Genomic DNA, 57671 nt, shown 5'->3' on the forward strand with positions numbered 1-57671 from the left:
CGGCTCGACCAGGCGGTTGAGCCAGCCCCAGCGTTCAGCCTCCGCCCCAGGCAAGGAGCGGCCCGTGTACAGCAGTTCCGCGGCGCGGCCCTGGCCGATCACGCGCGGCAGCAAGGCGCAGGCGCCCATGTCGCAGCCGGCCAGTCCCACGCGGGTAAACAAAAAGGCCGTCTTGCTGCGCGCCGTGCCGATGCGGATATCGGAGGCCAGCGCCAGCATGGCGCCGGCGCCCGCGCAAATGCCGTCGATGGCGGCGATGATGGGCTGCGGGCAAGCGCGCATGGCCTTCACCACGTCGCCCGTCATGCGGGTAAACGCCAGCAAGCCGGGCATGTCGAGCTGCGTCAGCGGGCCGATGATGTCGTGCACATCGCCGCCCGAGCAGAAATTGCCGCCGCTGCCCGTGATCACCACGGCCTTGACGTCGTCCGCATGCGCCAGCGCGCGGAACAGCTCGCGCAATTCCGCATACGAATCGAAGGTAAGCGGATTCTTGCGCTCGGGCCGGTGCAGGGTCAGGGTGGCGACGCCTGCGTCGACGGAAAACAGGAAATGCCGCGCAGCGTAATGGCCCAAGCTGGCGCGGTTGCCTGGCAGGTCTTGCGGCTGGCCGGGTAGATGGCGCATGGTGCTTCCTTTACTTGTTTATCGTGTCACTATCGTGTCATTGAGCTGCTGCTTCATGTGCGACAGCAGGTCGATCAAGCGGGTTTTGTCGTCCGGCGTCACGCCGTGCAGCAGTTCGGCGATCCAGCCTTCGTGCACCCTGGCCATTTCGTCAAAGGCGCGCCGGCCGGCTGGCGTCAGCTTGACGCTGTACGAACGGCGATCCTTCTGATCGACCACGCGCACTACCAGTTTTTCCTGCTCCAGCTGGTCGGTGATGCCCGTGATATTGCCGCCCGTGACCATCATGCGCCTGGACAGTTCGCCCATGCGCAAACCATCGGGAAAGCGCTCGAGCTGCGCCATCAGATCAAAGCGGGGCAAGGTGATGCCGAAGCTGGCGCGCAAGCGCGTGCGCACCTCGTTTTCGATTTTCACCGTGCACGAGAGCATGCGCAGCCACAGCTTGAGCGACTGGTGGTGGTCCTGCGTCAGGCGGCTGGCCAGGTCCAGCACCGGTTCGGCCTGCGGGCGGTCGCGTTCATTGTCCATTTTATCCATTGTCTACATGACTTCACCGCCGGCGACGGCGATCGATTGTCCATTCATGGCAGCCGACGCGGGCAGGCATAGCCAGGCCACCGCATCGGCCACTTCGCGCGCCTGCACCAGCCGCTGCTGCGGATTGGCCGCGGCCAGCTCCGCGCGCGCCGCGTCTTCGCCGCGCCCCGTCTTGCGCACGATATTCTGCACGGCCTGCGCCACCATTTCCGTTTCCGTGTAGCCGGGACAGACGGCATTGACGGTGACGCCGCGCGGCGCCACTTCCAGCGCCAGCGCGCGCGTCAGGCCGATCACGCCATGCTTGGCGGCGACATAGGCGCTGACGTAACGATAGCCTTTCAAGCCCGCCGTCGACGCCACGTTGGCGATGCGCCCCCAGCCCGCTTCCAGCATGCCCGGCATGGCTGCCTGGCAGCAGTGGAACACGCCCGTCAGGTTCACGGCCAGCATCTGCTGCCAGATGGCGGCGTCTGTCTTGCCGAAGGGCGCCGCATGCGCCTGGCCCGCGTTATTGATCAGTATATCGATGCGGCCAAAATGCGCGGCTGCCTGCGCGAAGCCCGCCTGCACGGACGCTTCCACGCTCACGTCGAGCACGCAGATGGCTACCCTGCCCGCGTGGCCCGCCTCTTCCAGCTGCATGCGCGCGCGCGCCAGCCGCGCGCCATCGCGCCCGGCCAGGGTGACCCGGGCGCCCGCGTCCAGCAAGGCTCCCGCGCAGGCCAGGCCGATGCCGCTGCCGGCGCCCGTCACCAGCGCATGTTTTCCTGATAACGCGCCCATCAATGCTTCCTTGCTCATGTCATCCTTCCAGCAGCCGCGCGGCCACCTGTTGCGGGGTGAGGCCCGTGTTGGCGGCGGCCAGCTGGCGCTCGCGCTGCAGATTGCGCTCCAGTTGCAGCTGCGCCGGCCGGTATTGTTTCGGCCAAGTTGCGCCTGCCCCGGCGCCGCCATAGCCGATGCGCGCCGTCTCCGTCAGGGTCCAGGCCGGGTTGGCCAGGTGCGGGCGACCCACAGCGCACAGGTCGGCGCGACCGGCGGCGATGATGCTGTTGGCGTGGTCGGCCTCGAAGATGGACCCGACGGCCATGCTGGCGATGCCCGCCTCGTTGCGCACGCGGTCGGCAAACGGCGCCTGGAACATACGCCCATATACCGGCTGTTCCAGCTTGCTGACCTGGCCCGAGGAACAGTCGATCAGGTCGGCGCCGGCCTGTTTGAACAGGCGCGCGATGATGACCGCATCGTCGGGCGTGATGCCGCCTTCGACCCAGTCGTGGGCCGAGATGCGCACACTCATGGGTTTATCTTGCGGCCAGGCCGCGCGCATGGCGCGGAACACGCGCAAGGGATAGCGGCAGCGATTTTCCAGGCTGCCGCCATACTCGTCCGTGCGGCGGTTGGTCAGCGGCGAGATAAAACTCGACAGCAAATAACCATGCGCGCAATGCAGTTCCAGCCAGTCAAAACCGGCGACGGCAGCGGCCAGGGTGGCGCGCACGAAGTCCTGCTCGATGCGCGCCAGGTCGTTGTCAGTGGCCGCGCGCGCCACCTGCGATACGCCGGCCAGGTACTGCTGGCTGGATGCGGCCAGCAGCGGCCAGTTTTCCTCTTTTAAAGGCAGGTCGATGCCATCCCACATGGGCCGCGTCGAACCTTTCGGCCCCGCATGGCCCAGCTGCAGGGCGATTTTCGCATCGCTGTTGGCATGCACGAAATCGACGATGCGCCGCCAGGCCTGCGTATGCGCTTCGCTGTACATACCGGGGCAGGCGGGCGTAATGCGCGCATCGGCCGACACGCACGTCATCTCGGCAAACACGAGACCAGCACCGCCCATGGCGCGCGCGCCCAGGTGCATCAGATGGTAGTCGCCCGCCACGCCATCGACGGCGCTGTACTGCGCCATCGGCGAGACGGCGATGCGGTTTTTCAGCAGTACGCCGCGCAGCCGGAAAGGCGTCAGCATGGGCGGCAAGGCCTGATCCAGCATGTCCACGCCAGCCTGTTCGCCCGCGCGCCGCGCCAGCCACGATTCATAGTCGGCCACGTAGGCAGGGTCGCGCAGGCGCAGGTTTTCATGCGAGATGCGCTGGCTGCGCGTAAGCATGGAATAGGCGAACTGCGGCGCTTCCATGGCGCTGTAGCGCTCGACGTTTTCAAACCATTCCATGGAATTGCGCGCCGCGCTCTGGATTTTCAGCACCTCGATGGCGCGCAGCTGCTGGTAGGCGGCCAGCGCCGCAGCAGTACCGGCATGCTGGCCGAAGCAGCGGGCCAGCTCGATCGCGTCTTCCAGCGCCAGCTTGGTGCCCGAGCCGATCGAGTAATGCGCCGTGTGGGCCGCGTCGCCCATCAGCACGACGGGCACGCCATCCTGGTGGTGCACCCATTGCCGGCAGACGATGCGGGGAAAGGTAATCCACTGCGCCGAGCCGCGCAAGTGCGGCGAATTGCTCAGTAAACCTTGGCCATCGAGTTCCTCGGCGAACAGGGCTGCGCAAAAGGCGATGCCCTCTTCCTGGCTCATGGCATCTAACCCCGCCGCGCGCCACACGTGTTCGGGCGTTTCGACGATAAAGGTCGATGTCTCTCCGTCGTACTGGTAGATATGCGCCTGGAACCAGCCGTATTGCGTCTGGCGGAAGGCAAATGTGAAGGCCTCGAATTTCTTGCGCGTGCCCAGCCAGACGAAGCGGCAATGGCGCTGATCGATCTCGGGCTGGTAGCTGGCCGCATAACGCGTGCGGATGCGGCTGTTCAAGCCATCGCTGGCGATCACCAGGTCGGCGCCGTACTGGCGCGCGATGGCCTGGTCGTCCTGCACTTCCGTCTCGAATACCAGTTGCACGCCAAGTTCCTCGCAGCGCGCCTGCAGGATGTTGAGCAGGCGCTTGCGGCCGATGCCGCAAAAGCCATGGCCGCCAGAACGCACGGTCTCGCCCTTGAAGTGGATTTCGATATCGTCCCAGTGGTTGAACGCCTGCAGGATGGCGCGCGCCGTCGGCTCGTCCGCGCCGGCCAGGTTGCCCAGGGTCTGGTCGGAAAACACCACGCCCCAGCCAAACGTGTCGTACGGGCGGTTACGCTCGATGACAGTGATGCGGTGCGCGGGGTTTTGCTTTTTCATGAGCAGGCTAAAATACAGGCCGGCGGGGCCGCCGCCGATGCAGACAATATTCATGGAGTATCCGTGCGAAGTTTGAAGCGCTGCAGCTTGCCCGTTTCCGTGCGCGGCAGGGAAGGCAGGAAACGGATGGCGCGCGGATACTTATACGGGGCGATCTGCTGGCGCACGAAGTCCTGCAGTTCGGCTGCCAGCAGGTCGCTGGGCTGGCAGCCATCCTTCAGCACCACGTGCGCTTCGACGATCTGGCCACGTTCGGCATCGGCGCGCCCGACCACGCCGCATTCGGCCACGGCCGGGTGGCGCAGCAGCGCCTCCTCCACTTCCGGGCCGGCGATGTTGTAGCCGGCCGAGACGATCATGTCGTCGCTGCGCGAGCGGTAATAGAAATAGCCATCGCCGTCCATTTCGAAGGTGTCGCCCGTCAGGTTCCAGCCGTTCTGCACATACTCGCGTTGGCGCGGGTCGGACAGGTAGCGGCAACCCGTAGGGCCTTTCACGGCCAGGCGGCCCGTCACGCCGGGCGGTTGCCGCACGCCCGCGTCATCGACGATGCACGCCTGGTATCCGGGGATGGCCTTGCCGATGGCGCCGCGGCGTATGCCCTCGCCCGTGGCGGATATGAAAATGTGCAGCATCTCGGTGGCGCCGATGCCGTCCGTCATGGCCAGGCCCGTCGCCGCCTGCCAGGCATCGCGCGTGGCCAGCGGCAGCGCCTCGCCGGCCGACACGGACAGGCGCAGGCTGCGCACGTCGTGGCTAGCCGCCAGCGGCGCCATCTGGCGGTAAAAAGTGGGCGCCGTGAAGCAGATGGTGGCCCCGTAGGCGCCGATGGCGCGCAGCAAGGCCTCGGGCGTGAGCTTTTCCAGCAGCACGGTGGCCGCGCCAAAGCGCAGGGGAAACAGCAGCAAGCCGCCCAGGCCGAAGGTGAAGGCCAGCGGCGGCGTGCCGATGAAGATATCGTCGGCGCGCACCTGCAGCATGGAACGGGGAAAGCAGTCGCAAATGGCCAGCAGGTCGCGGTGCATGTGCATGGTCCCCTTGGGGACGCCCGTCGTGCCGGAGGTAAAGCTGATCAGGCAGACGTCTTCGGCCGCCGTGTCGCATGCGGCAAAGGGTGCATCGTGGGCGGCCATGCGCTGTTCCAGTTCGGCGCCATCGGCGCCAAAACACAGCATCGGCGGGCATTTCGGCACGGCATCGAGCTCCCCGCGCAAGCCCTGCGCGCACAGCACGGCGGTCACTTCCGCCTTGGCCAGGATGGTGGACAGTTCGCGCGCGCGCAGCAGCGGCATGGTGGGCACGGCGATGCAGCCGGCCTTCAGCACGGCCAGCAGACAGGCAGCCATCATGGGAGTATTCGCGCCGCGCAGCAGCACGCGATTGCCGGGAATCAGGCGCAGGTCGGTCTGCAGCACGTGGGCAATGCGGTCGACCTGCCGCGCCAGCTGTGTGTAAGTCCAGCGCTGGCCGTCGGCAAGGATGGCGGTGCGCTCGCCGCCACCGCTGGCCACGGCCGCATCTAGCAGCGCGCCGACGCAATTGAGACGCGGCGGATACTGCAGCTCGGGCAAGTCCAGGCACAGTTGCGGCCAGAGTGCGCGCGGCGGCAGGTGCGCGCGCGCAAAGTCGTCCTGGGGAGATGCGGTGCTAGGCGAAGGGTCGCTGCTCATGCTCATCCTGGCTGGTGGCGGGCGCGTGCACAAGGCCCGGAAGCAGATACTTTAAACCTAAAGTATTTTCCCGGCAAGCGGAAAACAGCAAATTCAGTCGATGCCGTCCTGCTGTCGCAGCAGGCGCGCCTGCTGCGACACACTGCGCGCCAGCGCGGCCAGGGCCGCCTGCATCTGGTCGCCATCGAGCACCGATGCCTGCAGCAGGGCCATCATTCCAGCTTCCGCGCCATGCAAACCCAGGGTGCGGCAACCGAGGTGCAGCCGTTCGAGCTGCTGGCGCGCCTGGGCCGGTTCGCCGCGCGCCAGCAAGGCGTCGACCTGTTCGCTGGCGGCGACTATCTGTCCCTGGAAGCCCGTCAGATACGCCAGCAGGCGTTCGCTGTCGATGCAGAGGCGCTGCAGCGTGTCGCGCGGCGCCTCGGCCGGCAAGGCCGAAACGTCGAAGCAGGCGTCGATATGCTGGCGCACCTGCTCCGGCTGGAAGGGCTTGACGATGTAGCCGGCAGCACCGGCCAGCACGGCGTCACGCACCGTGTCCTGGTCATTGGCCGACGACACCAGCACCAGCGGCATGGCATCAAGCGCGCTGTCGGCGCGGATTTTCTGCAGCAGCTCCATGCCGGACAGGCGCGGCATGCGCAAGTCACAAAAGCACAGCGACGGGCGCAAGCCGCCTTCGAGCTGCTCCCACGCCGCTGCGCCATCTTCGGCTTCCACGATATCGTGCACGCCGCAGCTGTCGATCAGATGCATCAATACCATGCGCGACACGACATCATCGTCAACCACCAGTACTTTCATTGCTTTCTCCATTGCCGGCAGCGTCAGGGGCCTGGCCGTATTCTACCCAGTTTCGCCGCGCGCTCGATGGCCGGCATTGCCTATTTTACATCTCCTTTCCCGTAAGGGCTATGTGCGCCAACAGTGCGCGCAATTGCGGCAAATGCAAGGCCACCTGCGTCCAGCGGCCGCCGTCCGCCGCCTCTTCCATTTCAGTGCACAGCATGTGCAGCTGCGTTTCATCGAGATAGGCGGCGCTGCCCTTCAAACCGTGCAGCAGGCGCCCGGCGTTGTCCTTGTCCTGCGCCGCCAGGGCGGCGTCGAGTTCGCGCAGGCGCCCCTCCAGGTCGGAGACGAAGGCGACACGGATGCGCCGTTGCAGTTCGCCGCTGCGGCCGGATTGGGAGGGCGCCGCGATAGGGCCTGCCGGCGCGATGCCGAACAGGGCGTCGAGTTCGGCCTGCCCCCGCAAAACGCCGCGCGGCGCGTTCGACGGCATGCGCGGCAACATGAAACCGCGCTGCAGCTGGCGCTCGATGGCGCGCGCCAGCAAGCCGTGCAGCGCCGCCTCGTCGACGGGTTTACTGAGGAAGTCATCCATGCCGACGCCCAGGTAGCGGCTGCGGTCTTCTTCGCTGGCGTTCGCCGTCAGGGCCACGATCATCAATTCCTGGTCGCGCACGGGCTGGTCCGGCCAGCCGCCCACGCGGATCAAGCGCGTCGCCGTCGCCCCATCCATCTCCGGCATGCGCCCGTCCATCAGAATCAGGTCATAGCGCGTATGCACGCAGGCCGCCACCGCCAACACGCCGTTGGCGACCACGTCGACCCTATGCCCCAGTTCTTCAAGCATGACGCGGATGATGATCTGGTTGGTGGGGAAGTCTTCCGCGCACAGCACGCGCAACTGGTGGCTGTGCGGTGCCAGCGCCACCTGCGGCACCAGCGGCGGCGCCACGCCATCGGCCAGCGGCAAGGTGAAGGCAAAGGTACTGCCCTGACCCGGCGTGCTGGCGACCTCGATCTCGCCATCCATCAATTCAACCAGCTGGCGGCAGATCGCCAGGCCCAGCCCCGTGCCGCCGTAGCGCCGCGTGGTGCTGGCGTCGGCCTGCTCGAACTTCTGGAACAAGCGCGCCATCGCATCCGCATCGATGCCGATGCCGCTGTCGCTGACGGTAAAACGGATCAGGTTGACACGGCGCCCGCCGCTGCCGCTGGTCACGCCGGCCCGCTCGACGCACACGCTGACGCCACCGCGCTGGGTGAACTTGAAGGCATTGCCGACCAGGTTCACCAGCACCTGGCGCAAGCGGGTCGGGTCACCCACCACGAAGGGCGGCAGGTCCGGCGCGAAATCGATGGTGAAACCGATGCTGCGCGCGGCCGCCTGCTCCTCGAACAGGCTGACGACCGTCTCGATCGCCGCACCGAGCGCGAAATCGATATTTTCTATACTCAGCTTGCCCGCCTCGATCTTGGAAAAGTCGAGCAAGTCATTGATGATCACCAGCAGCGACTGGGCATTGGCCTGGCCCCGCAAAATCTGCTCGCGCGTGGCATCGTGCAGCTGCTCGTCGCGCAATGCAAAACCCAGCATGCCAATCACGCCGGCCAGCGGCGTGCGCATCTCGTGGCTCATGTTGGCCAAAAATTCCGACTTTTGGCGCGTCGCATCCTCGGCCTTGCGCTTGGCCTGGCGCAAGCTTTCCTCATTTTTCGTCAGGCTGCTGTTGACTTGCGCCAGCTTTTCCGACTGGGCCAGCACTTCGATTTCCTTGCTCTGCAACTCGACCGTGCGTTCGCCGACCAGTTTTTCCAGCTCGTTCTGCTGGCGCCGCAACGCGCGCACGCGCTGGCGGTACGCGCCATACACGGCGCCCAGCAGCAGCGCCGCCATCAGGGTGCGGAACCACCAGGTTTTCCAGAATGGCGGCAGGATCGTGATGGCCAGCGTGGCGCCGCTCTCGTTCCACACACCGTCCTTGTTGGCCGCCTTGACGCGAAACACATAATTGCCGGCATCGAGATTGGTGTAGGTGGCAAAGCGCCGGCCCGCATCCGTCATGACCCAGTCCTGGTCGAAACCCTCGAGCCGGTAGGCGAACATATTGCGCTGGGGTGCCGCGAAATGCAAGGCCGCAAATTCCAGCGAAAAGACGCTTTCGCGGCTGGTCAGCACCAGCTTGCGCGTATGGTCGATCGCCGTCCTGAGCACGTGCGCGAACTCGCCGCGGCCGATGGCTACCGGCTTGTTGAAGATCTGCAGCTCCGTGATGGCCACCAGCGGCGGCACGCGGTTGTCGTGGATATCCTGCGGCACGAACGCCGTCATGCCGTTAAAGCCGCCGAAATACATGGTCCCATCCGCCGCGCGCAGGGCCGCGCCATCGAAGTACGAGCCTTCCACCGTGCCATCGGCGCTGTCGTAGTTGCGGAACAGGCCGCTGCGCATGTCGAGCCGCGTGATGCCGCTATTCGTGCTTAGCCACAGCTGTTCGTTATCGTCGCCCAGGATGCTGGCGACGGCATCGTCGGCCATGCCATCCTTGCGCAAGAAGCGCCGGAAGCGGATCTCGCCCTTGGCGTCGACGTCCATGCGGTTCAGCCCATTGGCCGTGCCCACCCACAGCACGCCGCGCTTGTCCTCATGCAGGAAATGCACCTCGTCGTGGCTCAGGCTATGCGGGTTTTGCGGATCATGGCGGAAATGCCGGAAGCGGCCGCTGGCGCGGTCCAGCAAATCCAGGCCGTGGAAAGAACCTATCCACAGCCGCCCCTTGCCGTCTTCCAGCACGGGCCGCACCATGTTGTCGGACAGGCTGTTCGGGTTGGCCGGATCGTGGCGGTAGGTGGTAAAGCGTTTGCTAACGGGGTCGAAGCGGTGCACGCCGCCCCGCGTCGAGACCCACAGCATGCCGCTGCGGTCGCTCACGACATTGCGGATGGTGTCGCTGTTCGGATCGCCGGCGGCAAAGCGCATGGTGAAGAAGCGCCCCAGTGCCGGATCGAAGCGGTGCAAGCCCGTCGAGCCGCCCACCCACAGGGTGCCATCCGGCGCCTTGTACAGGGTGGTGACTTGCTCGTCGCGCGACATGCCGGGCGAACTGCGCAGGTCGAACAGGCGCGAGCTGCCATCGCGCGTATCGTACAGTTTCAGGCCGCCCTTGGTGGCCAGCCACAGCTTGCCATTGCCCGCGTCGGCCACGGCGCGCACTTTCTTGTCCGCCAATGCGCCCACATCGCCGGGCGCACGCGCCATGCGCGAAAAACCGCCACTGCCCAGGTCCACCCGGCTCACGCCGTTGTACCAGGAGCCGACCCAGAAGGTGCCGGCGCGGTCGCGGTACAGCGACGACAGCTGGTTGTCGGCGACGCTGAATTTGTCGCCCGTCTGGTGGCGGTATTGCAGGAAGGTGTCGCTCTCGGGCAGCCAGCGGAACAGGCCATCGGCATTGCTGCCCAGCCAGACGGTGGCGTCGACATCCTGGTACAGGCTGGCGACGCGGATGGCGGAAAAGCCCTGTTTTTCATTCAGGCGCAGGCGCGACTGCGGCGCCTGCCCTGCGCCTCCCAGGCGCCAGCGCTCGGCGCCGGCCATGGTGCCGATCCACAGATTCTGCTGGCGGTCCACCAGCAGCGACTGGATCACGTTGTACTTCGAACCGGGATCCGTGTCGACGGCGAAATGCTCGAAACGGTCACTGCCCGGCGCCAGCATGTCCAGGCCCGTGACGGTGCCTATCCACAAGCGCTGTTGCGCGTCCAGCACCAGCGCCTTGATTTCATTGTCGCCCAGGCTGTGCGGATTGCCTTCTTCATGGTGCCAGGTACGGAAGGTGCCCGTGGCGGGGTCGAAATGCTGCAAGCCGTCCGAGGTGGCGATCCAGAAGCCGCGCGCGCCATCGTCAAGAATGGCGTGGATATGCCGGTTGCCGTTGCCGCGCTTGCTCTTTTCGACAGGGACGTAATGGATAAAGGTCTGGCTGGCGGCATCGAAGCGGTCCAGGCCATTGTCGGTACCCACCCACAACTGGCCCTGGCTATCGACATGCAGCTCGCCTACCCAATTGTCGGCCAGGCTGGTCTTGTCGCCCTCGATATTCTTGTAGACGACCATGCGGTAACCATCGTAACGGCTCAGGCCAGACTGGCTGCCAAACCACATATAGCCCTGCCGGTCCTGGACGATGGCCAGCACCGATTCCTGCGCCAGACCCTGTTCGACGCTGAGCTGCTCGAAACGCAGGGTGGGCGCAGGCGCCGCCGCGGCCGGGCCGCCCGGCAGCAGCAAAGACAACAGCAATACCACTTCGCAAGCACGTCGAAATACCAGCACAATCGTCCTGTCAAAAAAAACGCGAAAACTCCGGCTACTCTTCCGGGGGCCGTCTCAAGAACCAAAAAACGCCAGTACATCGTCCTTGCGGGCCTGCGTATCGCGCTGTCCAAGACGGATCAGTTCGTTAGTATACGTCGATTCGAACAATAAATACGATGCCAGCGCCGCGCCGCGCGCTTCGGCCGCGCCGATGCCCGACAACATGGTGCGGATGGGACGGGGCAAACTGCCGATATGCCGGCTGGCGATGGCGTCGAGCCGCTCGGACGGCGCGATGACCAGCAACTCCACCGGTTTCAATGCCGTCTTGCCCAGCAACTCGGGCGGCAGCATCGACAAGGTGAGGTTGATGCGGTTCAGGCGCTCGATGTCGACGGCCAGGCCATCGAGGAAGATCGACGACAGCGCGTGGCCGGCGATCTGCGCCAGGCTCGGGTAGCGCGCCGCTTCGGACGCGGCAGGCGCCGGTTCCGTCATGCGCCCCGCCCCCACCACCAGCACCTTGTTGGCACCCAGGTGAATGGCCGGGGAAATCGGCGCCAACTGGCGCATCGATCCGTCGCCGCAGTACTCGCGCTGGCCACCTATATACAGGGGCACGGCGGGAAAAATAAAAGGGATGGCGGCCGAGGCGAGCAAGTGTTCCACGCCGATCTGGTCTTGCAAGGCCAGGCGTTGCGTGCGCACCCAGGGCGCGATCTCGGCGGCCGTCTGGTAAAACGTCATGTGGCGGCTACCCGAATACGACGACGCCGTCACGGCCAGCGCATGCAGCAAACCATCGGCCAGCGCCGCGTCCAGGCGCGGCAGGTCGAGCATGCGGTGCAGCAGGCTGACCAGCGGAGTATTGTCGAGCAGGGAATTGGGCGGCGAAGCATGCCACTGGCGCAGCAACCAGCCGAACGACAGCAGCGACAGCCAGCGCGCGCCCGAGCGGATCACGCCCAGCGAATCGGCGCGGTAGACTTGCTCGACCTGGATGTGCTGCCACACGTCGAGCAGCTTTTGCACGCCTTCGCCAAAATTATCGGCACGGCAGGCCAGCGCCGTGGCGTTGATGGCGCCGGCCGAGGTGCCGCAAATGATGTCGAACGGGTTGCGCGCAGGCGCCCAGCCCGCTTCCCACAGTATCGCCGAAATCGCCTGCAGCACGCCCACCTGGTAGGCGGCACGGGCGCCTCCTCCCGTGAGTATCAAGCCTGTTTTATTTTGCATTCCCATGCCGGCAGATTAGCAGGGTCTGGATACTTTGTGGAAAAGTTTCGGGGTGAATCAATCGCCTCTGACCATCCCCTCGCGCCGCGGATCGGCCCCGCCAAACCAGAAATCCTTGCCATGCGCATTCAGGCGCATGATGCCCTGCAGGCCGGAATTCTGTTCGATGACACGCACCTCGTGACCCATGGCTTGCAGCGCCTCGACCTGGGCTGCCGGCGCGCGGCCCTTTTCCAGCTCCGTCGGGCCATTGCGGCTGCCGAAGTTCGGCAGGCTGATGGCTTGCTGCACGTTCAAGCCCCAGTCCATGGTGCCGACCAGCACCTTGGCGACATAATTGATGATGGACGAGCCGCCGGGCGATCCCGTCGCCAGCACCAGCTTGTGCGTGCCCTTTTCAAATACCAAGGTGGGCGACATGGCGCTGCGCGGACGCTTGCCCGCTTCGACGCGGTTGGCGATGGGGCCATCCGCATCACGCGAATCGAACGAGAAATCCGTCAGCTGGTTATTCAGCAAAAAGCCGTCAACCATCTGGCGCGAACCGAAGGCGTCTTCCACGCTGGTGGTCATCGACAGGCCGCCGCCGAAGGCGTCCACCGCCACCAGGTGCGAGGTCGAGGGGCGCTGCAGCGCATTGTCCATGCCCCACGCCACCTGCATGCCGGGCGGCGTGCCGGGCAAGGCACGACCCATGGATTTGTCGCCGATCAGGGAGGCGCGCTGCGCCAGGTAGGTTTTATCCAGCATGGACGCGATACCGTTGCCCGGCAGCGGCACGAAGTCCGTGTCGGCCACGTAGCGGTTGCGATCCGCGTAAGCCAGGCGCCCCGCTTCCGAGAACAGGTGGATGGCCTGCGCATCGAGCACGCCGTCGACGGGCGCATACGGGCGGATATCCTTCACTTCCAGCATGCCCAGCATCTGCGCGATGGCGATGCCGCCCGCCGATGGCGGCGGCATGCCGCACACGGTCCAGGCCTTGTAGTCGCTGCAGACGGGTTCGCGCACCTTGGCCCGGTAGCCGGCGATATCGACCGCCGTCAGCTTGCCCGGATTGGTGGGATGCGAGGCCACCTTGGTGGCGATGTCGCGCGCGATGCGGCCCTGGTAAAAAGAGTCGGCGCCACCGCGGGCGATCTCGCGCAGGGTGCGCGCCAGCTGCGGGTTTTTCAGCACATGGCCGACGGACCAGGCCTTGCCGTCCTGGTCATAGAAATACGCGGCGGCGACAGGATCGCGCTTCAGGGCCTGGTCCCAGTTTAATAGGCCGTTGAGGCGCTGGCTGACGGGAAAGCCGCCGTGCGCCAGGCGGATGGCGGGGCCGAACAGGGTCGCCCACGGCAGCTTGCCATGCTCCTTGTGCGCCAGTTCCAGCATGCGCAGCACGCCCGGCGCGCCCACGGAACGTCCGCCCACCACGCCGCTGGCGCGCGAAACGGGGCTGCCGTCGGCATTCTGGAACAGGTGTTCGTCGGCAGCGGCGGGCGCCGTTTCACGCCCGTCGAAGGCTTGCACGCCCTTCGCCGTAGAGTACAGCAGGAAGGCGCCGCCGCCGATGCCCGACGATTGAGGTTCGACCAGGGTCAGCACCAGCTGTGTGGCGATGGCCGCGTCGATGGCGCTGCCGCCTTTTTTCAGCATCTGGTAGCCGGCATCGGCGGCCAGTGGATTGGCCGCAGCGACCATGAATTTCTGCGCCGCCCAACCCGATTTTTCCGCATATGCGGTGGCGATTTCCGGCGCTTTTTGCGGCACTTCGGCAAAGGAAGGATTGGCAGCCAGAGCTCCCAGCAAGGTCAGGCTCAGCGCCAGCGGCTTCAATGTGATCATGGATTCTCCGATAAAAAAAGGGCGCACAGCCGAGCAAGGCTGTACGCCCCATACGGGGGTATCCTACATCAAATCGCGCCGGACTTATTTCGGCTGCATGCGGATCGCGCCGTCCAGGCGGATAGTCTCGCCATTGAGCATGACGTTTTCCACGATGGCTTTCACCAGTTGCGCATATTCGCCGGGCTTGCCCAGGCGCGATGGGAACGGCACCATCTTGCCCAGCGCGTCCTGCACTTCGGCCGGCATGCCCAGCAGCATCGGCGTTTCAAAAATGCCAGGCGCCACCGTCATGACACGGATGCCGTTGCGCGACAGGTCGCGCGCCATCGGCAGGGTCAGTCCCACCACGGCCGCCTTCGACGATGCATACGCGGCCTGGCCGATCTGGCCATCGTAGGCCGCCACGGAAGCCGTGTTGATGATGATGCCGCGCTCGCCTTCAGCGGTGGCTTCCTGCTTGGCCATGGCATCGGCCGCCAGGCGGCACATGTTGAAAGTGCCGACCAGATTGATGTTGACGACTTTCTGGAACAGCGCCAGCGGATGCGGGCCATCCTTGCCCACGGTTTTCACGGCCGGCGCCACGCCGGCGCAGTTGACCAGGCCGCGCAAGGTACCGAGCTTGCCTGCCGCCGCCACCACGGCCATGCCATCTTCTTCCGACGTGACATCGCACTGCACGAATACGCCGTTCAATTCAGCGGCCAGCGCCTGGCCCGCCTCCGTCTGCACGTCGGCCAGCACGACCTTGCCGCCAGCGGCCGTCAGCATGCGCGCCGTGGCCGCGCCCAAACCCGATGCGCCGCCCGTGATGATGAATACATTGTCCTGAATCTGCATGAAATCTCCTGAGTGATAAGGGCCGTGTTCCCGGCGCCTGATGGTTGATGCACGATGCCATCATTACGCGCTATTACGTTTACGTAAACGTAATGTCGGCGACAATTGTAGCCATTTTTACGGTCACCGAGCGAAAACTTGCAGCGTTAGCCAATGGAACGGTTAAAAACACTGGATGAAAGCACCGTTGCGATGGCAGATGCGCCCGTTGGCATCGAGCGTGGCATTGCCGGTGCCGTTGTAGCGCGCGCCTGCCGCATCGCGGCAACCGCCTGTATCGCATGAACCGATAGGCTGCGGCGCGCGCGGCATCGGCATGGCCGGGCTGGGCGGCAGGGGCGTCGTGGGCACGACGGATGGTGCAGGCTGCGCCGGCATGCGGCCGATCACCTGCGCCACGGAACGGCGCGGCTGCACGGGCGGCGCGGGGCGGCATGGTTCCACGGCCAGCTTGCTGCTGTCGCGCGGGTCGAGCTGGCACACGGGCAAAGGCTCAGGCAAGGACTCGTCCGGCGCCACCGGCTCCTGCGCCCAGGCATGGCCGCCAGCGAACAGCAGGGCGCAGGTCAGCGCCGGTATGATTTTGATCATCGTCTTCATGTCACCTCCCAGCATCGGTCTCATAACTTTCATTATTTGCACACGCCGTGACAGATGCCAGCGAGCGTAACAATTTCTCACTCTTATAGCTGCCATGCATATGCTGCAACGGTGTTTTATTTCCTTTCAGCACTTTCCTTCTTGCCAGTATGGCATTACAATAAGAACGATTCTTATTCTCATTAGCGGAATTCGAGCGCAGTTTATTCTCTTTTCATTCATTTATACCCGAGCCACCCGGAAGGCAGCCAGGAAATAACAATATCCGGAAAGTTCACCATGACCAAGCGTAGTCCCGCCATCGTAGCCCCCGTCGCCACTCCCGTCCGTGCTATCCATTCCGCCGCCCTGCTCCTGCCGTGCCTGCTGTCGCTGGCCGTCAGCAACGCCTGGGCCGAAGGCAATGTGGCCGTCGATCCCACCATGAACACGGTGGTCGTCACCGCGTCAGGCACGGCCATCGACATCAAGGATGCGCCGGCCAGTATCAGCGTCATCACGCGCGAGGAAATCGAGCGCCAGCCCGTGTATGACTTGAATACCCTGCTGCGCCGCATCCCCGGCGTCACGGGCGGCACCGGCCCCGAAGGCGAGGCGTCGAAGATCAAGCTGCGCGGCTTGCCCGACAAATATACCTTGATCCTGGTCGATGGCAAGCGCGTGGGCAGCTCGGCCGACACGGCTTACCGTCCCGACCTGGGCCGTCAGGACTTGAACTGGATCTCGCCCGACATGATCGAGCGCATCGAAGTGGTGCGCGGACCCATGTCCTCGCTGTACGGCTCGGACGCCATGGGCGGCGTGATCAACATCATCACGCGCAAGGTGCCGGGCAAGTGGAACGGTTCGGCCACGGCCAACTACACGCAGCCGCAAGACAGCGGCCGCGGCACGGCGCACCAGTTGGGCATGAACCTGGCCGGCCCCCTGTCGGACACGGTCGGCATGCGCCTGGGCGTGAGCCAGTCGCGTCAGAATCCCGATGAGAAATTCTTCGACAAAGCGGGCGGCATGGGCGGCGAACGCAACCAGACTGTCTCGGGCCAGCTGACCTGGGCGCTGGACAATAAACAAAACCTGTCGCTGGACGCCAGCTATGGCAAGCAGGAAGCCAGTACTTCGAGCGCGCATGATGAAAATGGCGAGGCGCTGGTCGACAGCTGGGGCGCCAACAAACTGATACGCAAGAGTGTCAGCCTCGGCTACGAAGGCCGCTGGGACTTCGGCAAGACCACGGTCAACCTGTATCACAACGACTTCGATAACGAAGTCGTCGGCTCGGTAGCGAAATCCAAGGACAGCACGCTCGATGCCAGCCTGGAAAAACGGGTCGGCTGGGGCGGCATCGAGCAAATGCTGGTGATGGGCGGCCAGTGGAAGCACCAGGAGCTGACGAACACGAATACCATCGGCACCGTGCCCACCGATTACCTGGGCAACACCGTAAGTGGCGCGACCTTGTCCGGCACCACCTCGGCCCTGTTTGCGGAAGATCAGCTGTTCCTGCGCGAAAACCTGACGGCCACGGCCGGCCTGCGCCTCGATCACCACAGCAAGTTCGGCAACCACTACAGCCCGCGCCTGTACCTGGTGTACCACCCTGCCCCCGCCTGGACCATCAAGGGCGGCATCTCGCAAGGCTTCCGCGCCCCGAGCCTGAAGGAAAACTCGCCGGCGGCAGCAACCAACTCGGGCGGACGCGGTTGCGGCAGCCTCAAACCGCTGGGCTACATCACCGGCTCCTGCTACATGGCCGGCAATGCGGAATTGAAACCGGAAACGAGCACGGCCGGCGAGATCGGCGTGGCGTGGGAACAGAATGGCTGGGACGTGGGCCTGACGTATTTCCACACGGATTTCAAGAACAAGATCGACTATGCGCCGCTGGGCTTTTACCAGCAGCGCTGGTGGACCAAGATGACGAATATCCAGAAGGCGCGCACCAGCGGCCTGGAAGCGACGGCCACCATCCCGCTGACGAAAAACCTGAACTGGCGTAACAACGTGACCTACATGGCGGAAGCGAAAAACCTGACCACGGGCGCCAACCTGCTGTCGACGCCGAAGCTGTCGTGGTACTCGGCGCTGAGCTGGCAAGTCAACGACCAGCTGTTCGGCGAAGTATCGGCCCAGTACACGGGCAAGGAACTCGATGCCGGCAAGCTGGCCGACAAGGCCTACACCATCGTCGACACGGTCGTGTCGTACAAGGTCACGCCCCAGTGGACAGTGCGCGGCGGCGTGCAAAACCTGTTCAAGAAGGGGCCGATGGCCGATGGCCAGGTCGACTATTATGTGCCGGGACGGCGCATGTTTGTCGGCCTGACATCGCGCTTCTGACGCGGCACAGCCCCGCAGCATGTGCCGCGGGGCTGCCGGGAGCGCATGGCATTACTGGGCCGGCAACACTTGCGCGGGTGTCGCCGGCGCCAGGATGGCTGGTGCGGGCGCGTGGATGGGCGCCGGTGCCTTGACCGCCAGCCAGCCCGTGGCCGGCAACAGCGGCACCAGCAGCAGGGCCACGATATTGATGATTTTGATCAAGGGGTTCACGGCCGGTCCCGCCGTGTCCTTGTACGGGTCGCCCACCGTATCGCCCGTGACGGCCGCCTTGTGCGCGTCGGAACCCTTGCCGCCGAAATGGCCATCCTCGATGTATTTCTTCGCATTGTCCCAGGCGCCGCCACCCGTAGTCATGGAAATGGCCACGAACAGGCCCGTGACGATGGTGCCCATCAAGAGGCCACCGAGCGCCGCTGGCCCCAGCAGCATGCCCACGACGATAGGCACCACCACCGGCAGCAGGGACGGCACGATCATTTCACGGATGGCCGACGCCGTCAGCATGTCGACGGCCTTGTCATATTCGGGCCGCGCCGTGCCTTCCATGATGCCCTTGATGTCGCGGAACTGGCGGCGCACCTCGACCACCACGGCGCCCGCCGCGCGGCCCACGGCTTCCATCGCCATGGCACCAAACAGATACGGTATCAGGCCGCCGATGAAGAGGCCGACGATGACCATGGGGTTCGACAAATCGAAGGTAATGTGCTGGCCCACCGATTCGAGTGCATGCGTGTAGTCGGCAAACAGCACCAGTGCAGCCAGCCCGGCCGAGCCGATGGCATAGCCCTTGGTGACGGCCTTGGTGGTGTTGCCGACGGCGTCGAGAGGGTCGGTGATGGCGCGTACGGAGTCGGGCAAGCCCGACATTTCCGCGATGCCGCCCGCGTTATCGGTGATGGGGCCATACGCGTCGAGCGCGACGATGATGCCCGCCATCGACAGCATGGCCGTGGCGGCGATGGCGATGCCGTACAAGCCGGCCAGCTGGTACGAGACGAGGATGGCGACGCAGACGGCCAGCACCGGGTAGGCGGTGGACTTCATCGACACGCCCAGGCCGGCGATGATATTCGTGCCGTGGCCCGTCGTCGACGCTTCGGCGATATGGCGCACGGGCTTGAAGTCCGTGCCCGTGTAGTACTCGGTGATGTAGACCATCAGGCCCGTGAGGACGATGCCGACGACGGTGGCGCCCAGCATCTTGTAGCGCATGGCGTCGTCCGGCCACAGCAGCCACGTCACCACGGCAAAGCCGACCAAGGAGAGGCCAGCCGCCCACCACAGGCCCGTGTACAGGGCCGACATGATCTTCTTGCCGGGGGCCGTCTTGACCATCGAGCAGCCGACGATGGACGCGAGGATGGAGACGGCGCCCAGCAACAGCGGGTAGATGATGGCCGTGCTGCTGGCCTCTGCCATCAGCAACGCGCCCAGCAGCATGGTGGCGATCAGGGTCACGACATAGGTTTCGAACAGGTCGGCCGCCATGCCGGCGCAGTCGCCCACGTTGTCGCCCACGTTGTCGGCGATAACGGCAGGGTTGCGCGGGTCGTCCTCGGGAATGCCCGCCTCGACCTTGCCCACCAGGTCCGCGCCCACGTCGGCGCCCTTGGTGAAGATGCCGCCGCCCAGCCGCGCGAAGATGGAAATGAGCGAGGCGCCGAAGGCCAGGCCGATCAAAGGCTTGATCAGGTCATGCTGGGTCAGGCCGGGCGCGCCCGTCGTCACCAGCAGCCAGTAGAACAGGGTCACGCCCAACAAGCCCAGTCCCACCACCAGCATGCCGGTGATCGCACCGCCCTTGAAGGCCACGTTCAGCGCCTGGTTGATGCCCAGGGTGGCCGCCTGCGCCGTGCGCACATTGGCCCGCACCGAGACATTCATGCCGATGAAGCCGCAGGCGCCCGACAGCACGGCGCCGATCAAAAAGCCCAGCGCCGTATGCAGGCCAAGCAGCGCATAGATGGCGATCAGGAGCACCACGCCGACGATGGCGATGGTGCGGTACTGGCGCGCCAGGTAGGCGGCCGCGCCTTGCTGGATGGCCAGGGCGATTTCCTGCATGCGCGCGTTGCCGGGATCCTGGCGCAGGATCCAGCTACGCGACACCAAACCATAAATGACTGCGACCACGCCGCAGGCTACCGCAAACCACAAACTGGCTGCCATATCGTCCCCTTCTGTTTTTATCCGACGTCATTGCCAACAGCTGCAGACCGCACCGGGTAGGCACGCGCAGCCAGGAAAACACGACCTGCAAAAAACCTGAACTACGAAAACGACACGGCACCGCTGGCGAAAAGCGGGCACAAAAAAAGCGGACACTCAGGTCCGCTTTTAAAAAACTGCTTATTCCGCCAGGGCGGCAAATGCGCTGTCGCGGATTTGCTCGACCGGACCGACGCCGGCGATGCGGCGGTATTTCGGCGCGCCTGGCAAGCCGGACTTGGCCCAGTCGTTGTAATAACCGAGCAAGACCTTGGTCTGGTTGTGGTACACATCCAGGCGCTTCTTGACCGTTTCCGCCTTGTCGTCGTCGCGCTGGATCAGCGGTTCGCCCGTGATGTCATCGACGCCATCGACCTTCGGTGGATTGAATTTGACGTGGTAGACGCGGCCCGAACCGGGGTGGCTGCGGCGGCCATCCATGCGCTCGATGATCGAGGCATCGGGCACGTCGATTTCCAGCACGTAGTCGACATTGATGCCGGCATCTTTCATGGCGTCCGCTTGCGCGATGGTGCGCGGGAAGCCGTCGAACAGGTAGCCATTGGCACAATCGGCTTCCTGCAGACGACTCTTGACCAGGCCGATCATGATGTCGTCCGACACGAGGCCGCCCGCATCCATGACTTTTTTCGCTGCCAGGCCCAGTTCCGTGCCTTCCTTGATCGCCGCGCGCAGCATGTCGCCCGTGGAGATTTGTGGAATGTTGTATTTTTCTTTGATGAAATTAGCTTGGGTGCCCTTGCCGGCACCGGGTGCTCCTAAAAGTATCAGACGCATTGAAAAGTTCCTAAAAAGCAGATTTTGGATGATGGTATGTGTAATTATTTTTAGATGGTGTTGCTATGGCTATCTTTCCCTACGAAACTTACCACAAAAAATCCCCGGAACGCCAGTTTGCTATCGAATTGCTATGCCCTGATTGATCAAAGCCAGCAATTAGCGAGGCAGACGTTTCAAAATGTGGTTTTTACTGCAGGCGCCCAAACTATATTTGCACGCCTGCCGTTTTGCGGGTAGCGCTTACAGGGCGCGATAGTGCGCCTGCACGCGTTCGAGATCTTCCGGCGTGTCGACACCGGCGGCAGGGGCAGAGTCCGTAACATGCACGGCGATGGCAATACCGTGCCACAGCACGCGCAACTGCTCCAGCGCCTCGATGGTTTCCAGCGGCGAAGCGGACAATTGCGGATATTCTTGCAAGAACGCATTGCTGTACGCATACAAGCCGATATGGCGCAGCGGCACATAACCTTGCGGCAAATCTTCACGGGACTGCGCGAAGCCGTCGCGGTGCCAGGGGATGGTCGCACGCGAGAAATACAAGGCACGGCCATTCTTGTCCAGCACCACCTTGACCACATTCGGATTGAATGCGTCAAGCACCTCGTGCAGCGGATGGGCGCAGGTGGCCATGGGAACGGAACTGCTGATCTGCGCCGCGCAGGCGGCCAGTAGGGCCGGATCGATCAAGGGTTCGTCGCCCTGCAGGTTGACGACGACGGCGTCGAGCGGCAAAGCGAGCGTGCGCGCCACTTCGGCGATGCGGTCCGTGCCCGACGGATGGTCGGCGCGCGTCATGCACACTTCCACGCCATGCGCGGCGCAGGCAGCGCGGATGCTGTCATGGTCGGTGGCGACGATGACGCGCGCGGCGCCCGAGAGCCGCGCCTGCTCCGCCACGCGCACCACCATGGGCTTGCCGCCCAGGTCGGCCAGCGGCTTGCCAGGCAGGCGCGTCGAAGCCAGGCGGGCCGGGATGATAACGATGAACGCCACGGTTATTCCACTGCGTCTTGCAGGGTGCGCGCTTCGTCCGCCCACATGATGGGGATGCCATCGCGGATAGGATAAGCCAGGCGGTCGGCGCGGCAAATCAGTTCCTGCGCCTTCTTATCGTGTTCAAGCGGACCCTTGCAAACAGGGCAGACCAGGATATCAAGCAGTCGAGCGTCCACGACATTTCTCCACAATTTGTTGGGCCAGCGCGCTATCGATGCGCGCACTGACGGGGACGACCCACAGTCTCGGGTCATCTTTGAGATGTTCAATTTGCGCACATTTTACTGCATCCTTCTCGGTGATCAAGATCACATCCGTGTCCAGTGCCGCAAATGGCTGGTCGAGGAAGTCGTGATGATCGGGCAGGGGCAGTTCCATGAAGTCCAATCCGGCCCCGCGCAGCATGGCAAAGAAACGCTGCGGGTTGCCGATGCCGGCCGCCGCCACGATGCGCTGGCCGCTGGCCGCCAGGGTCGCCAAAGGCAACCGCTCGCTGCGGTCGAGCAGGCGCTCGGCCACGCCGCCATCGAGCCGCATCTGCACGACCAAGGAACCTGCGGGCGCGACCCTGGCAACGAGATCCGGCGCCAGCTCGGGCGCATTGATCACCGTCACATCGCGCCGGCGGCGCGGCGATTCGCGCAAGGGTCCCGCCGGCAGCAGCCAGCCATTGCCCGCGCCACGGCCGTCGAACAGCATGATTTCCACGTCGCGCTGCAAGGCGTAATGCTGCAAGCCGTCGTCCGTCACCAGCACGTCGACATCCGGATGCGCCGCCAGCAGTGCCCTGCCCGCTTGCGCGCGGTCGCGCCCCACCATCACGGGGCAGCCGCCGCGCTGGAAGATCAGCAGCGGCTCGTCGCCCACCTGCTGCGGCGTGGAAGCAGCGCTGACGGCACGCGGCGAACGGTCGGCGCTGCCATGGCCGCGCGAAATGACGCCCGGGCGCATGCCCGCGTCGCGCAAGGCTTGCACCAGCCAGATCGTCAGCGGCGTCTTGCCGGTGCCGCCGATAAAGATATTGCCGACGACGACGACGGGCACGGGCAGGCGCGCGGATTTCAGCAGGTTTGCCCGGTACAGACCGCGCCGCACGGCGCTCAAGGCGCCAAACAGCAGGGAGACGGGCCACAGCGCGCACGCCAGCGGGCCGCGCGTCAGCCAGGCGCGGGTGAGAGTAGTTTCAAGCTTGGCGGGGGAGGATGTGGGCATGGGGACAGACGTAAAAAATAACCCCAGGTGCAAAATCCGGTGTCAGACGCGGCGGGTCTGACCCCAGCACTTCGATTGGGGTTGAATAATAGCTTACTTGCCGCCCGCCTGCGCCGCGAACGTCAGCTTTTCATAGCCGGCCAGGCGCGCCGCTTCCATCACGTGGATGACCATCTGGTGCATGGCGAACTGGTCGGCGTTGACCACCACCACGGGCGTCTGCGCGGGCGCCTTGCCGCCATTGGCTACCTTGGCCGCGTTTTGCAAGGCATCGGCCAGGCCGGCCACGTCGCGGAACGAGACGGCTTCGCGGTTGACCGTGTAATTACCCTTGGCATCGATGGTGACGTCGATCTGCCGCGGCTTGTCCTTGGCTTGCTCGGCATCGGCCGTCGGCAAGGTGATCTGCAGCTCCGTAAATTTGCTGTAAGTGGTGCTGACCATCAGGAAGATCAGGATCACCAGCAGCACGTCGATGAACGGGATCAGGTTGATTTCAGGGTCTTCCCGCCCCTTACCTTTGCGGAAGTTCATTTGCGGCCACTGTGAACGATGTCGACGAACTTGACGGCTTGCTGCTCCATGTCAATGACGAAGCTGTCGACGAGGGCGCGGAAGTGGCGATAGAAGATCAGGGCCGGCATGGCGATGGCCAGGCCGAAGCCCGTGTTATACAAGGCCACCGAGATGCCGTGGGCCAATTGTGCGGGATTCGAGCCGCTGGCGTTTTGCGAACCGAAGATTTCGATCATGCCCACCACCGTGCCAAACAACCCCATCAGTGGAGCCAGGGTGGCGATGGTGCCCAGGGTCGTCAGGAAACGTTCCAGCACGTGCGCCACGCCGCTGCCCGCCTCTTCGATCGATTCCTTCATCACCTCGCGCGGCGCATCGACATTGCGCAGGGCGGCGGCCAGCACCACGCCCAGCGGCGAATTGTCTTCCAGCTTGGCCAGCGTGTCCGGCGTGATCTTGCCGCTGCGATACACCTGCACCACTTCATCGAAGAGCTTGCGGGGCAGGATCTTGCCACGGCGCAAGTACAACACGCGCTCGATGATCAGGGCCAGGGCGACGATGGAAGCGATCAACAACAGCCAGATGGGCCAGCCAGCGGCTTGAAATATAGCGAGCAAAAGAAACTCCTGGTAAAGGGAAGGCGATGGACCGCCCGAACAGCCTGTATTGTACCGAGCGCCGAAGACCGATTGTATGTCGGCGCAGGAATGGCGCAATGTAGCGCGTTGCCGCGCCGGCGGCAAGTGGCGCCTGCATGCACACTTGTCCACACCACGCGGCGAGCGGGCGCTGCCAGCACACAGTTTTGCACACTTTGTGTGGATAAGATTGTGAGCAAGCATGAAGTCCAGCATGCAAGTCATTGATTTTCATGGAGATTGTCGTGCTGCGCAAAATACAGGCATGGCAGCTCATCACCAGTAGTCAATATCAATAAATTAATACTTGAAGAGTTCTGCACATTTACTGTGGACAAGATTGTGCGCAAAGCCGAGGAATTCAATTAAGTCATTGATTTTAAAGTAAATTAAATCAATGCATAAAAAAGTGGCAGCGGGCGCGCCATACGCGGCATATTGGTCGTCAAAGTTCTGCACACAATCTGTGGACAAGATTGTGCGCAAGCTCAAAGATAGGCGCCAAGTACATTGATTTATATCGATTTTATTGTCATGCATAAAAATGTGGCAAGGGCTGAAAAGCTGGGTTTTAGCCGCCCTATTTCGCTCCAAAACGGCAGTTTTCCACCACGACGGCAGTTCCGCACATAAAGTGTGGATAAGATTGTGAGCAAGCCGATTGACTCCATGCAAGAGCATTGATTTTAAAGGAGTTTTTTTCAATGCTTAAAAATGAGGCAGCACAGCAACATGGCCGCGCGGTGGAAAACCAGAAGAAAAAGCGAAACAGTTTATGCAGTTTTGCACACATTCTGTGGATAAGATTGTGAGCAAAGCGTACGGCATGATGCTACACCTTTGATTTATATGGCTATTTTCATGCTGCGCAAAATTCAGGCAGGCCATACCATGGACGTTCCAGTGGATAAATCCGGCCCTGCGCCAGAGTTCTGCACATTTTTTGTGGATAAGATTGTGCGCAAGGCCAGACATGGCATACTAAGCGCTTGATTCCTATGCACTTTATTTCCGTGCGCAAAAATGTAGCAAGGCATTTTTCTTCGCCGAAAGGAGCCTGTCCGGCATTGTTTGTCCACCGCAAAAAGTTCCGCACACTTTCTGTGGATAACTTTGTGCGTAAGTGGCATGCGCTTCACTGATGTGCTTGATATTAAAGGACTTTTTCCTTGTGCACGCAAATCAAGCACAGATAAATTCATCATGAAATCAAATACTTAGAAATAGAACTTGTTGTTTTGCGCGATATATGACATAAGCATGACCTCGCCGATAATATGTGGACAGTTCCCTTCCCTCTCCCGCTTCATGATGACCGACACCCCGACTGACAGCGGCTTTGCCGCCCCACCCGTGCTCACCGTCAGCGCCCTCAACCAGGCCGTCGCGCGCCTGCTCGAGCGCTCGTTCCCTCTGACCTGGATCGCCGGCGAGATTTCCAACTTCACGCGCGCCGCTTCCGGCCACTGGTATTTCACCTTGAAGGACGATGGCGCCCAGGTGCGCGCCGTGATGTTCCGCGGCCGCGCCCAGTACGCGGGCTTCACGCCGCGCGAAGGCGACAAGGTGGAAGTGCGCGCCCTCGTCACCCTGTACGGCGCGCGCGGCGATTACCAGATCAACGTGGAAGCCATCCGCCGCGCCGGCGTGGGCGCCCTGTACGAAGCGTTCCAGCGCCTGAAGGAAAAACTGGCCGCGCAGGGCCTGTTCGACCAGGAGCGCAAGCGCGCCATTCCCATGTTCGCGCGCAGCATCGGCATCGTTACCAGCCCGCAGGCGGCGGCCCTGCGCGACGTGCTGATCGCGCTCAAGCGCCGCGCGCCGCACGTCTCCATCATCCTCTACCCCACGCCCGTGCAGGGCCAGCAGGCACCGGAAAAAATCGCGCACGCCATCCGCACGGCATCAACAAGGGCCGAGTGCGACGTGCTGCTGGTGTGCCGTGGCGGCGGCAGCATCGAGGATTTATGGTCGTTCAACGATGACGCCGTGGCATACGCGATCGCCGATTGCTCCATGCCCGTGATCAGCGGCGTCGGCCACGAAACGGATTTCACCATCGCCGACTTCGCGGCCGACCTGCGCGCAGCCACGCCGACGGCGGCGGCCGAACTGGCGGCCACGCCACGCGCCGACTGGATAGCCTCCTTGCGCGCCGATGCGACCGACCTGCGCCGCGCCATGCGCCGCAGCCTCGACGATGCGGCGCAAACACTGGATCGCCACAGCCGCCGCCTGCTCAACCCGAAGGCGCAGCTGCAGCAGCAGCGCTTGCAGCTGCTGGCCCTGTCGACGGCCATGACGCATGCGGCGCGCGCGCCCGTCAGTCAATCGCAGTACGCGCTGGAACGCCTGCGCAGCCGCTGGACGGCCTTGCGGCCCGACGTCACGGCGCCGCGCGCGCGCCTGGTGGAAGCCCAGCGGCGCGGCGGCGCGGCCATGGCGCAGCAGCTAGGCCAGCGGCGACACGGCCTCGACGGTCTGGCAGCGCAGCTGGAGTTACTGAATCCCCAGCGCACCCTGGAACGCGGTTACGCCATCCTGCGCGACGAAAAAGGCGCCATCGTGCGCTCGCCGGCGCAGTTGCAGGCGCGCCAGAATGTCAATGTGCGCCTGGCCGAAGGCAGCGCGCAGATCGGCATCGCCAGCGTGCAGGCGACGTTAGAGTAAAAAAGGCCGGGGAAACTCCCCGGCCCAACACCTGCCCTACTGAGTGAACTGCTACTGCTATTGCAACTGCACCTTACGCCATCAGAACTTCATCGACACACGCGCGCCAACCGTGCGCGGCGCGTTGTAGAAGGCGCCGTAGATCTGCTGCGTGGGCTGGCATGGCATGCCCACGTCCGTGCAGATTTCATTGACGTCAAGCTTGACCGCCTTGTCGGTGGCGTTTTGCACGAACGCTTCTACCGTATAGGCCTTGTTCGCCGGCTGGAAGCGCAGGCTCAGGTCCAGGGTGGTGTAGGCTTCCTGGCGCTTGACGCCCGCATGGCCCGGCACGTCGCCGTTGAACGCCCCCGCTCCCACGTACGACATGGTTTCATAATGCACCGAGGCGCGCGGCGTGAGCTGGCCGCCGGCGACATTGAAATCATGCTCGTACTGGACGGTCGTGGAAAACTTCGGCGCATGCTTCATGGTACTGCCGCCCACGTTGACCAATGGCGCCGTCGAACCGCAGGACTGGCCATTCGCGCGCGCCGCATCGACGTCGCATGACATGAAATCATCGTACACAGCCTTCAACCAGGTGGCGTTGCCCGTCAGGCGGTCGACCTTCGTTGGCCGCCACACCCATTCCGCTTCCAGTCCCTTGACGGTGGCGCCGGCCGCATTGAAGTTGGCCAGCACGCTGTTGACCACCTGCGATTCGAGCTTGTCCTTGTATTTCATCAGGAAAGCATCGAGGTTCAGGGTCAGCTGGCGGTTCAGCAAGTCCGACTTGAAACCGATTTCATAGCTGGTCAGTTTTTCCGGCTTGGTGGTGGCGCCGCCGTCGCCGATGGCTGGCGAATGGAAGCCCGTCGTCACGGAACCGAACAGCAAGATATTGGAGCGCAGCTTGTACTCGATGCGGCCCAGCCAGGTGGCCTGGCCATATTTCAGGTCGGCCGTATTGTCGCCCGGCGTATTGCCGCAGGTGGCGGCCGTGATGGCGCCGCCGGGCCCGATATTGTGCGTATTGGCCAGGCCCGAGCCGGGCGTGACCAGCTGGCGCAGCTGGTCGGCAGTGAGCACCGTGGTGCCCAGCGGCGTGTTTGCGGGCCAGTTCGGGCAGGCCCAGTTCTTGCCCCCGATGTCGAATTTATGGTCTTTCGTGTAGCGCGCGCCGGCCGTCAGCTTGATCTGGTCCGTCACCTGCTGGCTGACCTGGCCGAATACGGCCTTTGATTTGAGCTGGCGGTCGCCCTGGATGAAGGACATCGACGAAGCGTACTGGCCCACGGTGGGCTGCACGAAGATCACGGCGCCGTTGGCGATATCCTGCTGCACGGCCGCCTGCGAAATCTGGCTGCGGTCGATATCGAAGCGCACCTTGTTCTTTTCATTGAAGAGGAATAGGCCGGCCACCCACTGGAACGGCGCATCGTCGTCCGAGCGCGCCTGCAGCTCGTGCGAATAGCTGTCGAACTGCGCCCAGTCGGTACGGTTTTCCGACTTGAAGCCGGGGAACAGGCCCGCATCGGAATCGTTGCTGTTCTGGCGCTTGTAGCGACTCCAGCTGCCCAGGTAAGTAAAGTCCAGCGCGTCCGTCGGCTTGTAATTGAGCTTGCCCTTGTAGGTCAAAATCGACTGATCCAGGGTGCCCGGCGTGTCGATCAGGGCCGAGCGCAGCTTCTCGCCCCCTTTCGGTTCTGCCGCCAGGTAGACGTTGCCGGCACCCTGGTCAAGGAAGTAGTCGGCGATGAAAGTGCCGCGCAGCTGCGGCGTGATTTTCCACAGCAGGGAGGCGCGCACGCCCATCTGGTCGCCGGCGCCATACTTGGCCGTGCCCGGCATGACGTTCGAGCCGCGGCGAAAATCCACCGTGCCGTCGTGGCTATCCTTGATGGCGGCGATGCGCAGCGCCACGTCGTCGGAAAACGGAATATTCAACATGCCCTGCGTCTGCAAATGGCGCTTGTCGCCCACGGTGATGCCGGCCGAGCCCATGAACTTGGCCGTGCTCGGCGCGGCCGACACGAGGTTGACGGCGCCGGCCGTGGAATTGCGGCCATTCAGGGTGCCTTGCGGACCGCGCGCCACCTCCACGTGGGACAGGTCATACATCAGCGCCGTGGCGCCCTGGGGACGAGGTGAATACACGCCATCGACATAGAAGGCGACGGCCGGGTCGCCCAGCTCCGTGTGGTTGGCCGAACCGACGCCGCGCATGTAGACGTGCACGCCACCCGAGTCGCCATGCTGCTCGACGACCAGGCTGGGCACCATGGTGGCCAGCGACGCCAGATCCTTGACCTGGTTGTTTTGCAGGGTGTCCTGGTTGAAGGCGGTAACGGCCAGCGGCGTCTCCTGCACGAAGGTGTTGCGGCGCGTGGCCGTGACGACGATGCGGTCCATCTGCTCGGCTGCCGGTTTTGCCGTGTCGGTGGGGGTCGTGTCTTGCGCCACGGCGACACCGCTGCCCAGCAAAATGCACTGGGCGAAGGTCGCATGCGCCAGGCTGAGGGCGATGGTGTTGCGTTTGAGCTGTTGCATTTTTTTGTCTCCTGTACCGCTGGTTGAATGATGATCACATAGCTCTTTGGCTACTGCTGCACATTTTTTGGGTGTCAATCTGAAGTCATGTCGCCTCCGTGCGGGGTCAATGGGTAGCCACGGCGCGCCCGGCCGTGTCGAATAGAAAGGCATGGCCTTCTTCCGGTGCGAAGCCGATGGCGCTGCCCTGCGCCAGCGTGTGGCGCGCCTCGCCGTGCAGCTTGATGGCCACCGCGTGCTGGCCGCCGTCGATGCGATCGTCAAGCGTCGCGTGAATGATCTGCGCATCGCCCAGCTGCTCGATCAGGGTCACGCTGGCGCCGTAGCCCTCATTGCGCGGCACCAGGCGCAGGTGCTCGGGACGTATGCCGACCAGCATGCCGGCCGCGCCACCGAGCTGGCTGGCCAGGGCCGGGACGGCAGCGCACGGCAAAAAGTTCATGCGCAGCGCGCCGATGAAACCGGCCACGAACTGGCTGGCCGGATGGCGGTACAGGTCCAAAGGCGCGCCCACCTGCTCCAGGTGGCCGCCATGAAAGACGGCGACGCGGTCACCCAGGGTCATGGCCTCGACCTGGTCGTGGGTGACGTAAATCATGGTGGTGCCCAGCTCCTGGTGCAGCTTGGCCAGCTCGATGCGTGTCTGCACGCGCAAGGATGCATCGAGGTTCGACAGCGGCTCGTCAAACAGGAATACCTTGGGCTGGCGCACGATGGAACGGCCAATGGCCACGCGCTGGCGTTCGCCGCCGGACAGGGCCTTGGGTTTGCGCTCGAGCAGGTGCGTGATCTGCAAAATCTCGGCCACCTTGCCCACGGCGGCGCGCACTTCCGTTTCCGGCTTGCCCGCCAGTTTGAGAGCAAAGCCCATGTTGTCGCGCGCCGTCATGTGCGGATACAGGGCGTAGCTCTGGAAGACCATGGCGATGCCCCGCTCGGCCGGCGCCACGTCGTTGGCCAGCAAGTCGCCGATGCGCAGCTGGCCCGCGCTGATGTCTTCCAGTCCCGCGATCATGCGCAACAGGGTCGACTTGCCGCAGCCGGACGGCCCGACGAAGACCATGAATTCGCCGTCATGGATATCGAGATCGAGGCCCTTGACGATTTCCGGGCCGTCGCCATAAGTCTTGCGGATGCCGCGCAGCGAGATGGCGGCCATGTCAGTGTTCCCCTGCCAAAACCGGCGCATCGGCATGCGCGGCCCGTTGCGCGGCGATGAAGTCGCGGTACCACAGGGCGCTGTCCTTGAAGCTGCGCTGCTGCGTGGCGTAATCGACGTACAGCATGCCGAAGCGCTTGGCGTAGCCCGAGTTCCATTCGAAGTTATCCATCAAGCTCCAGTAGAAGTAGCCGCGCACGTCGATGCCCTGCGCGATCACGGCGCGCAAGGCATCCAGGTGCAGTCGCACGTACTCGATGCGCGCCTGATCGTGGATCTTGCCGTCAAGGGGCTTGTCGGCGACGGCCATGCCGTTTTCCGTGATGTAGACGGGCGGCAGCCGGTATTCGCGGTGCAGGCCCACGAGCAGCTCCGTCAAGCCTTGCGGATAGGTTTCCCAGCCCATGTCGTTGACGCCCAGCTTGCATTCGGGCTTGCGCGGCGGCGTCTCGGCGCTCATGAAAGCGCGCGTGTAGTAGTTCACGCCGAGGAAATCGATGGGCTGTTTGATATCTGTGAAATCGTTTTCAAAGATAGCTAAAGCGGAAGCATCTGGGTGTTTCAGGGCCAGGGCCGGGTAGCGGCCCTTGAAGATGGCGTCCATATACCACTGCACCGAGCGCGCATATTCAAGTTCGGCCAGTTCGCGGTCTTGCGCGCTGTCGGTGGCCGGCGTGGCCGTCCATTGATTGAGCACGATGCCCAGTTTCGCGGGCGGATTGACGGCGCGCATGGCTTGCACGGCCAGACCGTGCGACAGCAGCAAGTGGTGCGACACTTGCACGGCGGCTGCCGGATCGGCCATGCCGGGGGCGAACTGGCCCGTGCCGTGGCCCAGCACGGCCGTGCACCACGGTTCATTGTGCGTGGCGATGCTGACGACCTTGTGGCCGAAGCGGCGCGCCACCTCGGCCGCATAGGCGGCGAGGTGATAGCAAGTGGCGCGATTGAGCCAGCCGCCCTCGTCCTGCAAGGCTTGCGGCAAATCCCAGTGGTACAGAGTTAAATGGGCATCGAGACCCCTGGCGGCCAACGCGTCGAGCAGGCGCGCATAGAAATCGAAGCCCGCCTCGTTCCAGGCGCCCGAACCCGTGGGCTGCACGCGCGACCAGCACATGGAAAAGCGGTAGGCGTTCACGCCCAGATTGGCGATCAGCTCCACGTCGTCGGCATAGCGGTGGTAATGGTCGCAGGCCACGTCGCCATTGCTGCCGTCGATGATCTTGCCGTCCGCGTGGCTGAAGGTATCCCAGATGGATGGGCCGCGGCCATCGATGGCCGCGGCGCCCTCGATCTGGTAGGCGCTGGTGGCCACGCCCCAGGTGAAGGTGGCAGGGAAGGTGGTATCGGTATCGTCGTTATGCATGGTGGTCATGTCAGTGTGAGTGGATTAAGAGAGCTCTAGCCTTTGACGGCGCCCTGCGTAAGGCCTTCTATGAGGCGCTTCGAGGCGACAAAAAACATCAGCAACAGCGGCAGCACGGCAATCGCGGCGCCCGTCATCAGCGCGCCCCACTCCGTGTTGTTCGGCGCCTGCATGCTGCGCAGCGCCAGCGGGATCGTGTAGTTCTCGACCGAGCGCATGACGACCAGCGGCGTAATGAAATTGTTCCACGAGTTGATGAAGGTGATCAGGCCCAGGGTGCCCATGGCGGGGCCTATCAACGGCAGCACCACGCGCCAGTAGATGGCGAATTCACCGCAGCCGTCGATGCGCGCCGCCTCGATCAGGTCCCTTGGTATCGCCGTGCCGATGTACTGGCGCATCAGGAAGATACCCAGCGCGCCGGCCGCGCCCGGCACGTACAGGGCGCGCGGCTGGTCCAGCCATCCGAGGAAATCCATCAGCATGAAGGTCGGGATCATGTTCATGAAGGACGGGATGATCATCGACGCCATCACCAGGGTAAACAAGGGCCGCTTGAAGCGGAACTCGTACATGGCGAAGGCATAGCCGCCCAGCGAGCAAAAGAATAAAGTTAGCGCGGTGGTCATCAGGGCCACGTACAGGCTGATGCCGATATTGCGCCAGAACGGCAGGCGTTCCTGCAGCAACTCGATGTTGTTCAGCAGGGCCGTGCCGAACCAGCGCGGCGGCGGCAGGCTGTAGATCTCCGCGCTGGTATGCGTGGCGAAGACGAACATGAAGTAGAACGGCGCGACCATGATCAGGGCGCCGATGGCCACCATGGCATAGGCCGTCCAGCGGGTAGTTTTCATCGGGCCTCCTTGCGTTCATGACGTTCATTGCGGTTGAAGATGCGGTTATTCACCCAGGTGGTGCTGGCGATGATGAGGAACAGCAGCCAGGAAATGGCCGACGCCGTACCAAAGTCACCCGAGGAAAACGCCGTCTTGTAGACGAAGATGGCCGTCGTCATCACGGACTGGCTCACGCCACTCGACTCGGCCACCAGCACGAACGGCTCCTCGAACAGCTGCAAATTGCCCATGATGGTGAGCGTGACGGCCAGGTAGATCATGGGGCGCAATTGCGGCAGGGTGATGTACCAGAATTGCTGGCGCTTGGTGGCGCCATCGATGGTCGCCGCCTCGTACAAATCCTTGGGAATAACCTGCAGCGCGGACAGGTACAGCACCAGATTCCAGCCCAGGTAGCGCCAGAAGATGACGAAGGCGACGGCCGGCTTGATGAACAGCGAGCTACCCAGCCAGTCAATGGACTCAGCGGCAGGGGGAAATAGACCGAGACCGCCCACCAGCGGCAGGCTGGCGCACCATTGGATCAGCACATTGATCTGTCCATAGTCGCGCGAAAACAGCGTATTGAAGACCATGGCGATGGCCACGCTGGAGGTGATGAACGGTAAAAAGTAAATGCCGATCACCAGGTTGCGCGAGCGCTTGAAGCTGTTGTGGATGAAGGCTGCCAGGGGAATGGCGACGAGGTGCTGCGGCACGCCCGAGGCCAGCGCCAGCCAGACGGTATTGCCCAGCGAGCGCAAAAACCACGGGTCGCTCAAGGCATACTTGTAGTTGTCCAGGCCCACCCACTGCATGGCTTCCACGCCGCTGGCCGCTTCCCACTGGTTGAACGACAGGTAGATGGAAAACAGCAACGGGAACAGGCTGAAGACGGCGAACAGGATGAAGAAGGGGCAGATGAAAATGTACGGCGCCCATTGCTTCATGTTGACGCGTTTTTTGGCGGGCCGCGCCGACGCGGGCGCCTTGTGCGCCAGCGATGCCGATGGGGGATTCAAATGGCTCATGCCTATCCTAGCGCCGCGCGCGGTGGGTGATCAGGGCCTTGGCGTCGGCCAGCGCCGTCTTGATATCCTTGTTTTGCGCCAGCACGCTTTCCAGTTCCATGTTGACGATGTCGCGCGCCACGGCGTCGAACTTGTCGACGCGGATGACGGGAATTCCCGCTGCCGTATCGCGCGCCAGCAAGCGCGTCTTCTGGCCGCCGAAATACGCCTGCGGCTCGTCCATCATCGGGTCCGCATACGCAGCTTTGAGGGCGGGAAAGGCGCCGATCTCTTTCAGCGAATGCAGCTGGATATCCTTGTTCACGGTCATGAACTTGATGAATTCCCAGGCCTGGGTTTTATTCGCCGCCTTTTTCGGAATGCCGTAGAAGGAGCCGCCGTACGAGGCCAGCGCGCCGGCCGGCAGGTTCGCCGCGCGCCACTGGCCGGAGGAAGCCGGCGCCAGCCACTTGGCCAGGTGGCCGCTGAGCCAGGAACCCATCATCTGGCTGGCTACCTTGTCGCGCTTGAAGCCTTCGGCCCACTCGCCCGTCCAGGCCACGGTGCGCGCATCGATGCCGGCCACACGCGCCGCCTTGGCCAGTTCAAACGCTTTCACGAAACGGGGCGAGTCGACCAGCACTTGCCCCTTGTCGCCAAAATAAATGCCTTCGCCATCTTTCAAATTGGCGCGGATAACAATATCGGCCAGGTCGCTGGCGCCGGCCAGCAGATAGCTGCCCGTGGCGGCCTTGAGCTTCTTGCCGGCGGCAATGTACGACTCCCACGAGGCCGTCAGGTCGGCCTCCTTGATGCCCGCCTTGTCCATCAAGTCCTTGCGGTAGAACAGCGTGCCCGGTCCCAGGTCGGCCGGCATGGCGCCCAGGGTGCCGCGCGAACTGGTGGCCTGCACGAACGTGAACGGCACGAACTGGGCACGGTACTGCCCTGCCCCGTAAGGCGGCAGCAAGAGGTTTTCCATGCCCTTCGATTCGGCGAAACTGCCGACATAGCGGAAGTCGATGGCCATCACGTCAGGCAAGCGCGCACCGGCCGCAAGCGCCGTCGTCATCGAATTATGGTGGTCGTCGATCTGCAGGCTGACCAGCTTGACCTTCACTTGCGGGTACAGCTTTTCCCACAGGGGCAAGGCCGTCTTGACGGCGCGGTCCAGGTCAGGGAACGAGGCGACGGTAAGCGTGGCGGGGGCCAGCGCCGGCAGCACTGCGGCCGACGGGACGGCTGCGGGCGCGGCGGCCACGCCAAAGGCCAGGGTCAGCGCTGCCAGCGGGGTGGCGCCAAGAATGCTTGACTTCATTATTTCATCTCCATTTATTGAGCGTCTTCTATCTTGAAAACGTTTTCATAGCATGACTCCATTTAACACCGCAAAGAAAATCAAGTCAACCGAAAAAGTTGTCATTTTTATTGAGTCCAGCGTGGCGAGATGGGCACCGTTGCGCGTGTTCTCCTATGAAAAAGGAGAAAATGCAAGCTGCCAGGCCGCTGTTGTTTTTTATGAAAACGTTTTCACAACGAGCAAGTGGACGCGCCAGCACATCATCCGGCACATTTTTGGCGGCGCGTGTCGGCTTACGCCGTTCCGGCCAGGCTCACCTGCAGCCATCGCCCCCGTTTATGGTAACCTTTCACTGAAAAGGTTTTCAGAGTACTGACAACCAGCCATCTTGATAGCCAGGAATCACCTTGAACGATAGCGCCCACGCTGCTCCCCCTTCCACCCTGCTCGACGTGGCCCGCCAGGCAGGCGTGTCGCCCAGCACCGTCTCGCGCATCCTGAACGGCACGGCCAGGGTCTCCGACGACAAGCGCGACGCCGTGCTGGCGGCGATCGCGCACATGAAATTCGCGCCGAACCAGATGGCGCAGGGCTTGAAAAAGGGCCGCTCGATGACCATCGGCATCGTGGTGCAGGATATTTCCAGCCCCTTCTTCGACGAAAGCCTGCGCGGCGTGGACGACGGTTTGAAAGACACGGGCTATGCGTCCGTCATCGTCAGCGGGCACTGGAATGCGCAGGAAGAGGCCGACCGCATCCGTTTGCTGCTGGCGCGGAAGGTCGACGGCATCATCCTGCTGTCGGGGCGCATCTCGGACCAGAGCGTGCTCGATTTCTCGCAGCAGCGGCCCATCGTCTCGACGGGCCGCGCGCTGGCGACCAAAAGCGCCATCGGCTTCAAGCTCGACAACGAATACGGTGCCTACCTGGCCGTGCGCCACCTGGTGGAACTGGGCCACCGCCGCATCGCCTTCGTGGCCGGTCCGGCCAACAACACGGATGCGGCCGAGCGCCTGACGGGCTACCAGCGCGCGCTGCGCGAAGCGGACATCGCCATCGATCCGAAGCTGATGGTGGAAGGCGATTTCCATGAGGCAAGCGGGATGCTGGCCATGAACCATCTGTTCGATACGCAGCAGCAATTCAGCGCCGTCTTCGCCGCCAACGACCTGTCCGCCTATGGCGTGCGCCTGTGCCTGTACCGCAAGGGCATCCGCGTGCCCGACGATATCTCGCTCGTCGGTTTCGATGACTTGCCCGGTTCGTCCTACACGACGCCGCCGCTGACGACCATCCACCAGCCCCTGTACGACATCGGCCGCATCGCCACCGAAGCGCTGCTGGGCCTGATCAATGGCGAAGCCGTGCAGGCGGTCATTCCACCCCTGGAACTGATCGTCAGGGAAACCACCCGACGCATCCGCTGAGGCTTGCGGCTGGGAACTTTTCCGCCCGATTCAGGCTAAACGAGAATCACTACGCCAACGGCATCCGCGACGCGTGCCGGAATCTGCAGCAATGGCGCATCCGCTTTACAATAGTGGCTCGTTCAGCAAGAATGCTTGCTTCAAGCACGCAGGCTCAACCCTCCGGCCCCGGGCCGGAAGACTCCGAACACTCACCACAAAGGGACATCACATGGAACATACTCTGCCACCACTGCCGTATGAAATGGACGCTCTGGCGCCGCATATTTCGAAAGAAACCCTGGAATACCACTATGCCAAGCATCACCAGGCGTATGTCACCAACTTGAACAACCTGATCAAGGGCACCGAGTTCGAGAACCTGTCGCTGGAAGAAATCATCAAGAAATCGTCGGGCGGCATCTTCAACAATGCAGCGCAAGTATGGAACCACACCTTCTACTGGAACGGCATGAAGCCGGCCGGCGGCGGCGCGCCTACCGGTGCCGTGGCTGACGCGATCAACGCCAAATGGTCGTCGTTCGACAAGTTCAAGGAAGAATTCACCAAGTCGTGCGTGGGCAACTTCGGTTCGGGCTGGACCTGGCTGGTGCAAAAAGCCGACGGCTCCGTCGACATCGTCAACACCTCGAACGCCGGCTGCCCGCTGACCACCGGCGACAAGCCACTGCTGACCTGCGACGTCTGGGAACACGCTTACTACATCGACTACCGCAACCTGCGCGCCAAGTACGTGGAAACGTTCTGGGGCTTGGTCAACTGGGAATTCGTTGCCAAGAACTTCGCGTAAGCGGTTCCTGTCAACGTAAAACGGACACGCCTGCGCTGCAGTGACGTGTCCTGGAAAGAAGCCTGCGCTTGCGAGCCCCGGCTTCTTTTTTTTTGTCCGTGCAGAAAGCAGACAACGGCGGCAGGCACTTGGCAAACGAACAATTGCTGCGCGCAGCATATTGTAAAATGCGCAAAAGCGCTTGCTGGCCCGGCGCCCAGTCCGTTCCCCTCCACTTTCTGAAAGTACATGATGAAAAAATACCTGTTTGCCTTGCTCGTGCTTGCCTCCGGCTCCGCCTTCGCCAACTCGGCTTGCGATACGCCCCGCAACGACTTCGACGGCCTGTATTGCCTGAACAAGGTGTACCAGGAAGCGGACAAGGAATTGAACGCCAACTACAAGAAACTCGCGGCCCAGCTCGATGCCAGCGGCAAGCAAAAGCTGAAATCGGGCCAGCTGGCGTGGATCAGCAACCGCAACAAGAGCTGTTCCAAACGCGAAGCATCGGACTTCTATGTGAACCTCGATTGCGCCACCCAGACCACCATCGGACGCGCGCAATTCCTGCAAGACCGCGTGCGCGAATGCGTCAGTGCCGGCTGCCAGAACAGCAAACTGTGAGCTGAACCTGCGCTAGCGCAAATGGGAGTGGGGGGCAGGCGCTGCTGGCACTCCAAGATGGGCACGTGCGGCTGTTGCCACGCATGGCCTTCTTCCAGTAACAGGAACAGCATGGGCTGCTGAATGGCGCGGCGGGCAGCCCTATGCACGGCACACGCAGCACCTGCTGGCCGGCTTGCTGCCTGGCTCCCGCCATCTACAACCAGGCAAGGACAGCTTTCGTTCCATGTAAATTGCCGGCCAGGCGGAACTCAGGCCGGCAAGCGGGCCGCCTTGAAGCGCCGCCAGGCCTTGTGCATGCGGCCATCCTTGCCCTGCACCTGCGCGCGCGCCGCCAGGTAGCCGCGGATGAAGGCCGCGTGCAGCCGCAAGCCGTCCTGGGCGGGCAAGTCAGCCTGGGCATCCGGTAATTGCTGCAGCAGCCGGTCGGCCACCTGCACATCGTTAAGCCAGCCCAGTTCGTCCTGCAGGACCGACAGGCGCCCCACATACGGTTGCACGGCGCGCGCGGCAAACAGCGAGGCAAAGAATTCCGTCGCATACCGCGTCTTCTTGGCCGCGATACGCACCTGGTGGCGCTGCTGCGGCGAGGCATGCAGCAGGCGCTTGCCGCGCTTCATCAGGCGGCGCTGATCCTTGCGCAGGGTGGCACGGGCAAACGGGAAGACGTGCGCGTCCAGGCGCCGCAATTGGCGCGTCGAACAGTTGTCGCGCCAGGCGCGCGCCTGCAGCCAGCGCTGCAAGCCCAGCATGCAGGCCGTGCAGCGCAGCGACGTGACGGCCCGGGAGGCTTGTACATGCTTGAGCCGTGCCTGCGCGTGCGCCGCCTGCGCCAGCGCCGCTGCATCCGCTTGCGCCTCGCCGTCGAGTTGCGCCAGGGTATGGCCAGCGAGCACATCCCAGTCGCGCGCCTCGCCCAGCGCGCCGCCCAGCCAATCGAGTTCGCTCTTCACCGCTGCCGGCAGCGCCAGCAGGGACTTGAACATGCCCAGCGCCGAGCGCAGACGGCGCAGGCCCACGCGCATCTGGTGCACGCTTTCCACGTCCTCGCCCCCCGCCACGCCATCCTGGTTGCCGCTCACCTGTTCCAGGCAATTGCCGGCGATGGCCAGGAACACTTGCTCCACCGACATCGCAGCGTCCAGCGCCAGGGGCTGCGCCTTGACCGCGCGCAAAGGCTGCGGCGCGGCGAGGCGGTAGCCGCGCTCCGCCTTGCTCATGTGGCCCAGCTGCAGCGGCACGTCTTGCAGCAAGGCCAGCGCCACGTCGAACAGGCTGGCGGCTTGCCCTTGCTTCAACTCCAGCTCGATCTCGCTGACGGCCACGCTGCGCGCGGCACCGTCCGCACCGCTTTCAATGACACCCTGGTCCAGCACGCATTCGATCTGGTCGCCCTGCGGCGTGCGCAGCTGCCATACGGTGCGCTCGATGCGCGTGGTAAACACGGGCTGCAAAGCGTCGCGGATGGCATCCTGGCGCAGCAGCGCACGGATGGGCTGCTTGCGGCCGATGGCAGAGTCGAGCACAGCGAGATCCGGTTGCGGCCCGGGCACGTCGTCTTCCCATTCATGGCGGCTATGCAAGCCGCCGCTGACATTGCCGCCCGCCTTCAAGGTTTGCACCCAGCGCCCGTCCACCTGGCGCACGCGCAAGCCCGCCTGGTGGCGGCACAGCTGCAAATCGGGTGTATCGACATAGATATCGTGCATGTGCAGCAGTTGTGGCGCACCTTGCGCATACTGCGCCAGCAGCGGGTGTGCGCGCAGCCGCGGCGCGTCTTGCGGCGCCAGCAACAATTTCAATTCGATTTCCATGACCGCTCCTTGCAAGACTCCTGAATGCCTATTGTAAGGCGCGTCCGGGTGCGCGCAAGGAGCACGCACGCCCACCTTGATTTTGCGCGAAAATAAGCGCTTCATTCAACCGGGAGATACCATGACTTACCACGCCGCCGAAAACCGCTACGACAGCATGCAATACCGCACCTGCGGGCGCAGCGGGCTGAAATTACCGCTGCTGTCCCTGGGACTGTGGCACAACTTTGGCGACAGCAACCATCTGGCCTCGCAGCGCGACATGTTGCGCACGGCTTTCGATCTGGGCATCACGCATTTCGACCTGGCGAATAACTACGGCCCGCCGTATGGCAGCGCGGAAAGCAATTTCGGCAAGCTGCTGCGCGACGATTTCCTGCCCTACCGCGATGAGTTGATCATTTCCACCAAGGCGGGTTGGGACATGTGGCCGGGTCCGTACGGCCAGGGTGGCGGTTCGCGCAAATATGTGCTGGCCAGCCTGGACCAGAGCTTGCAGCGCCTGGGCCTGGACTACGTCGATATCTTTTACTCGCACCGCTACGACGCCGACACGCCGCTGGAAGAAACCATGGGCGCGCTGGCCACCGCCGTGCAGCAGGGCAAGGCGCTGTACGTGGGCCTGTCATCCTACTCGCCGCAAAAGACAGCCGAGGCGGCCTCCCTGCTGAAAGAGTGGAAAGTGCCGTGCCTGATCCACCAGCCTGCCTACAACATGCTCAACCGCTGGATCGAGGAAGACGGCTTGCTCGATACCTTGCAAGCGCAAGGCATGGGCTGCATCACGTTCACGGCGCTGGCGCAGGGCTTGCTCAGCGACAAGTACCTCGATGGCGTGCCGCAGGATGCGCGCGTCAATCGCCCCGGCGGCGGCTCGCTGCTGCAAAAACACCTGAGCGCGGAAAACCTGGCCCGCGTGCGTGCTCTGAAGCAGATCGCCGCCCAGCGGGGGCAGACCCTGGCGCAGATGGCGCTGGCCTGGGTGCTGCGCGATGCGCGCGTCACCTCGACCCTGATCGGCGCCAGCAGCAGCGCGCAAATCCGCGAAAACGTGGCCGCGCTGCAGCAGCTGACGTTTACGGCCGAGGAACTGGCGGCCATCGACGTGCAGGCGCGTGAAGGTCATATCAATCTGTGGGAAGGTCCATCGCGGGCCGTGTAAGGCGTTCAGGGCGGCGCTGGCGGCGATATTGGCGGTGGCAGCAGGACCAGCAGTTCCTGCGCCACCTGCCGGCGCCGTTCAGGCGTGGCGAAGACGCCCACCGCCACATGCCGGGTAGCATCACGCATATCGTTGATGTGTATCAATTGGCGCGGCCCTTGCGGCACGGCGATGCGCGTGCACCACGGCGAAAAGTGGTAGCGCCGGCAACGCCCGGCGCTGACCTGTTCGACGATCAGCTCGCCGTCGCGCAGGGCAATATGTTCATAGTCGCGCGCATGGCGTACGTAATGCAGCAGGGCGATGGCCACCAGGCCCAGTTCGACGAACGAAAAGACGGGAATGTACCAGAGGCCGCGCAGCGCAAAGGCAGCGGCAATCGTCAGGGAAAACAGGCATAGCAAGCCATAGGAGCGCAGCAACTGGCGCGCCGTCAAGGCACTGTGGCGCGCCAACAGCCATTGCGGCTGCTCGCGCGATTGATCGCGTGGCATGGCGCCTCCCGCACTGTCGCTCCATTACCGCAACGGCCCTCACGGCGGCCGCTAGGTTCACAGATCGCGCCCGGTCAGGCGCCCATCCGCACCAGCGCGTGGCCCACATGTTGCCACCAGTGATCGCGCGACTTGACCTGCTTCAGGCAAGACGCGTCGATTTCCGCCGGAAACACACGGTCCTGGCAAGACTTCGTTGCCAGGGCATGGCGCTGGTTTTCCGCCCCCGACAGGGCCACGACCAGCCAGAACACCATCGCCAGTAACATCACCAGCAAACTCCAGGCCAGGTGATTGGTGTTACTTTTTTCGCCAAAAAACTCGCGCGGCCGCGTCTCGCGGTACATCGACATCAAGTCTTTTTCTTTCTCTTCCGACATTTGCGCTTGCATCCTGTGACATCCTATCCTGTGCCGGCCGGCTGGCCATGGCGGCGCGCACGCCCCCTTGTCCACATTTTACGCTGATGGCGCAAGAGAGACAGTAATTCGTGGCGGCCCTTCGCGGCTGGCAAGCAGGGTCAGGGACGCGGCACCGGCGCCTGCGGCGCACGCGGCTTGTCATCGTCCCCTTCCGCCGGCGGCACGGGTACCAGGCGCTCCACATGATCGACGTCGATATCGCCGCCATCGGGTGCCCCGTTGTGGGGCTCCACGCCGGCCCGGTCGCCCGTGCCGGCCGCATCGCTGTCGTTATCGAGCTCTTCGGCATCCTGGCCAGGCACGCCCTGCATGTCGCTGCCGCTGTCGGAACTGTCGCTGGGCCCGAGCGCGCCCTTGCCATGGCCGCTGCCCAGGACGCGGTCGGGCGTGACGGGCAAATTGTCCGGATCGAGTGTACTGCCGCTCATGGCTGACTCCCCTTGATAAAAAAACCAGCTTACTCCCCTGGCCCCGCCAGCGGCGCACGCCTGCACGGCAGTTCCGCAGGGGAAATGCGGCGGCGCACAAATATTTTCAGAAATTACTTCACAAATGTACTATTCATTGCTATAGTTAATTCAAGTAAGCATCTTCTCATCCAGAAACTGCTTCATCGGCGGCAGGGCGCCCACCAGCGACCTGCCGCCGAACCGACCGGTACGTGGCGATCCGGCCCATCCACCCAGCCATCATGCACATCCTGGAGTCTTATCATGCAAGCCAAATCACTCATCGCAGCATTGTTTGCCATCACCACCGCCACCTCGGCTTTCGCCCAAAGCGCTGCGCCTGCCACCAGCCAGCAACTGACGCGCGCTGACGTCACGGCCGAATACATCCGTGCCCGCAACGCCGGCGAAATCGCCACCAGCGAAGTCGACTATCCAAAAACGCCAGCTACCGCCGCCAGCAACGTGACGCGCGAGCAAGTCATGGCCGAGTTCTACGCCGCCCGCAAGGCTGGCCTGATCCCGCAAACGGAAGCGGACTTTGATGTCGCGCAAACGGCCAAGCACGTCGTGAAATAAGAAACCAGTCAGCCGGTTTCAGTAGTCAGTAACACACCTCAGTTGCGGCGCAGCACCCCGGGCCACTCCCGGCGCTCACCGCGGCGAGCTGTCAGCATCACCCCAACACGATCTCTCCCGGAGTCCCTGCATGTCCCTGCACCGCCGTTTGCTTGCCGCCAGCCTGATCCTTGCCTTGAGCGCATGCGCCGACATGGGCCATATCGCGCCGCAATCGGCCATGCTCGACGCCAACAAGCTGCAATCGAGCCAGGCCATGGATGCCGCCGCCAGCGCCGCCATACAATGGCCACGCACGCAATGGTGGCAAGACTTGCACGACCCGCAATTGGACCGTTTGATGGACCAGGCGCTGGCCGACAGCCCCACCCTGCGCGGCGCCCAGGCGCGCGTGCGCCAGGCCGAAGCGCTGGCCGGCGCGGCCGAGGACAAGACCCGCCCGCAGGCGGACGCGAATGTCTCCATCAACCGCGAACTGTATTCGCAGCACGGCAGCACGCCCGCGCCGCTGGCCGGCAATTACGCCTGGCGCAACCAGGCCACCGTGACGGCTTCGTACGACCTGGACCTGTGGGGCCGCAACCGCGCCGCCCTGTCCGCCGCCCTGGGCGACGTGCAGATGGCGTCGGCCGAATCGCAGATGGCCCGCCTGGCCCTGGAAACGGCGCTGGTGCGCACCTACATCCAGCTGTCGTATGAATTCCAGCTGCAGGACGTGATCGAACGCAGCCTGGCGCAGCGCGCCCGCATCCTCGACATCACGCGCCAGCGCAAGGCCGCCGGCATCGGCACCGACATTGACGTGGCGCAGATCGAAACCACCTTGCCGGCGGGCCGCCGCCAGCTGGAGCAGTCGGCCGAGTCGCTGGCCCTGCTGCGCAACCAGTTGGCAGCCCTGGCGGGCAAGGGGCCGGCAGCCGGTGCGGCGCTCACGCGCCCCGTGCTGCGCCTGGACCAGCCGCTGGCCATCCCGCAAGCGCTGCCGGCAGACCTGATCGGTCGCCGTCCCGACATCGCCGCCCAGCGCTGGCGCGTGGAAGCGACGGCGCAGCGCATCGACGCGGCCAAGGCCGAGTTTTACCCGAACGTCAACCTGGTGGCCTTTGCCGGCTTCCAGGCCTTCGGCTTCAGCCATTTTCTTGACGCCAACTCGGACATCCGCGGCGCCTCGCCCGCGCTGAGCCTGCCCATCTTTGCCGGCGCCCGCCTGCGCGCCCAGCTGGGCAGCCAGACGGCCGTGTACGACGGCGCCGTGGAGCAGTACAACGCCACCGTCATCAACGCCATGTCGGACGTGGCCAACGCCGTCACCCGCGCCCAGTCGCTGGCAAAGCAGCACCAGCTCACCGTGCAGGCGCTGGCCACGGCGCAGCGCGCGCGCGACCTGGCGGAAAAGGCCTACAAGGCGGGCATGAGCGACGCCATCAACATGCTCAACACGCAAGTGGCGCTGCTGGCGGAAGAACAACAGCAGGCGCAGAATGGGGCACGCGAACTCGATCTGTACGTTTCCTTGATGAATGCACTAGGAGGCGGCATCTAGGCTTGCAATCCTGGTATTGCACTAGCCCGACAAGATACAATCGAAACTTTATTCACACATGAAGGAATATGACATGACCGCTTTTGACGCCACCTCCAAGCGGCTGCAAAACATCCGCACGCGCATGCCAGGCTTCCCCATGGAACTGATGCGCCTGTTGCGCATGACGTACCACATTCAAAAAGGCATGAAGGACTTGACCAATGCCGCGCTGAAGAAGCACGACCTGGTCGATGCCAGCTACATGGTGCTGGCCGTGCTGTACGGCACGGACGACGAAACCTCGAACGCCTGCACCCTGGGCATGGCCTGCCATGAAAAACCGGCCAACCTGACGCGCGTGTGCAACGACCTGGAAACGCGCGGCCTGATCCACCGCGGCACGCGTCCCGGCGACCGCCGCTCGGTGATGATTTCGCTGACCGACAAGGGCCGCGCGCTGATCGAAACGGCGCTGCCCGACGTGTACCAGGAAACCTCGGCCCTGTACGAGGGTTTTACGGAAGAAGAACTGCAAGTGCTCGACAAGCTGTACATGCGCCAGCTGCGCAACCTCAACAATCTCCACCACCAGAACTGATAGCCTATCGATGACGCCAGCCACAGCAACAACATTCACGCAAGGCCCCCTGTCCCGGGCGGCCCACTGGCTGGCGCTGGCGCTGCAGGACTGGCGCACGACGGAAGGCGAACGCTGGATCTACGTCGGCAAGACCCTCATCGCCGCGTTTTGCGCCCTGTGGCTGGCCTACCGGCTGGGGCTCGATTCGCCCAGCACGGCGATGACCACCACCATCATCCTGGCCCTGCCCAGCAGCGGCATGGTGCTGGAAAAAAGCTTTTACCGCCTGTGCGGCACCCTGCTGGGATGCACGGCCGCGCTGACCCTGATCGGCCTGTTCCCGCAACAGCCCGTGCTGCTGTTCGCCGGCCTGGCCCTGTGGGTGGGCCTGTGCACGAGCGGCTCGGCCCTGCACCGCAACGCCCAGTCGTATGTGTATGTGCTGGCCGGCTACACGGCCTGCATGATCGTCTTGCCCGCCATCGAGCAGCCGATGCAGGTGTTCGCGCTGGCCGTCACGCGCGTGGCCGAAGTCGGCCTGGGCATCATCTGCTCGGCCTTTGTATCCAGCGTGCTGCTGCCGCGCCACCAGGGCACGCAAGTGATGCGCACGGTGCAGGCGCGCTACGGCAAATTCCTCACCTTCTGCCAGGATGTGCTGCAGCAAAAACTCACGCCGGCACAGGTGGAACTGACGCATTTGCAGTTTGCCGCCGACGTGGCGGCGCTGGAACTGGGCCGCTCGGCCGCCCTGTTCGAAGTCACCAGCAAGGTGGGCCACGTGCGCGCACAAAACCGCAAGCTGCACGCCTTCAACGCCACCTTCATGACGGCGCTGACCACCTTCTATACCTTCCACCGCCTGTTCGACCGCCTGCAGCGCGATGGCGAAACCCAGGTCATGCAAGCCTGCGCACCCCTGTACGCCATCGTCGCCGAAGCGCTGCAAGCGACGCCTTCGCAAGACTCGCTCGACACCATGCAGCTGCATCTGCAAACGGCGCTGGCACTGGCACGGGCCGATATTGACGCGGCCGGCATCGCGCATGCGCAGCGCATCGATTTCGACACCGTGTGTGAGCTGCTGGAACGCTTTGCGCGCGACATGAGCCGCTTTCACGAAGTGTATTTCAGCCTGGCGCACGACACGCCCCTGGAAATCAGCACGCCGCAGGCGTATGCGCCGAAGACGCCGCCCGCGCTGGTGATCGCCAGCGGCGCGCGCGCGGCCATCAGCCTGGCCCTGCTGGCCCTGGGCGCCTACTTCCTGGCCTGGCCCTACGCCAGCACGGCGATGCTGATGGCGGCCGTGTTCTGCGCGCTGGCCTCGTCCTCGCCGCGCCCCATCCTGATGATCCGCCAGGTGCTGGCAGGCTTCCTCATCGCCATGCCGCTGTCGCTCGTCTGCGTGTATTTCGTGCTGGTGCACGGCGACGGCTTTCCCATGCTGGTACTGAGCTTTGCGCCGTTCCTCGCCGTGGGCCTGTACTTGATGACGAATCCGGCCAAGCTGGGCGTGGGCCTGGGCGTGTCGACCTTCATCACGCAGATGGCGCCGACGAATCTGATGCATGTCGATGGCGCGGCTTTTCTCAACACGGGCATGGCCCTGATCGTCGGCCTGATGCTGGCCGCCCTCGTGTTTGCCGTGCTGCTGCCCGAGCACACGATGGGCCACAAGGACCATATCGGCCCGGCCCTGTGGCGCGAAGCGCTGCATGCGTGCACGGCGCCCGCACGCCGCGTAAAACACCGTTTCGACAACCGCGTGCGCGACCTGCTCAGCCAGCTCAACGCGGCGGCAGGCCCGGCGCCAGGTGTCGCCACGCGCGCCGTCGTGCGCCAGGCCTTGACCCTGCTGGAAATCGGCCACTCCGTGATCGACTTGCGCGAACTGATTGCGACCGCCCGTCCAGGCGCCACGCGCCACGCGCTGCAGCAGTGCGTGGACCACATCGCCACCTGGCTGCGCACGCGCAGCGACACGGCACTGCAGGCGGCGCTGGCGGCCACCCTGCAGGCGGGCGCCGTGGTGCGCGCGGCCCAGGCTGCCAGCGGCACGGCACCGGAACAGGGCGTGCGCCTGCAGACGGCACTGGTCGACCTGCATTCGATCTACACCTCATTACTCGACAACATGGCGCCTGACGCCGGAGACCACCATGCCGCGTGAATTCGCCCTGTTCGGAATTCTGATTCCTACCCTGCTGCCCCTGTTCATCCTCAGCATCGGCCTGCAAACCCTGCTCGACCGCGTGCTGGGCTGGCTGGGCGTGTACCGCATGGTGTGGCACCCCTCACTGGCGCGGCTGTGCATCTTCATCGCCATCTTTGGCGCGCTGGCTTTATCGCTTTACAAATAAAAAAACTGTTCAACCCAATCAAGGAAAGGCTGCCGACATGGTAAGCAAACTGACCCGCTATGCAATCACCTTGCTGCTCCTGGCAGCAGCCCTCTGGATAGGAAAAACCGTCTGGGACCGCTACATGGAATCGCCGTGGACGCGCGACGGCCGCATCAAGGCCGATATCGTCAACATCAGCGCCGACGTGGCCGGCACCGTCACGGACGTGCTGGTGCACGACAACCAGGTGGTGCAGAAGGGAGATATCCTGTTCGTCGTCGACAAGGAACGCTATGCGAGCGCGCTGGCGCAAGCCGACGCCGTGCTGGCCGCGCAAAGGACGGAACAGGGCCGCCGCGGCAAGGAAGCGCAGCGCCGCGCCAATCTCGACGCCAGCATCATCTCGACGGAAAGCCGCGAAAGCGCGGCGTTCGCTGCCAGCTCGGCCTCGTCGCAGGTGCAGGCCGCGCTGGCCGCCCGCGCCCTGGCGCAATTGAACCTGGAACGCACCACCGTGCGCGCCCCCGTCAGCGGCTACGTGACGAACCTGAACGTGCACAAGGGCGATTTCGCCGCCGTCGGCGCGGCCAAGCTGGCCGTCATCGACAGCGCCTCGTACTATGTCGTCGGCTACTTCGAAGAGACCAAGCTGGGCATGCTGGCGCAGGACGACAAGGCGGAAATGAATCTGATGAGCGGCGGCACCCTGCATGGCCATATCGAGAGCATCGCGCGCGGCATCACCGACCGCGACGCCGCCACGGGCCGTGAACTGCTGGCCGACGTCAATCCCACCTTCAACTGGGTGCGCCTGGCGCAGCGCGTGCCCGTGCGCATCCACATCGACGAACAGCCGAAGGGGCAACTGCTGGTGGCCGGCACCACCTGCACCGTGGTGATCACGCCCCATTCAGCATCGGCGCCGAAGCCAGCTTCCGCGCATCCGGCATGAGCCGCAGCGGCGCCGGGCACCACCCTGTTCGAGCGCACCACGCGCCAGCTGCGCCTGACGGAAGAAGGCCAGCACTATCGCTACTACAGCGGCGCGGGGCGCTTGCAAACGATGCTAGACGATTACTTTGCCGCTAGCGCTCCCCTGAACCTGCTGTACCGGCGCAGCCGCTTCCAGCCACCGTGCATCACCCTGCTGATCGACTTCCTGCTGCAGCAATTCACCGCCCGGCTGGCGCAGCAAGGTCAGCTTGTCTTCCAAATGCCAGTTGTCGCTGATGCGGCCCTGCGCCTTGACCTGGTACCAATCAAAAGCGTGGAAATCGATGGCTTGCCCCTGCCCCTGCACGACTGCTTGCGGCGTGGGGAGGCCCCCCGTGAAGTGGCCCGTGAAATGCAGGCGCAGGCTGACCCGGTTTCCCGCCACCAGCATCTCCTCGATGGCCACCTTCAAGTCCGGCACGGCGGCGTGACACACTTGCGACGCCTGCAGCGGGTCGGATCGCGGCTTTGCCAGAACGCGGCTCAGGGGCGCGCGGCCAGCGCCACCCTGGCGTCGGCTTTGGCGCCGGACAGGTGGGCCGGCATGGGCAGGCTGGCGGAAGCAAGAACGGAGGCAGAAGCTGGTGCAGGCATGATAAATCCAGGTTGCTTGATCGGTGTGCGCATGGCACATCGCCATTCTGGACTCGCTTGCCGCACATGATAATTGGCCCAACGCTTGAATCAATTGCTTGTCAGGGTTAAAAATCAGCGGCCGCCCGCCACGTCGAGGATGCTGCCCGTCACATACGTCGCTCCTGACCCCAGCAGGTACAGGATGGCATCGGCAATTTCTTCCGGCTGGCCGCCCCGTTGCATGGGCACGCCGGACGCCAGGCGCGCCACCCGCCCCGGCTCGCCGCCAGACGCGTGGATGTCCGTATAGATGATGCCGGGCCGCACGCCGTTGACGCGGATGCCCTCGGCCGCCACTTCCTTCGCCAGCCCGAGGGTCAAGGTATCGACGGCGCCTTTCGAGGCCGCGTAATCGATGTATTCGCCCGGGGAGCCGATGCGCGCGGCCACCGACGAGACATTCACGATGCGCCCGCCCTGCCCGCCATTCGCCGTCGACATGCGCCGCACGGCTTGCTGGCAGCATAAAAAATAGCTGATCACGTTGGTGCGCAGCACGCGCTCGAGGCGCTGCACGGAAATGTCGATGAGCCGGCATTTCTGCTCCAGCACGCCCACATTGTTGACCAGCGCCGTGAGCGTCCCCATACGCGCATCGACTTCGTCAAACAAACGCGCCACGTCGGCTTCTTCGCCCACGTCAGCCTGCACGGCGATGGCTTCGCCGCCGCCAGCCACGATGCGCGCGCACAGTTCCTCGGCCGCCCGCGCATCGCGCATATAGTTGACGCAGACGGCATAGCCCTGGCGCGCCGCCAGCAAGGCAGTCGCCGCGCCGATGCCGCGGCTGCTGCCGGTAATCAAGATCACTTCCTTCATTGTCCCTCCAGGATGGTTGTGGCTGCATCATACGCGGACGAAAAAAAACCCGCGCGCGGCGGGTTTTCGCGCTGACACCTTCAATTCCTGAAGTGCGTCATGGCATAGCCAAGATGCTGCCACCAGTGCGCGCGCGACTGCACGGATGCCAGGCATTTCGCATCGACCTCGTTCTTGAACGCAGGGTCTACGCAGGCCTTGCTGGCCAGCGCATTGCGCTGGTTTTCCACGTTGACGACGGCAGTCGCCAGCCACGCCACGAGGGCGAGGGCCAGCGCGCACAAGGTCCAGGGCAGCTGTTTCATGGCGCTCTCCGTTTACTTCTTCGCTGGCGCGGGAGCGCGCTCTTTCAGCGTGCGCGCCACCAGCGCATCCATCACGAGCAGGGTTGCATCCTGGGTCTGGCGCTCGGACTGGCCCGGACGCGACAGCTGCGCCGGGGACGTGACGAAGCGGCCGTCGATGACGATGGTCGGCGCGCTGTCGATCTTGCTGGCAGTGATCACCTGCTCGTTGCGTTTCAGTTTGGTCTGCACGCCGAAGGAGTTGAACATGTCCAGGTACTTGGCCTTGTCGATGCCGTTTTTCACCAGCAGCTCGAGAATGGCGTCATCGCGGTTCAGGCGGTTGCGCTCGACGTGGATGGCGCGGAAGATCTTGTCGTGGAACTGGTCCAGCTGGCCCATCGCTTCCAGCGTGGCATAGGCGTGCGCCTGTGGATCTTTCGGGCCGTTGAAGGCCAGATGGATGCGGCGGAAGGCGATCTTGTCGCCCTGCTTCTTGACCCAGTCGTGCATCAGCGGATCGAGCGCATAGCAATGCGGGCAGGAATACATGAAGTACTCCACCACTTCCACCTTCTTGCCCGTGTCCGTGCGCACTGGCGTGGGGAGCGTGGTAAAGCCGGTATCGGCCGCCATGGCGCCGCCGGTGGCCGCCACCAGGGTGACGGCGGCGAGCAGGGGACGCAAGAAACGCAGAAAACGCATATTAATCCTTCATCATAAAGTGGTCGTGAACGGGGCGAGATTACCACTTTTTACACCGTCCATCGAAGCCCGGGCGGAAAAAAGGCACTTTTACGCGCCCCGTTTGCGTCTGATTAAGCCGCTCTTAAGCGCCGCTGCGCCTCTGCCTCAGAAATGGTAGCGCGCCGACACGCGCAGCTGGCGCGTGTCATTGAGGTAAATGCTGGAGCGGCAGCCCGGCGCATCGCCGTAATGGCGGCGGTTGGCCAGGTTGCTGCCGGCCAGTTCCAGCTCCCAGGCGCCCACCTTGCGCGTATAGCGTGCGTCCAGGGTGGCGAACGCGGGCACTTGCGCCAGGCAGCTGCTGGCGAAATCGGGGCCATAGCGCAGGGCGCGCAACCACTGCACGCCCACGTCGCCACTGGCGCCGCCCTGCCCCGTCCAGTACAGGCGCAGGCTGGCCAGGGTTTTCGGCACGAGGGCGATATCCGGGCCGTCGTAGGCGTAATCGTCGTAGCGCGCATGCACTTGCCGCAGCTGAGCGTCGAGGCGCCAGTCGCGCGCCAGCGCCATGCTGGCCTCGATGGCGATGCCGTCGCGGCGCGAAGGGTCGAGGTTGCCCGCAAAGCCCAGCTGGCCCAGGCTCTGGTCGAAGACGATCTGGTTGCTCAGGCGCTCGCTGAAGACGCGCACGGAAGCGCTGCGCGCCGCGTCGCCGACGGTGGCGCCCACCTCCATTTCGCGCCGCAGCTGTCCTGCCAGCGGACGGTAGCCGGCGCTGGTATAGCCATCGTCGTCGATGCGGTAACTGCGCGCGGCCTTGGCGTACACGCTCAGTTGCGGGCGCAGTTGCAGGCTGCCCTGCAAGTCCCAGGCATTCTGGTTTTCCCAGTCGCTGCCGCCGGCGGGCATGTCGGCCGGATCGAGCTGGAACTGTTCATGCCGCAGCCCCAGCAGCAGGCGCGGCGCATACGCGCCGCCGAAAGCCAGCTCTTCGCGCAGCAGCAGCGCGCGCGAATACTGCCGGCGCTGTCCGTCGCCATCGCGAGCCGGCGCCGCGCGGCCCGAGCGCCGCCGCCACTGCATCAGGTCCAGGCCCACTTCCGTATCCGTGCCCACGCCGCCCACCTTGCCGTAATGGCGCAGGCGGGGCGCCAGTTGCCGGCGGCGGCTGCTGTACCGCGATTCGCTGCTGCCCTCCTCGCCCGCATAGTGGGCCGTGGCGCGCTTTTCCCGCTGCGACAGCTCCACCCCCAGCTCGAACTTGCCGACGTAGCGCTGCACGAAGGCGCTGGCGCGCCGCACCTCATAGCGGTACAGGTCTTCCGGGCGGGCCGCCAGCAGGGCCAGGAACGGCGCCTCGGGCGCGCGATAGCGGGTGTCCTGGTTCAGCTGGTCGGCGCTGAAGCCGAAGCGGCCCTGGCGCACCTTCCATTCCGCGCCGCCATTGAAGCCGCGCTGGTGAAACACGCTGCCATCGCGGTAATTGCCATTGCGCAGCCCGTCCATGGCTACATCGAGCGTCATGCCGCCCTGCTCACGCGACAGGGCGCCGCGCACGCTGTGCTGGCCGCCCTGCGCCAGCTCGGCAGACAAGTCGCCATGCGTGACGCCAGCCGTGACGCCAGCCACGCCTTCCTGCGCGCATGCCGGCATGGCCAGGGCGCACAGCAGCAAGGTGCGCGTGGCAATGGTCAGGACGGGAGGGGCTGGCATCATGGCGGCAGGCTTGAGGCGTCACCGCGGCGCGAACGCACGGTAGTGGAAGAGAGGGATGGCAAAAGCGAATCATTATACGCACGGCGCGCGGCGCCGCAACAGCCGGCGGGACTGCTTACACAATTCATTGCTTATTTGTAATTTTTACGGGTATATTAACGAGCGCCCGGCGATCCTGGGCGCAGCCGACTGCATTTGAAAATCAACAATAAGAAGTCACTGTGGGAGTCACGCATGGAAAGTCGTAGCACTACGCGCCAGGGGCCGCCAAGTCCCCGCGGCACGCGCCGCAGCATTGGTTTTTTCCCCATCTCGGGCAAGCTCAAAGCCCTTTCCATCGCCGCCCTGCTGCTGGCCGGCCTTGCCCTGCAGGCCGACCTGTTCGCCCAGCCGGGCCAAGGCAAGCCGGCCAGCGCGTCCATGCCGCTGGCGCCATCCGCCGACGGCATTGCCCTGGCTTCGCCGCACGCCTCCGCCGTCAGCACACCCAGCGCCAGCAACGCCTGGGGCGGTGCGCGCACGGGCGCGCAAGCGACCCTGTCGGACCGCGTGGTCGACTACCAGATCGAAGCAACGCTCGACCCCGTCAAGCACACCATAGCCGGCCAGCAGAAACTGCGCTGGCGCAACCGCAGCGCGCAAGCCGTCAGCAGCGTGTACCTGCACCTGTACCTGAACGCATTCGAAGGCGAACATTCGACCTTCTTCACCGAAAAGCGCAAGCTCGATACAGGCTTCCGCTCGGGCGTCGACACGCGTGACGGCGAGTGGGGCTACATCGAACTGCGCAGCATGACGCAAAACGGCGCCAAGGCGCCCTGGCATTTCGTCCAGCCCGACAACGGCCCGGCCACCGACCGCACGGTCGTGCGCGTCGACTTGCCGCAAGCCGTCGCGCCGGGCGCCGAGACGACGCTCGACATCCGCTTCTTCGACCAGCTGCCGCGCGTCATCGCGCGCACCGGCTATTTCGGCAGCTTCCACCTGGTGGGCCAGTGGTTCCCGAAGATCGCCGTGCTGGAACTGCCCGGCGAACGGGGCGCCACCGCGCCGCGCTGGAATGCGCATGAATTCCACCTCAATTCGGAGTTCTACGCCGATTTCGGCAACTATGACGTGAGGCTGACCGTGCCCAAGGAGTACACGGTGGGCGCCACGGGCGAGCTGCGGGGCGCGCCGCAGGAAAAGGACGGCATGCTCACGCATCACTATGTGCAGGGCGACGTGCACGATTTCGCCTGGACGGCCGACAAGCGCAGCGCGCCGCCGTTGACGGGCAGCTGGAGCGGCCCTGGCAGCCCGCCGGTGGCCATCAAGGTGCTGTACCCGCCCGAGTATGCGTCCAACGCGGCGCCGGCGCTGCAGGCGGCCAAGGATTCGCTCACGTATTTCTCGCGCACCCTGGGCCCGTATCCGTACAAGACCTTGACGGTGGTGATCCCGCCGTTTAATGCGGCCGAAGCGGGCGGCATGGAATACCCGACCTTCATCACCGCCTCGAGCTACGCCAACCTGCAGCCGAAGACCATACCCGAATTCGGCCTCGATTTCGTCACCATCCATGAATTCGGCCATGGCTATTTTTACGGCATCCTGGCCTCGAACGAGTTCGAGGAGCCGCTGCTCGACGAAGGCTTGAACGAGTACTGGGACCAACGCATGCTGCGCGCGCGCGGCCAGGATATCCACGCCACCACGCCCCTGCTCAAGCGCCTGGGCTTCGATCCCGTCTTCAAGGTCTTCGAATTCGAGCGCATGGCCGCACCGCGCCAGGATGCGGCAGATCCTCTGGGCCAGAATGCCTGGGACCGCCTGCAGGGAGTGGGGCCCGTCTACAGCCGCACGGCCATCACCATGCGCGACCTGGAGGCGCGCATCGGCAGCGAAGCCATGGAACGGGGCTTCAAGGCGTATTACGAACAGTGGAAATTCCGCCACCCCAGCGTAGCCGACTTGCGCGAAGCGCTGGCCGAGGCGACGGGCCAGCGGCGCATCGTGGAACAAGTCTTCGCGCAGCAAGTCTATGCCAGCGCGAACATCGACGACCGCATAGGCAGCTTCAGCAGCGAAGAGCAGACGCCGCTGGCCGGCATGGCGCTGGTGAACGGCAAGCGCGTGGAACGCACGGCCGACACGCTGGAAAAAGAGGAGAAAAAAGTACGCGAGGCGTGGGACAAGGCGCACCCGGACGCCAAGCCCGGCACGGGTCCCTATCCGTATCTCACCAGCGTGGTCCTGCGCCGCCGCGGCGCGCCCGTGCCGCAAGTGCTGCTGGTGAAATTCGCCGACGGCAGCTCCGAACGCGTGGTATGGGATAACGCCCAGCTGTGGCAGCGCTACACCTGGAGCAAGCCCGTGAAGGCCGTCTCGGCCGAGCTCGATCCCGACCGCGTGCACTACCTCGACGTCAACAAGCTCGATGACAGTCGCACCCTGAAGGCCGATACCTCCGCCGCGCGGCGCTGGAGCTTTGACCTCGCCGCCGCCTTCCAATACCTTCTTTCCCTGATTGCCATCGTATGAGCGCCACTTCCACGACACGGGCCAGCGGCCTGACCCTGACCACGCGCGCCAGCCGCGCCGCCCTGCAATGGCGCTTGCTGCTGCTGTGGGCGGGCCTGCTGCTGATCCCCACCATCATCGCCGTCATTCCCCTCTGGCGCACCTTGAGCGCCAGCCTCGATCAGGCCGTGCATGCGGCAACCCTGGCGCACAAGCTCGACCTGATGACCCTGGCCGACCTGGTGGCCAATATGGGGCGCAACGGCGCCGCCATCAGCCAGGCCGCCATCGCCGGCATTGTCCTGACCTTGCTGCTGTCGCCACTGCTGAGCGGCCTGGTGGTGACGGCCGCGCGCGCGCCTGCGCCACTGGGTTTCGGCCCCCTGCTGACGGGCGCCTTCGGCGAATATGGCCGCATGCTGCGCATGCTGCTGTGGAGCATCGTGCCGCTGGGCGTGGCGCTGGCCATCGGCGCCGGCGCGCTGAAACTGGCCGACAGGCACGCGGCCAAGGCCATCCTGGAAGCCGATGCCGACCTGGCCCGTCACCTGGCCTTGCTGGCGACGGGTCTGCTCTTCCTGCTGGCCTGCGCCACGCTCGACGCGGGCCGCGCGGCGCTGGCCGTCGACCGGCGCCGCACTTCGGCCGTCAAGGCCTGGTGGCGGGGCCTGGGCTTGCTGCGCCGGCGTCCCCTGGCCTGCCTGGCCATCTACCTCGTCATCACCGCGCTGGGACTGGCGCTGTATGCACTGCTGGGCGTGGCGCGCCTGAACCTGGCCGCCCCGGGCCCGCTGGCCATCGTGGCCGGCCTGGTGGTGATGCTGCTGGCGACGCTGGTGCTGGCGTGGATGCGCGGCGCGCGCCTGTTCGCGCTGATCGACATGAAGCGCTCTCTCGCCTAGTCAGGCTCCCAGGCGCCCTTCATCGGCCAGGAAGTCGATGAAGGTGCGCACTTTCGACGACAGGTAGCGGCGGCTCGTGTAGACGGCGTACACACTGCCGCCCGCCAGCCGGTAGCCGTCGAAAAGGCGCACCAGCCGCCCCGCCGCCAAGTCCGCATCCGTTTGCCACGATGGCAGCAGGGCGATGCCCATGCCGTCGAGGGCGGCGGCGTGCAGCAGGCTTTCGTTATTGCATTGCAGCACGGGTGCAAACTTCACCGTCTCGCGGCCCTGCGGGCCGTCGAAGGCCAATTCATTGCCGTTTGACAACAGCGAATAGCTGATCATGGCGTGCTGCGCCAGGTCTTGCGGCAGGTGCGGCTGGCCTGCGCGCGCCAGATAGGCGGGCGCGGCCACCAGGTGAAAGGCGATGCTGCCGATGGGCCGCGCGATCAGGGTCGGCGATGGCGCCTGGCTCACGCGCAAGGCCAGATCGAAACCCTCTTCCACCAGGTTGACCACGCGCCCGCTCAAGTCGATATCGAACGTGACCTCCGGAAAGCGCTCGCGGTAAGCCACCAGGGTGCGCGTAAAGATGGCGTTGGCGAACCAGACGGGGGCGCTCAGGCGCAGCATGCCGCGCGGCACCACCGTCGTGCGGCCGACCGTCGCTTCCACCTCGTCAAGATTGTCGAGCATGTCGCGGCACTGTTCAAAATACACCTTGCCGATTTCCGTCAGGCTCAGGTGACGGCTGCTGCGGTTCAGCAACCGCGCGCCCAGGTGGCGTTCCAGGTGCATCACATGCTTGCTGACCATGGCAGGTGATAAATCCAGGCGCTCGCTGGCGCGCACAAAACTGTCCAGCTCCACCACGGCGCGAAACACGCGCATGCTGCGCAAGGTATCCATGACCATCCCATCATCAACAAAATGGAAATGATACATCAATAATTGCGATCTTGATCAACTGACCACGCATGAGTATCATCGATAGCATCAGTCATTCCACTCCGGAGCCGCCATGCAAGAGCACACATTCCCCACCTATTTCCTGTCGCACGGCGGCGGCCCTTGGCCTTTCATGAAAGACCAGTTCGGCGGCCGCTACGATGTGCTCGAAGCGTCCCTGCAGGATATCCCGCGCCAGGTCGGCGTGCGGCCGAAAGCCGTGCTGGTCGTCACGGCGCACTGGGAAGGGCCGCAATTTCTCGTCTCGGCCAGCGCGCAGCCGGGCATGATCTACGATTATTCGGGCTTTCCGCCGCACACCTACCAGATCCAGTACCCGGCGCCCGGCGCGCCGGCACTGGCGGCGCAGGTAAAACAGTTGCTCGATGCAGCCGGCCATCCGGCGCGCCTCGACCACGAACGGGGCTTCGACCACGGCACCTTCAGCGCCCTGTTCCCCATCTACCCGCAGGCCGACATGCCGCTGGTGCAGCTGTCGCTGAAACACGGCTACGACCCGCTCACGCACGTCGAAGCGGGCCGCGCACTGGCCAGCTTGCGCCGGCAAGGCGTGCTGATACTCGGCAGCGGCCTGTCTTACCATAACCTGCGCCAGTTCGGCCAGGCGGGCGCCGTCGCTTCGCAGCAGTTCGATGCCTGGCTGCGCCAGGCGATGACCTTGCCGCCGGCACAAAGGCTGGCACAGTTGCTGGCCTGGGACCGCGCGCCGGGCGCGCGCCAGGCCCATCCGCAGGAAGACCATCTGCTGCCGCTGATGGTGGCGCTGGGTGCGGCCGAGCAGGAAGCGGCGCACGTGGTATATCACGAGG

General features: G+C 64.1%; 50 protein-coding genes (2 of these 50 cut by a window edge). 16 read left to right on the top strand and 34 right to left on the bottom strand.

The window, feature by feature from the left end; all coding sequences use genetic code 11:
- The 11 genes from ACQ4WP_RS02095 to ACQ4WP_RS02145 form a co-directional block, all read right to left on the bottom strand.
- A protein-coding gene (locus ACQ4WP_RS02095) for an enoyl-CoA hydratase family protein (protein ID WP_436518453.1) crosses the window boundary here: on the bottom strand, positions 1–627 show its 5' portion. The gene continues 228 nt to the left of window position 1, outside the view; the window shows 627 of its 855 coding nt (coding positions 1–627); its start codon is at positions 625–627; the stop codon falls past the left edge of the window.
- Positions 628–645: 18 nt separating this feature from the next.
- Positions 646–1158, bottom strand: coding sequence for a MarR family winged helix-turn-helix transcriptional regulator (locus ACQ4WP_RS02100; RefSeq protein WP_436518454.1), 513 nt, complete (start codon positions 1156–1158; stop codon positions 646–648).
- Between the two features lie 12 nt (positions 1159–1170).
- Positions 1171–1971, bottom strand: coding sequence for an SDR family NAD(P)-dependent oxidoreductase (locus tag ACQ4WP_RS02105; RefSeq protein ID WP_436518455.1), 801 nt, complete (start codon positions 1969–1971; stop codon positions 1171–1173).
- Between the two features lies 1 nt (position 1972).
- On the bottom strand, positions 1973–4354 hold the full coding sequence (locus tag ACQ4WP_RS02110; RefSeq protein ID WP_436518456.1) for a bifunctional salicylyl-CoA 5-hydroxylase/oxidoreductase: 2382 nt from the start codon (positions 4352–4354) through the stop codon (positions 1973–1975).
- A complete protein-coding gene (locus tag ACQ4WP_RS02115; RefSeq protein WP_436518457.1) occupies positions 4351–5970 on the bottom strand; it encodes an AMP-binding protein in 1620 nt (539 codons plus the stop codon). Before ACQ4WP_RS02115 ends, ACQ4WP_RS02110 begins: the two co-directional genes overlap by 4 nt.
- 93 nt (positions 5971–6063) lie before the next feature.
- Positions 6064–6774 carry a response regulator gene (locus ACQ4WP_RS02120; RefSeq protein ID WP_436518458.1) on the bottom strand — a complete coding sequence of 237 codons (711 nt, stop codon included), beginning with the start codon at positions 6772–6774 and terminating at the stop codon, positions 6064–6066.
- A gap of 85 nt (positions 6775–6859) precedes the next feature.
- Positions 6860–11092, bottom strand: a complete 4233-nt coding sequence (locus ACQ4WP_RS02125; protein WP_436518459.1) for a hybrid sensor histidine kinase/response regulator — start codon at positions 11090–11092, stop codon at positions 6860–6862.
- A 54-nt stretch (positions 11093–11146) separates the two neighbouring features.
- Entirely contained in the window at positions 11147–12316 is a 1170-nt protein-coding gene (locus ACQ4WP_RS02130; RefSeq protein WP_436518460.1) for a patatin-like phospholipase family protein, read from the bottom strand.
- A 51-nt stretch (positions 12317–12367) separates the two neighbouring features.
- Positions 12368–14143: a gamma-glutamyltransferase gene (gene ggt / locus ACQ4WP_RS02135; RefSeq protein ID WP_436518461.1), complete on the bottom strand. Its 1776-nt coding sequence runs from the start codon at positions 14141–14143 to the stop codon at positions 12368–12370.
- Positions 14144–14227: 84 nt separating this feature from the next.
- Positions 14228–14986, bottom strand: a complete 759-nt coding sequence (locus ACQ4WP_RS02140; protein ID WP_436518462.1) for a 3-hydroxyacyl-CoA dehydrogenase — start codon at positions 14984–14986, stop codon at positions 14228–14230.
- Positions 14987–15148: 162 nt separating this feature from the next.
- Positions 15149–15586, bottom strand: a complete 438-nt coding sequence (locus tag ACQ4WP_RS02145; protein WP_436518463.1) for a hypothetical protein — start codon at positions 15584–15586, stop codon at positions 15149–15151.
- A gap of 279 nt (positions 15587–15865) precedes the next feature.
- Between ACQ4WP_RS02145 and ACQ4WP_RS02150 the strand changes: the two genes are divergently transcribed.
- Complete coding sequence (locus tag ACQ4WP_RS02150) at positions 15866–17926, top strand: TonB-dependent receptor domain-containing protein (protein ID WP_436518464.1); 2061 nt, start codon at positions 15866–15868, stop codon at positions 17924–17926.
- Positions 17927–17977: 51 nt separating this feature from the next.
- Here the strand turns inward: ACQ4WP_RS02150 and ACQ4WP_RS02155 are convergent, their stop codons facing one another.
- The 7 genes from ACQ4WP_RS02155 to ACQ4WP_RS02185 form a co-directional block, all read right to left on the bottom strand.
- Positions 17978–20101, bottom strand: coding sequence for a sodium-translocating pyrophosphatase (locus ACQ4WP_RS02155; RefSeq protein WP_436518465.1), 2124 nt, complete (start codon positions 20099–20101; stop codon positions 17978–17980).
- A 180-nt stretch (positions 20102–20281) separates the two neighbouring features.
- Complete coding sequence (adk, locus tag ACQ4WP_RS02160; protein WP_436518466.1) at positions 20282–20938, bottom strand: adenylate kinase; 657 nt, start codon at positions 20936–20938, stop codon at positions 20282–20284.
- 243 nt (positions 20939–21181) lie between these two features.
- Entirely contained in the window at positions 21182–21937 is a 756-nt protein-coding gene (kdsB, locus tag ACQ4WP_RS02165; RefSeq protein ID WP_436518467.1) for a 3-deoxy-manno-octulosonate cytidylyltransferase, read from the bottom strand.
- A 2-nt stretch (positions 21938–21939) separates the two neighbouring features.
- Positions 21940–22116 carry a Trm112 family protein gene (locus ACQ4WP_RS02170; protein ID WP_010395789.1) on the bottom strand — a complete coding sequence of 59 codons (177 nt, stop codon included), beginning with the start codon at positions 22114–22116 and terminating at the stop codon, positions 21940–21942.
- Positions 22097–23152 (bottom strand): tetraacyldisaccharide 4'-kinase, encoded by a 1056-nt coding sequence (gene lpxK, locus ACQ4WP_RS02175; RefSeq protein ID WP_436518468.1) that lies wholly within the window; start codon positions 23150–23152, stop codon positions 22097–22099. Before lpxK ends, ACQ4WP_RS02170 begins: the two co-directional genes overlap by 20 nt.
- 93 nt (positions 23153–23245) lie before the next feature.
- A complete protein-coding gene (locus ACQ4WP_RS02180) occupies positions 23246–23686 on the bottom strand; it encodes an ExbD/TolR family protein (protein WP_436518469.1) in 441 nt (146 codons plus the stop codon).
- The gene (locus ACQ4WP_RS02185; RefSeq protein ID WP_436518470.1) at positions 23683–24288 is read right to left on the bottom strand and encodes a MotA/TolQ/ExbB proton channel family protein; all 606 of its coding nucleotides are present in this window, start codon (positions 24286–24288) and stop codon (positions 23683–23685) included. The genes ACQ4WP_RS02180 and ACQ4WP_RS02185 overlap by 4 nt, the downstream gene beginning before the upstream one ends.
- A gap of 1329 nt (positions 24289–25617) precedes the next feature.
- Here ACQ4WP_RS02185 and xseA point away from each other — a divergent pair.
- Entirely contained in the window at positions 25618–26979 is a 1362-nt protein-coding gene (gene xseA / locus ACQ4WP_RS02190) for an exodeoxyribonuclease VII large subunit (protein WP_436518471.1), read from the top strand.
- Between the two features lie 81 nt (positions 26980–27060).
- Here xseA and ACQ4WP_RS02195 read toward each other — a convergent pair whose 3' ends face one another.
- The 6 genes from ACQ4WP_RS02195 to ACQ4WP_RS02220 all read right to left on the bottom strand — a co-directional run bounded on the left by ACQ4WP_RS02195 (position 27061) and on the right by ACQ4WP_RS02220 (position 35200).
- Positions 27061–29511 carry a TonB-dependent receptor gene (locus ACQ4WP_RS02195; RefSeq protein WP_436518472.1) on the bottom strand — a complete coding sequence of 817 codons (2451 nt, stop codon included), beginning with the start codon at positions 29509–29511 and terminating at the stop codon, positions 27061–27063.
- A gap of 106 nt (positions 29512–29617) precedes the next feature.
- The gene (locus ACQ4WP_RS02200) at positions 29618–30670 is read right to left on the bottom strand and encodes an ABC transporter ATP-binding protein (protein ID WP_436518473.1); all 1053 of its coding nucleotides are present in this window, start codon (positions 30668–30670) and stop codon (positions 29618–29620) included.
- 1 nt (position 30671) lies between these two features.
- The gene (locus ACQ4WP_RS02205; RefSeq protein WP_436518474.1) at positions 30672–32045 is read right to left on the bottom strand and encodes a GH1 family beta-glucosidase; all 1374 of its coding nucleotides are present in this window, start codon (positions 32043–32045) and stop codon (positions 30672–30674) included.
- Between the two features lie 26 nt (positions 32046–32071).
- Positions 32072–32890, bottom strand: coding sequence for a carbohydrate ABC transporter permease (locus ACQ4WP_RS02210; protein ID WP_096234333.1), 819 nt, complete (start codon positions 32888–32890; stop codon positions 32072–32074).
- Positions 32887–33903, bottom strand: coding sequence for a carbohydrate ABC transporter permease (locus tag ACQ4WP_RS02215; protein ID WP_436518475.1), 1017 nt, complete (start codon positions 33901–33903; stop codon positions 32887–32889). The genes ACQ4WP_RS02210 and ACQ4WP_RS02215 overlap by 4 nt, the downstream gene beginning before the upstream one ends.
- A 7-nt stretch (positions 33904–33910) precedes the next feature.
- Positions 33911–35200, bottom strand: coding sequence for an ABC transporter substrate-binding protein (locus ACQ4WP_RS02220; RefSeq protein WP_436518476.1), 1290 nt, complete (start codon positions 35198–35200; stop codon positions 33911–33913).
- A gap of 52 nt (positions 35201–35252) precedes the next feature.
- Between ACQ4WP_RS02220 and ACQ4WP_RS02225 the strand changes: the two genes are divergently transcribed.
- From ACQ4WP_RS02225 to ACQ4WP_RS02240, 4 genes are all read left to right on the top strand, one after another.
- Complete coding sequence (locus tag ACQ4WP_RS02225) at positions 35253–35558, top strand: hypothetical protein (RefSeq protein WP_436518477.1); 306 nt, start codon at positions 35253–35255, stop codon at positions 35556–35558.
- 31 nt (positions 35559–35589) lie between these two features.
- Complete coding sequence (locus ACQ4WP_RS02230; RefSeq protein ID WP_436518478.1) at positions 35590–36609, top strand: LacI family DNA-binding transcriptional regulator; 1020 nt, start codon at positions 35590–35592, stop codon at positions 36607–36609.
- A gap of 211 nt (positions 36610–36820) precedes the next feature.
- Entirely contained in the window at positions 36821–37399 is a 579-nt protein-coding gene (sodB, locus tag ACQ4WP_RS02235; protein ID WP_071078930.1) for a superoxide dismutase [Fe], read from the top strand.
- A gap of 228 nt (positions 37400–37627) precedes the next feature.
- Positions 37628–38002 (top strand): lysozyme inhibitor LprI family protein, encoded by a 375-nt coding sequence (locus ACQ4WP_RS02240; protein ID WP_436518479.1) that lies wholly within the window; start codon positions 37628–37630, stop codon positions 38000–38002.
- A gap of 251 nt (positions 38003–38253) precedes the next feature.
- On the opposite strand, the gene ACQ4WP_RS02245 is transcribed toward ACQ4WP_RS02240, so the two are convergent.
- Positions 38254–39816, bottom strand: a complete 1563-nt coding sequence (locus ACQ4WP_RS02245) for a CYTH and CHAD domain-containing protein (RefSeq protein ID WP_436518480.1) — start codon at positions 39814–39816, stop codon at positions 38254–38256.
- Positions 39817–39937: 121 nt separating this feature from the next.
- On the opposite strand from ACQ4WP_RS02245, the gene mgrA reads away from it, so the two are divergent.
- Entirely contained in the window at positions 39938–40978 is a 1041-nt protein-coding gene (gene mgrA, locus ACQ4WP_RS02250; protein WP_436518481.1) for an L-glyceraldehyde 3-phosphate reductase, read from the top strand.
- Positions 40979–40983: 5 nt separating this feature from the next.
- Here the strand turns inward: mgrA and ACQ4WP_RS02255 are convergent, their stop codons facing one another.
- From ACQ4WP_RS02255 to ACQ4WP_RS02265, 3 genes are all read right to left on the bottom strand, one after another.
- A complete protein-coding gene (locus ACQ4WP_RS02255) occupies positions 40984–41472 on the bottom strand; it encodes a DUF2244 domain-containing protein (RefSeq protein ID WP_436518482.1) in 489 nt (162 codons plus the stop codon).
- Positions 41473–41546: 74 nt separating this feature from the next.
- Positions 41547–41852, bottom strand: coding sequence for a hypothetical protein (locus tag ACQ4WP_RS02260; protein WP_436518483.1), 306 nt, complete (start codon positions 41850–41852; stop codon positions 41547–41549).
- A gap of 140 nt (positions 41853–41992) precedes the next feature.
- Positions 41993–42322: a hypothetical protein gene (locus ACQ4WP_RS02265; RefSeq protein ID WP_436518484.1), complete on the bottom strand. Its 330-nt coding sequence runs from the start codon at positions 42320–42322 to the stop codon at positions 41993–41995.
- Positions 42323–42607: 285 nt separating this feature from the next.
- Between ACQ4WP_RS02265 and ACQ4WP_RS02270 the strand changes: the two genes are divergently transcribed.
- From ACQ4WP_RS02270 to ACQ4WP_RS02295, 6 genes are all read left to right on the top strand, one after another.
- Positions 42608–42922 (top strand): DUF4148 domain-containing protein, encoded by a 315-nt coding sequence (locus tag ACQ4WP_RS02270; protein ID WP_436518485.1) that lies wholly within the window; start codon positions 42608–42610, stop codon positions 42920–42922.
- A gap of 130 nt (positions 42923–43052) precedes the next feature.
- The gene (locus tag ACQ4WP_RS02275) at positions 43053–44465 is read left to right on the top strand and encodes an efflux transporter outer membrane subunit (RefSeq protein ID WP_436518486.1); all 1413 of its coding nucleotides are present in this window, start codon (positions 43053–43055) and stop codon (positions 44463–44465) included.
- A gap of 73 nt (positions 44466–44538) precedes the next feature.
- The gene (locus tag ACQ4WP_RS02280) at positions 44539–45045 is read left to right on the top strand and encodes a MarR family winged helix-turn-helix transcriptional regulator (RefSeq protein ID WP_436518487.1); all 507 of its coding nucleotides are present in this window, start codon (positions 44539–44541) and stop codon (positions 45043–45045) included.
- Between the two features lie 10 nt (positions 45046–45055).
- Positions 45056–47200, top strand: coding sequence for an FUSC family protein (locus ACQ4WP_RS02285; RefSeq protein ID WP_436518488.1), 2145 nt, complete (start codon positions 45056–45058; stop codon positions 47198–47200).
- Positions 47190–47390, top strand: a complete 201-nt coding sequence (locus ACQ4WP_RS02290; RefSeq protein WP_070224633.1) for a DUF1656 domain-containing protein — start codon at positions 47190–47192, stop codon at positions 47388–47390. The genes ACQ4WP_RS02285 and ACQ4WP_RS02290 overlap by 11 nt, the downstream gene beginning before the upstream one ends.
- Positions 47391–47427: 37 nt before the next feature.
- Positions 47428–48324: an HlyD family secretion protein gene (locus tag ACQ4WP_RS02295; protein ID WP_436518489.1), complete on the top strand. Its 897-nt coding sequence runs from the start codon at positions 47428–47430 to the stop codon at positions 48322–48324.
- Positions 48325–48438: 114 nt separating this feature from the next.
- Here the strand turns inward: ACQ4WP_RS02295 and ACQ4WP_RS02300 are convergent, their stop codons facing one another.
- The 5 genes from ACQ4WP_RS02300 to ACQ4WP_RS02320 all read right to left on the bottom strand — a co-directional run bounded on the left by ACQ4WP_RS02300 (position 48439) and on the right by ACQ4WP_RS02320 (position 52507).
- Positions 48439–48852, bottom strand: a complete 414-nt coding sequence (locus ACQ4WP_RS02300; protein ID WP_436518661.1) for an ester cyclase — start codon at positions 48850–48852, stop codon at positions 48439–48441.
- Positions 48853–49073: 221 nt separating this feature from the next.
- Positions 49074–49820: an SDR family oxidoreductase gene (locus ACQ4WP_RS02305; protein WP_436518490.1), complete on the bottom strand. Its 747-nt coding sequence runs from the start codon at positions 49818–49820 to the stop codon at positions 49074–49076.
- Positions 49821–49900: 80 nt separating this feature from the next.
- Positions 49901–50125, bottom strand: coding sequence for a hypothetical protein (locus ACQ4WP_RS02310; protein WP_436518491.1), 225 nt, complete (start codon positions 50123–50125; stop codon positions 49901–49903).
- 12 nt (positions 50126–50137) lie between these two features.
- The gene (locus ACQ4WP_RS02315; RefSeq protein ID WP_436518492.1) at positions 50138–50809 is read right to left on the bottom strand and encodes a thiol:disulfide interchange protein DsbA/DsbL; all 672 of its coding nucleotides are present in this window, start codon (positions 50807–50809) and stop codon (positions 50138–50140) included.
- Between the two features lie 147 nt (positions 50810–50956).
- Positions 50957–52507 carry a TonB-dependent receptor domain-containing protein gene (locus tag ACQ4WP_RS02320; RefSeq protein WP_436518493.1) on the bottom strand — a complete coding sequence of 517 codons (1551 nt, stop codon included), beginning with the start codon at positions 52505–52507 and terminating at the stop codon, positions 50957–50959.
- Positions 52508–52741: 234 nt separating this feature from the next.
- Between ACQ4WP_RS02320 and ACQ4WP_RS02325 the strand changes: the two genes are divergently transcribed.
- Complete coding sequence (locus ACQ4WP_RS02325) at positions 52742–55030, top strand: M1 family metallopeptidase (protein WP_436518494.1); 2289 nt, start codon at positions 52742–52744, stop codon at positions 55028–55030.
- Positions 55027–55911: a hypothetical protein gene (locus ACQ4WP_RS02330; RefSeq protein WP_436518495.1), complete on the top strand. Its 885-nt coding sequence runs from the start codon at positions 55027–55029 to the stop codon at positions 55909–55911. Before ACQ4WP_RS02325 ends, ACQ4WP_RS02330 begins: the two co-directional genes overlap by 4 nt.
- On the opposite strand, the gene ACQ4WP_RS02335 is transcribed toward ACQ4WP_RS02330, so the two are convergent.
- On the bottom strand, positions 55912–56802 hold the full coding sequence (locus ACQ4WP_RS02335) for a LysR family transcriptional regulator (RefSeq protein WP_436518496.1): 891 nt from the start codon (positions 56800–56802) through the stop codon (positions 55912–55914).
- A 112-nt stretch (positions 56803–56914) separates the two neighbouring features.
- On the opposite strand from ACQ4WP_RS02335, the gene ACQ4WP_RS02340 reads away from it, so the two are divergent.
- Positions 56915–57671, top strand: the 5' portion of a protein-coding gene (locus ACQ4WP_RS02340; RefSeq protein WP_436518497.1) for a DODA-type extradiol aromatic ring-opening family dioxygenase. 59 nt of this gene lie beyond the right edge of the window; only the first 757 of its 816 coding nucleotides appear in the window; it begins with the start codon at positions 56915–56917; its stop codon lies beyond the right edge, outside the window.

Source organism: Janthinobacterium lyxosi, assembly GCF_051380665.1.
Classification (GTDB): Bacteria; Pseudomonadota; Gammaproteobacteria; order Burkholderiales; family Burkholderiaceae_D; genus Janthinobacterium.

Coding starts and splice junctions, on each gene's coding strand:
- ACQ4WP_RS02100 (WP_436518454.1), bottom strand. CDS start 1,158: ATGGACAATGAACGCGACCGCCCGCAGGCCGAACCGGTGCTGGACCTG.
- ACQ4WP_RS02105 (WP_436518455.1), bottom strand. CDS start 1,971: ATGAGCAAGGAAGCATTGATGGGCGCGTTATCAGGAAAACATGCGCTG.
- ACQ4WP_RS02110 (WP_436518456.1), bottom strand. CDS start 4,354: ATGAATATTGTCTGCATCGGCGGCGGCCCCGCCGGCCTGTATTTTAGC.
- ACQ4WP_RS02115 (WP_436518457.1), bottom strand. CDS start 5,970: ATGAGCAGCGACCCTTCGCCTAGCACCGCATCTCCCCAGGACGACTTT.
- ACQ4WP_RS02120 (WP_436518458.1), bottom strand. CDS start 6,774: ATGAAAGTACTGGTGGTTGACGATGATGTCGTGTCGCGCATGGTATTG.
- ACQ4WP_RS02130 (WP_436518460.1), bottom strand. CDS start 12,316: ATGGGAATGCAAAATAAAACAGGCTTGATACTCACGGGAGGAGGCGCC.
- ggt (WP_436518461.1), bottom strand. CDS start 14,143: ATGATCACATTGAAGCCGCTGGCGCTGAGCCTGACCTTGCTGGGAGCT.
- ACQ4WP_RS02140 (WP_436518462.1), bottom strand. CDS start 14,986: ATGCAGATTCAGGACAATGTATTCATCATCACGGGCGGCGCATCGGGT.
- ACQ4WP_RS02145 (WP_436518463.1), bottom strand. CDS start 15,586: ATGAAGACGATGATCAAAATCATACCGGCGCTGACCTGCGCCCTGCTG.
- ACQ4WP_RS02150 (WP_436518464.1), top strand. CDS start 15,866: ATGACCAAGCGTAGTCCCGCCATCGTAGCCCCCGTCGCCACTCCCGTC.
- ACQ4WP_RS02155 (WP_436518465.1), bottom strand. CDS start 20,101: ATGGCAGCCAGTTTGTGGTTTGCGGTAGCCTGCGGCGTGGTCGCAGTC.
- adk (WP_436518466.1), bottom strand. CDS start 20,938: ATGCGTCTGATACTTTTAGGAGCACCCGGTGCCGGCAAGGGCACCCAA.
- lpxK (WP_436518468.1), bottom strand. CDS start 23,152: ATGCCCACATCCTCCCCCGCCAAGCTTGAAACTACTCTCACCCGCGCC.
- ACQ4WP_RS02180 (WP_436518469.1), bottom strand. CDS start 23,686: ATGAACTTCCGCAAAGGTAAGGGGCGGGAAGACCCTGAAATCAACCTG.
- xseA (WP_436518471.1), top strand. CDS start 25,618: ATGATGACCGACACCCCGACTGACAGCGGCTTTGCCGCCCCACCCGTG.
- ACQ4WP_RS02195 (WP_436518472.1), bottom strand. CDS start 29,511: ATGCAACAGCTCAAACGCAACACCATCGCCCTCAGCCTGGCGCATGCG.
- ACQ4WP_RS02200 (WP_436518473.1), bottom strand. CDS start 30,670: ATGGCCGCCATCTCGCTGCGCGGCATCCGCAAGACTTATGGCGACGGC.
- ACQ4WP_RS02205 (WP_436518474.1), bottom strand. CDS start 32,045: ATGACCACCATGCATAACGACGATACCGATACCACCTTCCCTGCCACC.
- ACQ4WP_RS02210 (WP_096234333.1), bottom strand. CDS start 32,890: ATGAAAACTACCCGCTGGACGGCCTATGCCATGGTGGCCATCGGCGCC.
- ACQ4WP_RS02215 (WP_436518475.1), bottom strand. CDS start 33,903: ATGAGCCATTTGAATCCCCCATCGGCATCGCTGGCGCACAAGGCGCCC.
- ACQ4WP_RS02220 (WP_436518476.1), bottom strand. CDS start 35,200: ATGAAGTCAAGCATTCTTGGCGCCACCCCGCTGGCAGCGCTGACCCTG.
- ACQ4WP_RS02225 (WP_436518477.1), top strand. CDS start 35,253: ATGACTCCATTTAACACCGCAAAGAAAATCAAGTCAACCGAAAAAGTT.
- sodB (WP_071078930.1), top strand. CDS start 36,821: ATGGAACATACTCTGCCACCACTGCCGTATGAAATGGACGCTCTGGCG.
- ACQ4WP_RS02240 (WP_436518479.1), top strand. CDS start 37,628: ATGATGAAAAAATACCTGTTTGCCTTGCTCGTGCTTGCCTCCGGCTCC.
- ACQ4WP_RS02245 (WP_436518480.1), bottom strand. CDS start 39,816: ATGGAAATCGAATTGAAATTGTTGCTGGCGCCGCAAGACGCGCCGCGG.
- mgrA (WP_436518481.1), top strand. CDS start 39,938: ATGACTTACCACGCCGCCGAAAACCGCTACGACAGCATGCAATACCGC.
- ACQ4WP_RS02255 (WP_436518482.1), bottom strand. CDS start 41,472: ATGCCACGCGATCAATCGCGCGAGCAGCCGCAATGGCTGTTGGCGCGC.
- ACQ4WP_RS02260 (WP_436518483.1), bottom strand. CDS start 41,852: ATGTCGGAAGAGAAAGAAAAAGACTTGATGTCGATGTACCGCGAGACG.
- ACQ4WP_RS02265 (WP_436518484.1), bottom strand. CDS start 42,322: ATGAGCGGCAGTACACTCGATCCGGACAATTTGCCCGTCACGCCCGAC.
- ACQ4WP_RS02270 (WP_436518485.1), top strand. CDS start 42,608: ATGCAAGCCAAATCACTCATCGCAGCATTGTTTGCCATCACCACCGCC.
- ACQ4WP_RS02275 (WP_436518486.1), top strand. CDS start 43,053: ATGTCCCTGCACCGCCGTTTGCTTGCCGCCAGCCTGATCCTTGCCTTG.
- ACQ4WP_RS02280 (WP_436518487.1), top strand. CDS start 44,539: ATGACCGCTTTTGACGCCACCTCCAAGCGGCTGCAAAACATCCGCACG.
- ACQ4WP_RS02285 (WP_436518488.1), top strand. CDS start 45,056: ATGACGCCAGCCACAGCAACAACATTCACGCAAGGCCCCCTGTCCCGG.
- ACQ4WP_RS02290 (WP_070224633.1), top strand. CDS start 47,190: ATGCCGCGTGAATTCGCCCTGTTCGGAATTCTGATTCCTACCCTGCTG.
- ACQ4WP_RS02295 (WP_436518489.1), top strand. CDS start 47,428: ATGGTAAGCAAACTGACCCGCTATGCAATCACCTTGCTGCTCCTGGCA.
- ACQ4WP_RS02305 (WP_436518490.1), bottom strand. CDS start 49,820: ATGAAGGAAGTGATCTTGATTACCGGCAGCAGCCGCGGCATCGGCGCG.
- ACQ4WP_RS02310 (WP_436518491.1), bottom strand. CDS start 50,125: ATGAAACAGCTGCCCTGGACCTTGTGCGCGCTGGCCCTCGCCCTCGTG.
- ACQ4WP_RS02315 (WP_436518492.1), bottom strand. CDS start 50,809: ATGCGTTTTCTGCGTTTCTTGCGTCCCCTGCTCGCCGCCGTCACCCTG.
- ACQ4WP_RS02320 (WP_436518493.1), bottom strand. CDS start 52,507: ATGATGCCAGCCCCTCCCGTCCTGACCATTGCCACGCGCACCTTGCTG.
- ACQ4WP_RS02325 (WP_436518494.1), top strand. CDS start 52,742: ATGGAAAGTCGTAGCACTACGCGCCAGGGGCCGCCAAGTCCCCGCGGC.
- ACQ4WP_RS02330 (WP_436518495.1), top strand. CDS start 55,027: ATGAGCGCCACTTCCACGACACGGGCCAGCGGCCTGACCCTGACCACG.
- ACQ4WP_RS02335 (WP_436518496.1), bottom strand. CDS start 56,802: ATGGATACCTTGCGCAGCATGCGCGTGTTTCGCGCCGTGGTGGAGCTG.